The following is a 57,671-nucleotide window of genomic DNA, read 5'->3' on the forward strand; positions in this document are numbered from 1 at the left end:
GAGGATGGGACTTTAAATGAACATGCTTTCCACTATCATGGAAAAGACCGTTTTCACGTGCGTAAAGAGATTGTCCAAGAACTAAGAGAAAAGGGTTTTTTGATCAAAGAAGAGTCCTTAATCCATAAGGTCGGCGTCTCTGAACGTACTGGATCTTTGATAGAATCTCGTCGTTCCATGCAATGGTTTCTAAAAACAAAAGATATGGCTAAACAAGCGATTGAAGCTGTAAAAAATGGAGAAATTCACTTTCATACCCAAAAAATAGAAAATATTTATAAAAATTGGATGGAAAATATCCAAGATTGGAACATTTCACGTCAACTTTGGTGGGGACACCGAATTCCAGTGTATTATTATAATAATAATATAGAAGATTATATAGTGGCTGAAACTAAGGAGGAGGCTCTGAATCTAGCTCGGAAAAAAATAAATTGTGAAAAAATAACATTGGATATGTTCAACCAAGACGAAGATGTGCTTGATACTTGGTTTTCTTCTTGGCTATGGCCAATTTCTGTATTTGATGGCATATCTAGCCCAAATAATAAAAGTATTCAATATTATTATCCAACTAAAGATTTAGTCACTGGACCTGATATTCTATTTTTTTGGGTAGCACGTATGATTATGGCTGGTTATACTTTTATAAATAAAAAACCATTTGAGAACGTTTGTTTTACTGGGGTTGTTCGTGATAATCATCACAAAAAAATGTCTAAGTCTTTAGGAAATTCTCCTAATCCTATTACCTTGATGAATCAATATGGGACAGATGGAGTAAGAGTAGGACTATTGCTTAATAGTAAAATGGGTAATGATCTTATTTTTAATGAAAAACTTTGTTTACAAGGAAGAAATTTTGCGAATAAAATATGGAATGCTTTCCGGTTGATCAAATCTTGGAAAACTGATTTTAATGCACCTATTTTAACTTATGAAAAGTTAGCTATAAAGTGGTTTGAAAACCGATTTTATCAGGTACTTGAACAAATAGACAAGTTATTTGAAAAATATAAAATTTCTGACACGTTAAATATCCTGTATAATTTTTTTTGGGATGATTTTTGTTCTTGGTATTTAGAAATTGTCAAACCCTCTTCAAAAGATTCTGTGTCAGATTTTCTATATTCAAAAACATTTCAATTTTTTGAAAATTTGATGAAATTGCTTCATCCATTTATACCATTTCTTACCGAAGAAATTTGGCAACAAATTAAAGTCCGTGCAGACAAAGAAGCACTTATTATTAGTTCATGGCCTAAAAAAAAACAAATGGAGGAAAAAATAATAAAAGATTTTTGTAAGATTATGCATCTTGTAATAGAGTTACGATCCTTAAGAAAAAGGCAGAGAATTTCTTCAAATATTTCATTTTTGTTGTCCACTTGTATTAATAATGAAAAATCTATATTCTATCCCGTGGTTTTAAAATTAGAAAATATTTCTGAGCTTTCTTTTCTGGAAGAGAAACCTATTAATAACAAATTATCTTTTTTAGTTGGTACACAAGAATACTTTGTGTCTTTTGAAGGACAAACTAATCTCTATGAGGAGATTCAAAAATTAAAAAAATCTATAGAATACTATAAAGATTTTCTAGCATATACAAGGGAAAAATTGTCAAATAAGCATTTTGTATCTAATGCTCCTCAAAGAGTAGTTAATTTAGAAATGAAAAAAGAATATGAGACCATAAACAAAATCAAAATGCTACAAGATAGACTTAAAATTATACTCGAAAAGTAAAAGTACGATCAGTTGATGTTTTCTTTAAATATATATTCATTAAATATAAAATCGGTTTTGAGTGAAAAGTACGTTGGAACGGCTAATTCCTGTTCTATATGAAGCTGTTACTCATGTAACAGGTATTAAAAATACTTTAAGTCTTGTAATTCAGTATACCAAAAAAGAATTTCCTGGATATATTACTTTAGTTCTTTTACCTTTAATGAAAATATTAAAGCAATCTCCTGAAAAAATGGGAAATCAAATAGGAAAATATGTTAAGAAACATTCCCAAATAATTCAATCTTTTCGATATATTAATGGTTTTTTGAACTTTGAATGTACTGATTCATATTATAATGAGTTATTAAAAGAACTTTCTAGTAGTAACTTTTTGACAACTACATCTTCAGATAAGAAGACTCTGATGATAGAATATTCTTCCCCCAATACTAATAAACCTTTACATCTTGGTCATATTAGGAATATGGTATTAGGTCATTCAATATCTGAACTTTTTAAATCTGTAGGAAAAAAGGTAATAAAAATACAGATTCTCAATGATCGTGGAATACATATTTGTAAATCTATGCTGGCTTGGAACAAATTCTCCGGAGGAGAAACTCCTGAAAACAGTGGTATGAAAGGTGATCATTTAGTCGGAAAATATTATGTCTGCTTTGAAAAGGCTTATAGGAAGGAAGTGAATGATTTATGTGCACAAGGTTTTGATGAAAAGAAAGCTAAGAAGGAAGCCCCAATTATGCAAGAAGTTCATCAACTGTTGCGTCTTTGGGAATCTGGAGATGAAAAAATTTTGGCTTTATGGAAAAAAATGAATAACTGGGTATACCAAGGGTTTAAAAAAACCTATAGACAATTAGATATTAATTTTGACTATACTCAGTATGAGAGTAATACTTACTTATTAGGGAAAAGAGTTATTGAAGAAGGAATAAAAAAAAAGGTCTTCTTTTATAAAGAAGACGGTTCAGTCTGGGTAGATCTTACTAAGGAGGGTCTAGATGAAAAGTTGCTTTTGCGTGCAAATGGAACAGCGGTGTACCTTACACAAGATCTTGGAACAACTATAGAACGTTTTGAAAAATATCCTATAGATTCTCTTATATTTCTCGTTGGAGAAGAACAAAAGTATCATTTTCGTGCGCTTTTTATCATCCTAAAGAAACTCGGATATGTCTGGGCAGATAAGCTTTTCCATCTTTCATATGGCATGGTAGAACTCCCTTCAGGCAAAATGAAGTCTAGAGAAGGCATTGTAGTAGATGCAGATGATCTGTTGGAACAGATGAACCAAGTGGCTAAAAAAATTACAAAAGAACTAGGAAAAGTCCATGATTATTCATCTACTGACTTAAAAACTCTAAGTTTAGGCGCATTGAAATACCATCTCCTAAAAGTCGATCCTAAAAAACGTATTATGTTTAATCCTGAAACTTCAGTAGATTTTAAAGGAAATACAGGGACTTACATCCAGTATACCTATTCTCGTATTCGCTCTTTAGAGAGAAAGGCTATGGCGATAGCATCGAAAAATATTCACCCGTATTCTCCAAGTGAAGAGGAAAAATATTTATTAAAAATCCTAGAACAATACCCTTCTTTAGTGAAAAGTTCTGCGGAAAATTTTAGTCCAGCTATATTGGCTAATTACATTTATGAACTAGCTAAATCTTTTAACGATTTTTACCAAAACGTCAGTGTAAAAATTATTCAAGATAAAAATCTGGATCAGGCTATTTTCCGACTAAAACTTTCTATTTTGTGTGGAGAAGTTTTAAAATTAGGCCTGAAACTTTTGGGAATCAATATGCCAGAACGTATGTAGTCTATGTTTGATATCCCGTCAAGGAAGTATTGAGTAAGATTTCAGAACCCATAAAAGAATTACGTCGTGTTTTACTTAATGCTGATGTGAATTTGAAAGTAGCTAAAAAAGTTCTAATAAAGATTGTACACAGTGAACTCGTAGAACTTCTGGGTCTACCAGGTAAAACAACTTTTTCCGTCAAATTAGCTTCTTACTTGTCCAGTAAAGAACGGAAAAATCCTTTATTAGTATCTGTTGATATTTCACGACCTGCAGCAATAGAACAACTTAAAAAATCATATGCGAGAGTTAAGTGTAATGATGTATTAATAATAGATCACGCAGGACGTATAGATGAAGCTCTGATGAATGAAATCAAATATCTTTATCAAGAAAGATGTCGAGACTCTTTTTGTAGACAGGACAAGATTCAGTGAATCCCGCACCACGATATTTTAAATTATGAAGGCGGACAAACTAGATGGAGCACTAACTATTCGAAGTGTTGGACCCATTAAATTCATAAGCACTGGTGAAAATATGAGTATTACGAGTTTCTGCAACAACTAAAAAAAATACCAGGATGAAAGAATTTTCCTTTAAAATCATTGAGGCTATTATCTATTCTCTGACTCCTAAAGAACGGAAACATCCTAATATTATCAATCGAAAAAACCGAATCGCTAGTGAGTCTGTAACCTCTGAAGAAAAATTTCTACTTAAGCAATTAGAACATATGAGAAAATTAATAAATCCTTCGATAAAAAATATAATCACTACTATTTTTTCTGTAATATCTGATCTATGACAGACTCTTCTTCTAAGGAAAAGATGATCTGTATCATGTTTTCTAACGGTAAATCAAAAAAATTTCCATTGGGAACTTTACCGATTGAAATAGTTCATAATATCAATAAATCATTAGCTAATCGTGTATTATCTGCTAGTATAGATGGAAAACAAATAGAACTTGATACTCCAATAACTCAAGATGTACATATTGAATTTTATACCTGGGAAGATCCGATGGGAAAAAAAGCCTTTTGGCATTCATCCGCACATTTGTTGGCACAAGCTATTTTAAAAATGTATCCCAAATCTCTATTAACTATAGGGTCACCTATTGAGAATGGTTTTTATTATGACGTTGATATGTCTCTTTCAGAGAAAGATTTTATTCATATTGAAACTATTATGATTGAAAATGCTAGAAAATGTTCATCTTTTCATCTGTATAAAGTTTCTAAAGTAGAGGCATTAAATTTTTATAACAAAAATTCTTATAAAACAGAATTAATCCAAAATTTGGAGTCTAGTAATATTACTTTTTGTCGTCACGACGATTTTGTTGATCAATGCCAAGGTGGGCATATTCCTGGTACTGGTTGTATTAAATACGTCAAAATTCTTAGTCTCTCCGGAGTTTATTGGTCTGGTGATAAAAACAACAAGCAAATTACAAGAATTTATGGGATTTCTTTTCCTAATCAAAAAGAACTTTCTGATTACTTATTACGTTTTGAAGAGTCTAAAAATAGAGATCATCGGAAGCTAGGAAAAGAACTTGGTTTATTTACTTTTTCAGAAAGAGTAGGATCTGGTCTCCCACTTTGGCAACCCAAAGGAGCTATTTTACGAAAGTGTTTGAAGGATTTTCTACTTCGGAAACAAAAAAAATATGGTTATGAAATGGTAGTTACCCCACACATTGGATATAAATCTCTTTATGAAATTTCAGGCCATTGGGATAAATATGGTAAGGATAGTTTTTGGTCTATATCCTCCCCTAATAAGGATGCCGAATTTTTATTAAAACCTATGAATTGTCCACACCATTGCGAAATTTACCTGTCCCAACAATGGTCTTATCGTGACCTTCCCAAAAGATTCTCTGAATTTGGTACTGTATACCGATATGAACAAAAAGGAGAACTTCATGGTTTAATGCGTGTTAGAGGGTTTACTCAAGATGATGCTCATATTTTTTGTACTACTGACCAGCTTTTAGAAGAATTTAAAAAAGTTATTGAATTGGTGCTCTATAGTTTACAATCTTTTGGGTTTAAAGATTACACAGCTCAGATCTCTCTTAGAGATCAGAAAACGCCTAATAAATATATAGGAACAGATGATAATTGGAAAAAATCTGAACATGCTATCATCCAGGCGGCAACAGATAAAAATTTAAAAATAAACATCTCCTATGGAGAAGCAGCTTTTTACGGTCCAAAATTGGATTTTATTGTAAAGGATGCTTTAGGACGGAGTTGGCAGTTAGGTACTATTCAGGTAGACTATAATCTTCCTGATAGGTTTAATTTACAATACAGAGGAGTAGATAATCAATGGGATCGTCCTGTAATGATACATAGAGCGTCTTTTGGTTCTTTGGAACGTTTTATAGCTATTCTCTTAGAGCATACTTCTGGTAATTTTCCTTTTTGGCTAGCACCGATTCAAGTTATGATTCTTCCCATAAGTTATAAACATATACTTTATGCAAAAAAAGTTTTAAATTTGTTATACGAATTTGATATTCGTGTCAATATTGATATTCGTGATGAGAAAATTAGTAAAAAAATCATAGATTCGGAGATGTCTAAAATTCCCTTCATGATATTAGTAGGAGATAAAGAGGTTACTTGCGGGAATATTTCCGTAAGAGCACATAAAGAAGGAAATCTCGGTGCTTATTCTAAAGAAGAATTTATAGATTTAATAAAATCTAAACTTGTATAATGAAGAATAAGAACCAGAAGACTAATCATAGGATCAATGATAGTATCACATCTATTGATATCCGTTTAGTGGGAGATAATGTCAAAAACGGAATATATTCCTTACGATATTCCCTAAATCTAGCTAAAAATCTGGGATTGGATTTAGTAGAAATTAATCCTAATATGTCCCCTCCTGTTTGCAAATTACTAGATTATAATAAATTTCTTTATGAACAGAAGAAAAAGCAAAAAAAACTTAAACAGAATCAGGTCAAAGAAATCCGTTTTGGTCCACAAATCTATGAACACGATTATGAATTTAAAAAAAATAATGCTAGAAAATTTCTACAAGAAGGATCTAAGGTGAGACTCATAGTATTTTTCAAAGGACGATCTATAATCTATAAAAACCAGGGCGAGGTCTTATTATTCCGTTTAGCAAGAGACCTTGAAGATTGCTCTAAGACAGAACGTATGCCTTATCTTGAAGGGAAAAGAATGTTCCTAGTTTTAACCCCAAAAATCATATAATTTATTTTACAATGTTTAAGTTGAAAACTAAGTCTAGCGCTAAAAAACGTTTTAAATTGACTTCTAATGGTTTGATAAGAAGAAAGCATGCTTTTAAAAATCATATCCTAACTAAAAAATCTATTCATAGAAAACGTAGATTAACTTGTTTTTCCATTGTTAGAAAATCGGATGAGAAAAATATCAAAAGACAATTGTTAATAGGTTAAGTGACATGCCAAGATCAGTGAACGCGGTGGCTTCCAAAGCCAGGAGAAAAAAAATACTTAAAACGGCGAAGGGTTATTATGGAGCACGAAGTAAGGTTTTTACTGTTGCTAAAAACGCTGTCGAAAAATCTCTCCTATACGCTTATATAGGACGTAAAAGAAAAAAAAGATCTTTTAGGAGATTATGGATTCAGCGTATTAATGCTGGCTCTAGAGAGTATGGATTATCTTATTCTAAGTTAATGAATAAGCTATCAAAAAATAATCTCAGTCTTAATAGAAAAGTCCTCGCCGACTTAGCTATACATCATCCTGATGCTTTTAAAGTCATTGTAGAAAAAGTCCAGTGAATTATTTAATTCTATAAATTTTTTTTTATTAAATTTCGTTTGAATGATGGAAGATAGTCTATAAATAATTTTCCATTAAGGTGGTCATACTCATGCTGTACTACCCTAGCTTCTATTCCATGAAGAGTCTCTTTGCATTTTTCCCAATGTTCATTATAATATTCTATTTCGATTTTTTTAGGGCGTACCACATTTTCTATAATTTTTGGTATGCTTAAACATCCTTCTTTATATTTCCAAAGATCTATATGGGCCTTTCTTATTTTAGGATTGATGAAAATCTCTTTAAAAGAACTCTCTCTCTCCGTCAGGAGAGAAATATCGACGATAAAAAGTTGGATACTCAAACCTACTTGAGGTGCAGCTAAACCAATCCCATTAGCTTGGTACATGGTCATAAACATCTTATTAATAATTTTTTGAATCTTTAAAAAGGAAGTTTCTACTTTTTTACATTTTTTCCTTAACACAGGGTCTCCATATAGAGAGATAGGTAACATCATTTAATTATATTTTCTCTATCCAAGATAATCTTGTAAAATTAATACAGCGCTTATTTCATCAATTAGCGCTTTATTCTTCCTATATTTTTTTTTTAATTTAATATATGTTATAGAATCTTTAGCTATTTTTGAAGTAAAACGTTCATCTACACGAACTACAGGAATTTTTTCAAAAATTGATCGAAAATTTTTAATAAATGTTTGAATATCCTTTTCGAGATCAAAGTATTGATTTTTCCATTTTTTAGGATCTCCTACAATTAGTGTCTTAACTCTCTCTTTATAGAGGTACGAATTTAAAAAAATCATTAATTCTGATGTTTTCACAGTTTTTAATCCGAAAGCAATCATTCCAAACGGATCAGTTACTGCCAATCCTGTTCTCTTTTTTCCATAATCTATGGCTAATATTCGTGACACTCTCTATATAAATTTTTTGTTATAGAAACCCTGAGAATTATGCAAGAAGATCTTAAAAAACAGATAGACATTGCTTGGAAAAGCAAAAAAAAACGTTTCACTGATGAAACTAAAAGAATAGTATTTCAGACCATTTCAAAGCTTGATAGTGGAGAGATTAGAGTTGCACAGTCTACAGAAGAAGGATGGAAAATGAACGAATGGATAAAAAAGGCAATACTCATGTATTTTTCTATAAGAGAGATGAAAACGTATGAATTGGGTCCGTTAGAATTTCATGATAAGATTCCTATTAAATCAGAATATAATAAAAAAGATGTCCGTGTAGTTCCCCATGCCATTGCTAGATATGGATCTTATCTTTCTAAAGGGGTTATATTGATGCCTTCTTATGTTAATATAGGTGCTTACATAGGTCATAACACAATGATAGATACTTGGGCAACGGTTGGAAGTTGTGCCCAGATTGGTTCACGTGTTCACGTAAGTGGTGGTGTCGGTATTGGCGGAGTCCTAGAACCTTTACAAGCAGTTCCAGTAATCATTGAAGATGATGTTTTTATAGGATCTAGATGTATAGTAGTAGAGGGAGTGCATGTAGAAAAAGAAGCAGTTTTAGGAGCGGGGGTTATTCTCACTGGTTCGACTAAAATTATAGATGTTACAGGGCCATTTTCTCTAGAAATTAGAGGCCGGATTCCCAGTAGATCAGTGGTTATTCCAGGGACCTATCCTAAGAATTTTCCTTCAGGAATTTACCAGGTTCCTTGCGCACTTATTATAGGAAAACGTAAAGAAAGTACAGATAAAAAAACTTCTTTGAATGAAACTCTTCGTGAATATTCTTTATCTGTTTAATAAGAAGAGACTATGTATTTGAATAGCGCTATTAAAAATAGAATATTTAGGAGTCTATCATCTTCAGAAATGAACCCAGATTACTATGTCATAGGAGGGTCTGATGTTCTTCTTAAGAAGCCTAAATATATTGATATAGTAACAGTGGCAGTTTCTAAACGCTTGAATATTTCTTATCAAAGAACCTGTTTTAAAAACTTTGGTACAGCTATTCTAAAATATAGGAATCATGAAATTGAATTCATAGGAGCTCGTAAAGAATCTGACAGAAATGATAGCCGTAAACCCATTGGTTCTTACGACCAAAAACGTAGGGATCAGGCGATAAGCCTGAATACGTTTAATTATGGTAAATTAATTGATGGACTTTCTGAATCTAAAGATTATTCGTCTCCATGGGTTACTTATTCTTCCGATACATTGCGAATGTTGCGAGCTCTCCGATTTTCTAGCCAGCTTGATAAGGCGATTTGTCTACAAAAAAAATAGTATCCATATCGTTTCTATTGAACGAATCATGGAAGAATTTAATAAGATTATGCTTTCACGTAAACCTTCTGTTGGGTTAAAACTTTTGCACAAATCTGGATTGTTATCAAAGATTTTACCAGAACTGACTGATCTCGAAGGAGTCGAAGAAAAAGAAGGACATTATCATAAGGATAATTTTTTTCACACTCTTGAGGTAGTAGATAATATAAGTAAAGTCTCAGATTCACTTTGGTTACGATGGGCGGCTCTTTTGCATGATATTGGAAAATCTCTCACTAAAAAATATGTCTCACCTATAGGGTGGACGTTTCATTCTCATGAATTTGTAGGATCACGTATGATTATAACATTGTTTCAAAGATTGAAATTCCCTATGGGATCTACTGTGAAATATGTTAAGAAAATTGTTCAATTGAGTTCACGACCTATAGCTTTGGTGAGTAAAGAAGCGACTGATTCAGCATTTCGTCGTTTATTATTTGATGCTGGAAAAGATATTGATGATCTCATGTTGCTATGTAAAGCAGATATTACCACAAAAAATTCTGAAAAACGATATCGTTATAAGAATAATTTTGCCTTAGTGGAAAAAAAATTGCTTCAGATTGAAGAAAAAGATAGAATCCGGAATTGGCAATCTCCAATTTCAGGAGAAGAAATTATGAAAATTTTTAATTTACGTCCCTCTCCTAAAGTTGGAATTATAAAAAAGTCCATAAAGGAAGCGGTTTTAGAGGGAAAGATTGCTACCGATAGGGAATCAGTATATTCCTTTATTCTTAAAAAGGGTAAAGAATTAGGTTGGTAATACGGACTGCGTCCCCTGGCTGCTTAATGCAGGTGTTTATATGCATGATAAGAAGAACGCACTAAAGCCCCGCTTTCTACATGTCTAAATCCCATTTTTAACCCTATTTCTTCATATTTTTTAAATTGTTTTGGAGTTATAAATTCTTTTACCGGTATCTGTTTTTTTGTCGGTTGTAAATACTGTCCTATAGTAAGGATATCTACGCCTGAAGATTTTAAAACTTCCATAAGTTCAAGAACTTCTATTTCAGTTTCTCCCAATCCTAGCATAATTCCACTCTTTATTCGAGGTTGTCCCATTCTTTTTAAATAACGTAATACTTCGAGGCTACGATCATATTTAGCTTGTATTCTTACCTCTCTACTTAGTCTCGAAATCGTTTCCATATTATGAGAAATAACTTCTGGACGTTCCCGAAGGATTTTATCTAAAAAAAATGTATTTCCTTTAAAATCAGGTATAAGAGTTTCTAGTGTGGTGCTTGGATTGAATATCCTAATTTTTCGTATGGTATCTACCCAAATAAACGAACCCATATCCTTTAGATCGTCTCGATTTACCGAAGTAATAACTGCATGTTTGATATGCATTAGTTTTATAGAGATAGCTATCTTTTTAGGCTCTTCCCAGTCAATATTTTCTGGTCTGCCTGTTTTGACGCCACAAAATCTACAAGATCTCGTACAAATATTTCCAAGAATCATAAAAGTAGCTACTCCTCTACCCCAGCATTCTCCTATATTTGGGCATATTCCACTTTGACAAATGGTATGAAGATTATATTGGTCAACCAACCTACGAATTTTCCTATAATTTTCTCCTGTAGGTAATTTAACACGAATCCAATTAGGTTTAACATAATTTTCTCTCATAGTTTCAATCTCCTGTTTTACGGGGTCTCTTGATTCTTGGGCTACTAGGTGATCACGGCAGGAGGGGGACATACAGACTTCTTAAGTTTTATTAAAACCGACATTCTCCTCTTCTAGATCATACTAGCCGAATAAGTTACTAAATTTGAGGACATCAGAAAATAAGTATGAAGTATGATTAGTAAATTACAAGAAGTTACTGTAGAAAAAAAGCTTAGAGATTTGTATGACTTACAACTCATAGATTCTCGTATAGACGAAATAAACTCTCTTATAGAGAACTTTCCAATAGAAATTCACGAAATTGAAAATGAAGTCAAAAAGTTACAAAATAAAGTTGAAAAAATCCAGAAAGAAATTTATGGATATCGCAGTTCCTTACAGAAAAAAAAAGAAATGATAAAAGAGGACGAAAATGATATAAAAAAATCCAAAAAACAGCAAGATCAAATCCGTAATAATCGTGAATTAAAATCTTTAAGTAAGGAAATAGAATCCCAAGAACTTGAAATTGAGTTAGCTAACAAAAACATTAAGGATTTTGAAATGAAACTCTCTCAAAAAGAGTCTCTCCTTGAGGAATCCGAAATTCTTTACAAGAAAAAGAAAGAACACGTTTTGAAAAAAAGAAAAGAACTTTATAGAGTTATACAAAACTATCAAAAAGAGCAAAAAATCTTATTAAAATATTCGGTGATTTTTTCAAAAAAAATAGAACCTCATTTATTAAAAAAATACAATAGGATACGTTCTAAAGTTAAAAATGGTTTAGCTATTGTTACAGTAGATAGAGGGGCTTCAGGAGGATCTTTCTTTATCATTCCTCCGCAGGAATATTTAGACATCATACAACGGAAAAAAATAGTTTTTGATGCACATAGCGGATGTATAGTAATTGACGCTGCTTTAGCAGAAGAGGAACGTAAACGAATTTTGGATGAAAAAAATTTTATAGCCCATTAGGAAATTATTCCTGAGCCAATGAGTTCTTCACCAAGATACCATGCCACAAATTGTCCTTCAGTAATTGCCCATTGTGGTTGTTCAAATATAGTATAAAGTCCAATTTTTACTTTATGTAAAAAAGCTCTCTGTAGAGGTTGTCTGTATCGTATTCGACATGTCACTTCTAGGCTTTTACCATTATTCAATGCGAGATCAGATCTGACCCAATGAATATCATTTTCCTTTACAAATAAGGCTCTTTTATAAAGTCCTGGATGATTTTTTCCCATACCAACATATACGATATTATTCTCAATATCTGTATCTATAACAAAAAGCCTTTCAATCTGTCCTCCTATTCGTAACCCTTTTCTTTGTCCTTTAGTGAAATAATACGCTCCAGGATGGTTTCCAATCACCTTTCCACAATTCCTGTTATAAATAGTCTTTTTTGCCATCATAGACCACGTTTCTTCTTTATGTTCCGTAAACGCTACATGATTTGAAGGAATCTTTATAATATCTCCATATTGGGGTTTTATCTTTTTCTTAAGAAAATCAGGGAGTTTAACTTTTCCTACAAAACAAAGCCCTTGTGAATCTTTTTTATGAGCTGTTATTAACCCAATTTTTTCAGCATATTTTCGTACCTCCCTTTTTTTTAGTTGACCTAAGGGGAATAAACTTTTACTCAATTGTTCCTGATTAAGTTGACAAAGAAAATAGGATTGATCTTTCTCATGGTCTATTCCTGCTAACAATCTGGATATCTCACGATGGTTCTTAAATAATTTTTCTCGTCTAGCATAATGCCCCGTAGCAATAAAATCAGCTTTAAGAGAAAGAGATTTTTTAAAAAAAAAATCGAATTTTATTTCACGATTGCATAATATATCTGGATTAGGGGTTCGCCCATTAGCATATTCTTGAAACATATATTCTATAATACGCTTCTCATACATTTCACTCATATCTAGTATATGAAAAGGGATCCCTAGTTGTTGTGCCACAAACATCGCATCAGTACTATCTTCTCTCCTGGAACATTCTTGCTCTGCATTGTTACAATTATGCATAAAAACACCTATTACTTCATAACCTTGTTCTTTTAATAGCCATGCTGTGACACTAGAATCTACTCCTCCCGAGAGACCTACTATTACTCTGGGCAAGACGTTAAATTTTTATTGTATAGATTAAAACATCTCTCTTACACGATCAAAAAAGGATTTTTCCTGACTCTTATGTGGAATAAAATTATCGTCCTCTTTCATTTTTTCAAACATTTCTCTTTGTTCACGACTTATTTTTTTAGGAATCCAAACATTAATATGGATTAGCATATCTCCATAACCACGTCCTTCAAAATTGGGTATTCCCTTTCCCTTCATCCGTAAAATTTTTCCTGATTGTGTTCCAGATTCTATAGTAATGCGTGCTTTACCTACTAAGGTAGTGACTTCTTTAGTGGTTCCTAAAACAGATTCAGGTATAGATATATCTAAATCATAATGTAAGTTTAGACCTTCACGTTGTAGTTTTTCATGTGGCATTTCTTCAATTAAAGCAATCAAATCTCCATTAATCCCTTCAAAAGGAGCTTCATTTCCTTTTCCAGCTACTTTAAGCTGCATCCCTTCTGTTACTCCCGCAGGAATCTGGATCTTTACGAGTTCCTCCTCCTTAATCATCCCTTGACTATTAGCTCCAACAGGAATATGATCTATAATTTTTCCTCTGCCTTGGCATGCTCCACAAGTACTCAGAGTTTGCATTCTTCCTAAGAAAGTATTGGTAATCTGAGAAAATTGTCCATTTCCCTTACAATGTCTACATATTTTAAAGCTTACCCCTTTGGCCATTTTCATTCTCCGGACTTTTACTTTCTTTTCTACACCCTTGTAAATTTCCTCTAAGGATAGCTTTATTCTAATTCGAAGATCACTTCCTTTTATACGTTTTTTTCGAGGATCTCCTCCAAATCCAAAACCTGAAAACGCACCTTCAAAAGCATCACCAAAAATATCCCCCAAATTAGCAAAGATATCCTCCATATTCATCCCTGCTCCACCAGAATAGGTGTTTCCGATGCTGGAATGTCCAAACTGATCATATTTTTTTCTTTTCTCAGGAGAACTCAACACTTCATAAGCCTCAGCAGCTTCCTTAAATTTTTCTTCTGCTGTCTTATTTCCAGGATTTTTATCGGGATGATAATGTATAGCAAGTTTCCTATAAGCTTTTTTAATCTCTTCTGCAGAGGCATTTCTTGAGACTCCTAATATTTCGTAATAATCTCTTTTTGCCATGACCTGTTTATTTACCAACGATAACTTTTGCGTGCCGAATTACTTTATTATGTAAACTGTAACCACTTTCTACTATTTCTATAATCCTTCCTTTTAATTCTTCTGAAGGAGATAACGTCTGAGTAATAGCTTCATGATAATCAGTATTAAAAGAATCTCCTTTTTTAACTTGTATTTCTTTAAGCCCGTTTTCTTTAAGAATTCGTAACAATTTATCTTGTATTAATTCAACACCTCGAATAATGTCATCATTTTTTGATTTTTTTATTTCCGATATACCCCTTTCAAAATCATCTAGTACAGGAATTAAGGTTATCATAACATTCTTATGAGCAGTTTTAAATAGATCTATTCGTTCTTTATGAATACGTTTTTTATAATTTTCAAATTCAGCAAAAAGACGCAAAAACTTATATTTTTCTTTTTCTAATTTTTTTGTCAGTTCTTGTTTAAGTGATGTATTCATAAGTTACATTTTGCAAAAAACAAATTACAAAATTCTTGCCAAAAAATATAAATATCTAAAGATGTCATTCTGACATTATAGAAAAAATATCAAATATAAATGGGGTTCTTATTACTAAAAAGCGCATTAGTATTATATTCATAGTAAAAATAAGAAAATGAATATCTATGATTTAATTATCATTGGTTCTGGCCCGGGTGGTTATGTAGCCGCTATCAGAGCAGCACAACTTGGATTTAAAACAGCTATTATTGAAAAGTATTCTACTCTTGGAGGTACTTGTTTAAACGTCGGATGTCTTCCTTCTAAAACGCTATTAGACTCTTCAGAATATTACCAAAATGCCCTAAAAAATTTCCTCTCGCACGGTATTATTTATAAAGATATTTCATTAGATTTTTCTAAAATGATGGAGAGAAAAAACCAAGTTGTATTTCAAACCTGTGAAGGAATAAAGTACCTAATGAATAAAAATAAAATTTCTGTTTATCATGGAACAGGTGGTTTCAAAACAAAAAATAAAATTGAGATAAAATCTCAAGATCGGACTTATAAAGAAATTTCTTTTCGAAACGCTATTATTGCTACTGGATCAAAACCATCTAGTTTTCCTTATTTAAGGATAGACAAAAATAGAATCATTAGCTCTACTGAAGCTCTTTCATTAAAAGAAATACCCAACCGTTTGGTTATTATTGGAGGAGGGGTAATTGGGATAGAAATCGGTTCTCTATATAGAAGACTAGGTAGTGAGACAACAGTCATTGAATTTTCAGACCGAATTGTTCCTTTCATGGATCTTTCTGTGTCTAGAGAACTTAAAAAAATTTTAACAAAGTCAGGAATAAAATTTTATCTTTCTACCTCAGTTACTTCCGCTGAATCAAATGGGAAAGAGGTCATAGTGTTGGCAAAGACAAAATCTGGAGAATCTCTTTCCTTTGTATCAGATTATGTGCTGGTAGCTGTTGGGAGAAAGCCTAATACAAAGGAATTGCAACTTGCAAAGATAGGATTAAAAACTACAAGTAAGGGGTTTATTCCTGTAAATAACAGATTGCAAAGCACTTGTGAAAACATATATGCTATTGGGGATGTTATTGGGGGAGCTATGTTAGCTCATATAGCTGAAGAAGAAGGTATTTTTGTAGTTGAACATTTGTCTGGACAAAATCCGCATATTAACTATGAATTGATGCCTTCAGTAATATATACTTCTCCTGAGGTGGCTACAGTAGGAAAAACAGAAGAACAGTTGAAAACTAATAAAATACTCTATAAATCTGGTCAATTCCCTATGCGTGCATTAGGTAGAACCCGGGCCTGTGGCAATTTAGATGGATTTATAAAAATATTAGCAGATAAAAATACTGATCAGGTATTAGGAGTTCATATGATAGGAGCTCGTGCATCTGACATGATCATGGAAGCTATTATAGCTATGGAATTTTCAGCTTCTGCTGAAGATATTGCTAGAATTTCACATCCACATCCTTCTTTTACAGAAGCCATTCGTGAAGCAGCGCTAGCAACTACTGAAAATAGACCTATTCATATTTGACATGGTAATAAAAGCTGCTTAGAACGATTAGTAAATGATTAACTTTGTATTAAAAATGTCTAATTCCGTTATGTTTAATCAAGATACCATTGTAGCTTTAGCTACTCCTGAGGGCCTAGGAGCTATTTCTGTTATACGAATTTCAGGGTCTCAGGCTTTTTCAATAGTTGAGCCAGTTTTCAAGCCGGTTAAAAAAAAAACTTAAAATTTCAACATTCTTCTACATTGCATCTTGGTCATCTTGTTGATAAAGAGGAAATTTTAGACAAAATTTTAGTTGCTGTATTTAAAGCACCGCATTCTTATACAGGTGAAGATCTTCTAGAAATTTCTTGCCATGGCTCTCCTTATATAGTCCGTCGTGTTATTCAATTATTTATTAGAAAAGGAGCTCGTTCAGCCAATGAAGGAGAATTCACATTACGTGCTTTTCTCAACGGAAAAATAGATTTATCTCAAGCTGAAGCTATATCCGATTTAATCTCTTCAACATCAAAAACTGATCATCAATTAGCAATGCAGCAACTTAAAGGAGGAGTTTTAAATAAAATTCGATCCCTACGAAAGAAACTTATCGAGTTTTCCTCCCTTATAGAATTTTCTCTAGATTTTCCCGAAGAAGATGATTCTACGTATGATAAGACACAACTTTCAAAGTTCCTAATACGTATTAAAAAACATATTCAGACTTTACTTGACTCTTTTGCATTAGGTAACGCGATAAAAGAAGGAATTTCTGTAGTTATTGTAGGTAAACCCAATGTAGGAAAATCGACCTTACTTAATGTTTTATTAAATGAAGAACGAGCTATTGTTTCAGAAATTCCGGGAACTACACGAGATATCATTGAAGATGAAATAATAATTGACGGTATCCGTTTTCGTTTCATTGATACAGCAGGAATACGTAACACAGAGAATCGGGTCGAAGTTTTGGGTATTAAGAAAACTTTTGAAAAAATGCAACAAGCAAAAGTAATTTTTTATATGTTTGATGCAACAAATTTTAAAGAAAAAACTGTTGTAGAAGAAATACAAAATTTACATACAACGTATACTGACAAAACTATTTTTATTATTGCTAATAAATCAGACCTTACTAAGGTAAAAGATTTCCCTTATGTTTTTTTTAGTATTTCAGCGAAAAAAAAAGAAGGGATACAGAGTATATTAAAAGCACTTTCTAATACGATTGATCGTAGTATGTTACAAAATCGTCCTATACTTACCCATATAAGACATTATAACGCTTTACATAGATCTTTAAAGGCTATTTGCAATATTGAAAAAGGAATTCAAGAAAATCATTCCGGAGATCTACTAGCAGTAGATATACGACAAGCATTAGAATCTATGGGAGAAATAAGTGGGGAGATTAGTAGTGAAGAATTGCTTAAAAATATTTTTTCAAAGTTTTGTATTGGAAAGTAACTATATGAAAAAATATTCAATCCCTTGTGACCTGGCTGGGGCTTGAACCCAGGACCCTTACATTAAAAGTGTAATGCTCTACCAACTGAGCTACCAGGTCCCTTTATTAGGAAAATGTACAATTATTTTTTGGATTTGACAAGCTATAATTTAAATTAGGACCTAATTCTAGAAAATTGTGCGAGTTGTTTTAATAGGATATATGGGAAGTGGGAAAACTACTATTGGAAGAATAGTAGCTAACTATTTAAAGTCTCACTTTTATGATCTAGACGAACTTATAACAATACAGGAAAAACAAAGTGTTAGAAAAATATTTTTAGAAAAGGGTGAAGATCATTTTAGATCTATAGAAAAAAATCTTTTAGCACTGTTTTTAAAATCTAAAAAAGAGTATGTTCTTTCTGCAGGTGGGGGTACCCCATGTTATGGTAACAATATTTCAATAATGAAACAATTCGCGAAGACAATTTATCTACGTTTAACTCCAGATATAATATTTAAACGTCTTTTTACTCAAAAGGATCAACGTCCGATCATATCTCATCTCTATGAGGAAAAACTTTTCGAATTTATTTCTCATCACCTTATACATAGAGTCGCCTTTTATGAAAGAGCTCATTATACAATAGATGTTTCTGATAAATCTATTGCCGAAATAGCTCTAGATATCCACGATTTCTTATTATCTCTATAATTTATGGATTTAAGATTATCTTTTTTCAATAACTTTAATCAAATCCTGCCATCAAATACTAGACATATTTTAGTAGCGGTGAGTGGTGGAGTAGATAGTATGGTATTACTAGATCTTTTACAAAATTCTATTTTTTCATTGAGCGTGGCACACGCTAATTTTCAGTTGCGCTCTATAGAGTCCGATGCTGATGAGGATTTTGTAAAAAACAAATGTCTCCAAAAACAAATCCCATTTTATGGTAAACGTTTTGACATTCTGACTCATGCCAAAATGAATAAATGTTCTGTCCAAATGTCTGCGAGGACTTTACGTTATAATTGGTTTTATCATTTGGGGAAAAATCTTCATTGTGATTGTATAGTTTTAGGTCATAATCTCAATGATGAAATAGAAACTTTTTTTCTTAACTTGTCAAGAGGAACTGGGTTAAAGGGATTACTTGGAATTCCTAAAAAGGTAGGACCTATATTACGTCCGTTATTACCTTTCACTAGAGAACAAATTATGCTATATGCTAGGAGCCGTAATCTTCATTGGAGAGAGGACTCCAGTAATAAAGAATCTAAATATTTCCGAAATGTTATCAGACATCGTGTAGTCCCTGTTCTCTTTAAAGTTTTCCCTAATTTTTATCAAAATTTTTCTCATACTCTCTATCACCTCAATCAGTATTATTCTCTTTCAGAACAAGCAGTTCAGATATCACGAATACAAATTACAGTGATGAAGAAGATTGATCCTTTTTTATGGGAAATAAATACTGAAGTTTTAAAAAGATTTCATCCCATAAACGGTTATCTTTTTCGGTTATTTTCTCCCTATGGATTTAAAAATTTGCCTGATTTAAAACGTCTTTTACAAGCACAGCCTGGAAAACAACTGTTTTCAAAATCTTATCGTCTTGTCAGTGGGAAAAATCGGTGGTTACTAAGGCAAAAACGAATATAAATTTATATTCCATATTTCATATTATTTTTGTGATGTGAATCTAATCCGATTTAAACATGAAGAAAATTACTAAAAATGATTATTTGCAATGGGATGCTGATATGTTTTTTTGGAGAAGACAAATGTCGTTCTCTATATTTAAAACAAAAAATCAGACAAGAAGCCATTACGGCTGTATGGAGTAAAGACCGTCTGCTTTGTCAATGGGTAAAAGGCTGAACTTTGTGGAAAAGTAACTGGAGGTTCGATGCATAAGCAAAAAACATTGTTGGAGGACAGATCCCAGGATAAATATTTCAACGGGGTGATTTGGAAACTCCCGGTAGCTGAAAAAACGTCCAAAGCTATTGAAAAGGCTCGTTACGGAGATGGACCAACGTTTTTGGAAAACCTATAGATTTAGAGGAGAAACAAAAACGAAATTGAGGAGTCTAAAAAAAGTGGGCTTCTGAAAATAAGCTTAAAGCTATAGAAGCGCAAGTTAAGAAAGATGTAGAAGAATGCGCCCGATTTGCTGAACTTTATGATTTTCCTCCAATTGAGCAAATGTATGAAGTTGTATATAATCAAAAAGATTATCCTTTTTGGTTAAAAGATCCAGACTGAAAAATAAGATGGTAGAATTAATAACTATGCCTCGTTTAAGTGATACTATGGAGGAAGGCACTGTAGTAAAATGGGATACTGGTAGATTTACTTGCTGAAATAGAAACGGATAAAGCGCTGTTCAAGAATTCGAATCTGAATATAACGGATATCTTCTATCCTCCCGTAGACAGTGTATTGGCTGTTATCCCTCCTTGATAAAGTAACTTACCCAACTCTGTAAAGGAAAAAACTAATAATAAGAAAAGGATTTTCTCTTCTCCATTAGCTAGAAAAATTGCACGAGAAAAATCTATTTCACTTTCAAAAATAAAAGGAAGTGGGGTCGTCTAATAAAAAGAGATTGGTTGAATCGAAGTTTACAGCCCCGCACTATTATTTAATGATAGAAGTTGATATGAAAAATACTGTCCAATATCGGAAAGTTATTAACGAAAATTTAAAAGATATTAAAATCTCTTTTAATGATTTTATAATCAAGGCTACAACTACGTGGAAAGAGGATCACACGATAATATTAACATCGGAATAGCTGTTGCTTCAGAACTGTTCGTTCCGGGAATTTTACAAGCTGATAAAAAAATGTTACGTAAAATTTCAGTAGAAGCAAAAGACAAATATAGCCGCCGTGCCAGAGAAAGAAAAATACAATCAAAAGAAATGGAAGGAAGTACTTTTACCATTTCGAATTTAGGAATGTTCGGTATAGAAATATTCACTTCTATTATTAATCAACCTAATTCCTGTATCCTTTCTGTAGGAACGATTTTGGAAAAACCCGTTATCAAACATGGTCAAATTGTTACTGGAAATATTATGAAACTTAGCTTAGCATGCGATCATAGGACAAGGCACGCTTAAACAGTTTCTAGAAAATCCTATTATGATGATTTCCTAAATCAAAAAAATAGTTAATGCAACTTTTATTTATAAATTTTGAGGAGAGTTTTTTTATACTTCTTGTAGCCTTTTTAATTTTTGGGCCCCAAAAAATGCCATACATTGCACGTTCATTAGGAAAAAATCTCCGTTATTTTCATAATGTGACTCAAGAAATGCAACGGGCAATATGGGAAGTTACTGAGAAAAGCCCATATAATACAGTAAGTAAGGAACCCAAAACAAAATCTAACGAAATAGATGAAAATTTATCCTGACCGACATTGAGACATTGAGACATTTATGTAGTTCTCAACTCGGTTTTCTTTTTTAACTACCCTAGATCACCTAATGTAAACTTATCAACGTGTTGCTTCTTTGTTATTTTTTTAATATGTTTTTTCTCCTCTTCTTTAGAAAGAGAGATTGGAGAAATCACAATTTTTCTTAATTTGTTATGAAACTCTATGATTTTGCAAAAAATTTGTTTATATTTTTTTACGTTTTCTTGTTCAAGAACGTGCAAGGGCATGAATGCTTTAACGTTTTTATCTTCCAATTGAACAGTAGCGCCCTTCTCTAAAAGATCTATAACTTTTCCGGTATGAACGCTTCCAACAATATATTTTTTTTCGGAATATTCCCACGGATTTTTATTTATCTGTTTATGACCCATAATAATCCGTTTTTTGTTCTGATTAAACTCTAAAACTACAGTTTCTATAGAGTCTCCTATCTTGAATAGTTCTGAAGCATGTTTTATTTTTTTATCCCATGATAAATCCGATTTATAAACCATCCCTTCTATACCTTTTTCCAGGTATACAGATACGCCGTAGTTCGTGAAACTCCGTATAATACGAGTGTGTTTTGATCCTACAGGATATTTTTTTTGTATATAAATCCAGGGATCATGTGTAAGCTGTTTCATTCCTAATGACATTTTTCTCTCGTTCCGATCTAACGTCAGTATAACGCATTCTACTGTCTCATCTATTTTTACCAAGTCCTTTGCTCTTCTCAACCGTTTATCCCATGACATTTCAGAAACGTGTAACAAAGCTTCTATTCCAGTAAAATTTTCTATTTCTACAAATGCCCCATATTCTGTGATAGCTTTTATCTGACCTTTTACTCTATCACCCACTTTTATATTTTCATTGAGACTATTCCATGGATGAGAAACAATTTGTTTCATTCCTAATTGAATGCGATTTTTTTCCTCATTGAAATTGAGGATAACCACTTTTATTTCTTGATTTACTTTCAGAACTTCTGAAGGATGATTTATTCTTTTCCAAGAAATATCGGTATGATGTATCAAACCGTTTATCCCACCCAGATCACAAAAAGCTCCATAGTTCGTAATATTTTTGACAGTAGCCAGAACTACTTTCCCGGGCTTAAGGTCAGCCATAAATTCTTTTTTTTGTTTTTCAATATCTTCTTCTATGAGTGCTTTATGAGATACTACCACATTTTTTAACTTATCATTTATTTTAATAATTTTCAATTCCATTGTTTTATTATAGGAATCAGTAAAAAAAGCATCAAAATCAGAAAGTGGGTTATGAGAAATTTGAGAACCTGGCATAAAGGCTTCAATATGGGTCAGTATCTTTACAATAAGACCACCTTTAGTCCTTCCAATAATTTTTCCAGTAATAATCTCCTTTTTATTATAAGCTTCCTTAGCACGTTTCCAAGCAAGTAATATATTTGCTTTCCGATGAGAAAGAATTAGTTGTCCTTTATATTCTCGTTTTTCCACCATAACATAAATGAGATCACCTACCTTAATATTAAGGTGGTCCCGAAATTCGCTTAATGGAATAATCCCTTCATATTTAAAATTTATATCTACTACAATCTCCTTGTCCAGTATTTTTGTAATCTTTCCACGAAGGAGGTCATATTCGTTTATATTGGTCAAATGCTCGTTATATAGGGCACTTATTTTTTCTCTTTCTCTTTCTTCTTTTTTTACATTATTCCCACAGTAGTCACTCCAGTCAAATTCTTCTAGAGGAACATTGGCGTTGGAATCTGCGATAATATTTTTTCTTATTTCTGCCTGTACGTACATAATTTTTAAAGTATTTTGGAGTTATGACTTATTGAATTTCTTTATTTTGCCCAACTTTGGCTACTGCTGCAATTTCATCACCCTCTCTGAGATTAATTAATCGAACTCCCTGTGTTGAACGTCCACTTATACGAATATCCGACACTGATATTCTTATAGTTATACCATCTTTTGTGATGATCATCAAGTCGCTGGTATTATAAACGCTTGTAATAGAAATAAGTTTCCCAGTTTTTTTAGTAATATTGATGGTTTTTACACCTTTTCCTCCACGGTTAGTTATACTATAATTCTCCAAAAAAGAACGTTTACCATAACCTTTCTCTGAAACCACTAGTATATCTTCTTTATTATCTGGTTTTACACAGACCATCCCTATGACTTTGTCATCTTCCTCGCTCATCCTAATACCCTTTACTCCACAAGCCATCCTTCCCATAGGCCGTACTTTTTTTTCAGAAAACCGAATCGCTTTTCCACTTTTTACAGCAATAAGGACTTCGCTGTTTCCAGTGGTTAGTTCCGCTTCCAAAAGAGTATCCTTTTCTCGTATGGTAATGGCATTGATTCCGTTTCGTCTAGGCCTTGAATATTTTTTTATGGGTGTTTTTTTAATAATTCCCGATTCAGTAACCATTATCACATATCGGTTTTTTATATACTTTTCATCATCAAGATCTCCACTCAGAATATAAGCACATATTCTATCATCCGGAGATAGCCTAATCAAGTTTTGTATAGCACGTCCCTTAGATGTTTTTGAACCTTCTGGAATTTCATAGACTCGGAGCCAGAAACACTTTCCTTTTTTCGTGAAAAAAAGTGTATACTGATGATTGGTTGCGACGAACAAGTGTTCTAAAAAATCTTCGTCACGAGTTTTGGCTCCAATATTTCCTATTCCTCCACGTAATTGACGTTTATATTCTGAAAGTGGCGTTCGTTTTATATAGCCATGATGCGATATAGTCAATACTACATATTCATTCAGTATAAGATCTTTCATTGTTACCTCTTTTCCAGAGTATGAAACCATAGTTCTTCGATCATCTTTATATTTCTCCTTGATTTCTAGTAACTTATCTTTTATTATTTGCATACGAATTGGTTCTTTATCAAGAATTTCTTTAAACCTTTCTACCTTTTTAGAGAGGTCATTGTATTCTTTTTCGAGTTTTTCACGTTCTATAAACGTAAATCGTTGCAATCTCATATCAAGAATAGCTTTTACTTGAGTTTTCGTAAGTTTAAATTGCATTATGAGTTTATCAGAAGCTTCATCAGGAGTTTTTGAACCTTTAATCAAGTCTACAGCTACATCTAATTGACTTAAAGTAAAAAGCAATCCTTCTAAAATCTGAGATCTATCCTGTGCTTTTTTAAGGTCATATTGAGTACAACGAATAGTTACTTCATGACGATGATCGACAAAATAACGAATCATATCTTTTAGATTAATTTGCATAGGTTTTCCCTTAACTAAAGCAACATTATTGATGTGAAATGATATTTGTAATGATGTCTCTTTAAAAAGATTATTCAATACTATCTCAGGTCCAGCATTTTGTTTTAATACATATACAATACGCATACCTTCCCGATCTGATTCATCGCGAATGTTAGCTACTCCCTCTAATTTTCCGATTTTTATTAAATAGGAGGTCTTAACAAGAAGGTCACCTTTATTTACTTGATAAGGGATCTCTTCTACGATGATACATTCTCTATGCTTAATTTTTTCTAATCGTGTCTTCGCACGTAAGATAATGCAACCACGTCCAGTATGAAAAGCTTCTTTTACACCTTGATATCCATAAATAATCCCTCCGGTGGGAAAATCAGGTGCTTTTATGTATTGCATTAATTCATCTATACTAATCGCTGTATTGTCTATATAAGCACAAATCGCCTCAATGCATTCTTTTATATTATGTGGGGCTATATTAGTAGCCATTCCTACAGCGATCCCAGAAGACCCGTTTACTAACAAATTAGGAAAACTTGCAGGTAAAACACTAGGTTCTTCTAATGAGTCATCAAAATTAAGTTGATAATCTACTGTTCCTTTCTCAATATCAGTAAGCATTTCTTCGGAAAGATTTTGTAATCGAGCTTCAGTATAACGCATAGCTGCTGGAGCATCTCCATCTATTGATCCAAAATTGCCTTGTCCGTCTATTAAACAATAACGTAAAGACCATTTCTGGGCCATGCGGACCATAGCATCGTATACAGAATTATCTCCGTGAGGATGATATTTAGCTAAGACTTCACCAACTACACGAGCCGATTTTTTATAAGGTCTATTAGACAACATGCCTAATTCATGCATCCCAAAAAGGACACGTCGATGAACAGGTTTTAACCCATCTCTGACATCCGGAAGAGCTCTTGAAACAATAACCGACATCGAATAATCGATATAGGAAGTTTTCATTTCATCTTCAATATAAATAGGGATCAGTTTTTTAATCATCTATTTCTGAATTGTTTCTTTTTAAAGATTGAAAACTTTGTTTTATAATATCATTGGAAACTTTATGGTGATAAGTACATATCCCAATTTCTCTAAGTAATGAAAAATGAATATCTTCTTGCAATTTTTTTTTATCCTGACGTATATACTTTAGTATTTTGTTTAAAATTTGTTCATTAATTTCTCGGAAAGGATATATACTTAATAAAGTTTTAGAAATTTCTTCGTGTTGTTTCTGTGAAAGTACATTCATTTTCCAAGAAATCCAAGATTCGCAAACCATCCCCAGAGCTATAGCTTCTCCATGTCGAAGAGGAGAATAGGTAGGAAGAAAATAACTTTCTATACCATGTCCTATAGTATGTCCAAAATTTAAAATTTTACGTAGACCTTTTCGTTCAGATGGATCTTCAGTAACAATATTATTTTTAATCAAATTTGCTTGATAAATGAATTCATTCCAATCATCCCAATGCATATGTTTGGATCGGTTCTTTATTTCTTCCCAAAAAAAATTATCTGCAATAAGACCATATTTAAAAAGTTCCGCCATTCCTGATTTTAATTCCCTATTAGATAAAGTTTTTAGATAATGTTTATCTATGATAAGTAGATCTGGATAGTTGAATACCCCAATTTCATTTTTCAGATTGTCGAGATTTATTCCAGTTTTCCCTCCTGTGGAGGCATCTACCATAGCTAATAAAGTTGTTGGAATATTCAAAAAATATATACCTCTTTTAAAAATTGAGGCAAAAAAACCTCCACTGTCGGTAATAACCCCACCTCCCAGATTAATCAGCAAACTCTTTCTGTCGGCATTTTCCTTATTTAGTTTCCGACATATATCAAGACCATTTTGGATATTTTTTTCCTTTTCTCCAAAAGGAATGCAAAAAATGCGTGCTTTTTTCAAATATGGTACGAGACGAAGTAAATGTTGCAAACATAATTGAGACGTGTGGGTATCCGTCATAATAAATAAGCTGGAGTAATTTGGAAGTTTATTTTGTAGAGTAAAATAACCTTCTCCATTAAAAAATATGGTATAATGAATGGTTTCTATAACTTTCTCTGTCACCTATAAAAATTTTAAAGAGAACATAATATAATGAATACGGTGAAAATCCACTATACGCTAACCGTATCTATCGTTCCCATCTTCTTATTTTTAAACTTAAATTTTAACTGTACACTCCTTAGCATCATAAAGCATTATAAATATGAATATACCGGAATGTAATTTAAAAAAAGTTGTCATTATAGGTGCTGGATTTGGAGGATACCAAATCGCAACCAAACTTAGAAGAGACAAATTTCAAGTTGTTCTTCTTGATAAGAACAACTACTACACTTTTCAGCCACTTTTGTATCAAGTAGCTACTGCGGGTCTGGAACCTGATTCTATTACACACCCTATACGCACAATTATTAAAAATAAAGAAAATTTCTACTTTCGATTAGCAAATGTATATAGGATTGATCCTAAGATTAAAAAAGTATATTCAAATATGGGAGATCTTTCCTATGATTACCTGATCATAGCTACTGGATCTACCACCAATTTTTTTGGTCATAAGAATATTGAACGTTATGCTTTACCAATAAAGTCTGTTATGGAAGCAATAAAATTGCGAAGCTTAATTTTGCAAAGTTTTGAAACTGCCTTATTTACTAAAGATGTAAAAGAACGTGATCGATTAATGACTTTTGTCATTGCTGGAGGAGGTCCTACAGGAGTCGAAATTTCTGGTGCTTTAAGTGAATTGAAAAACTTTATATTCCCAAAGGATTATCCTGATCTTGATATAAGCCGTATGAGCATACATATAATTCAGGCTACATTTCGATTAGTTGATGGTATGTCCAAAGCCTCATCAGATGCCACTCTGAATTATCTAAAAAAATCAGGAGTCAACATCTGGCTTAACTGTCTTGTAAAAGATTATGATGGAAATACCGTTTATATAGATAATGGTCAAAAGATAGAATCTGTGAATTTAATATGGTCTGCAGGTGTCAAAGGGTCCATAATAGAAGGATTTGAAAATGTCTCTATAGAGGAAGGGCGTTTTCGAGTAGATGCTTATAATATGGTCAAAAATTATGAAGGGGTTTTTGCTATAGGAGATGTAGCTGCTATGAAAAGAGATAACCGGAATGCCTATCCAATGATTGCTCAACCAGCTATTCAGCAAGGTATACATCTTGCTAAGAACCTTAATTTATTAGCAGAAGGTAAAGAAATGATACCTTTTCGTTATATAGATCATGGATCTATAGCTATTATTGGACGAAATAAAGCAGTTTGTGATTTACCCTGGTTACAGTTTAAAGGTTTTTTTGCTTGGTTGATTTGGATATATATACATTTCATTAATTTAATACATGTTAGAAATAGAATAATCGTGCTTACAAATTGGATTATTCAATACTATCAGTATAACAAAAGCATACGTTTAATCATACAATCTTATAAAAGAATTCTACCAGAAAAGAAAGAAGCACAGTAACCTATGTGAAATTTATATAAGAACATAAGAACAAAGCATGCACTTTTAATAACAAAAATGATATATGGTGGTAAATACTTTTGGAAAACTTTTTCGGGTAACTACTTTTGGGGAAAGTCATGGACCAGCGATAGGAGGTGTAATAGATGGTTGCCCTTCAGATTTTAAACTTAATTTCCAACAAATTCAGAAAGAGTTGAATCGTCGTCTTCCTGGACAATCTCATATCGTAACTCAACGACGTGAAACCGATAAAGTACACTTTTTTTCAGGTCTTTATGATAATAAAACTACTGGGACTCCTATAGGATTTGTCATTTACAATCAGGATCAAAAATCTAAAGATTATCTTCATCTTAAAGAAGTTTATCGTCCTTCACATGCAGATTTGACTTATATGAAAAAATATGGGGTGAGAGATTATAGGGGAGGAGGAAGATCATCTGCACGGGAAACGACCACTCGTGTAGTAGCTGGATCCGTTGCTAAACAATTGCTTAAGAAGATTAGGATCCACGCATTTGTTTCATCTGTAGGACCTATTACTTTAAATAAATCTTATAAAGAATTGGATTTTTCTCATATTGAGAATACTCCTATTCGTTGTCCTGATGAAAAAATTGCTTTAGACATGATTTCTTTTATTAATAAAATCCGTGAAGAAGGAGATACAATAGGTGGAATTGTTAGTTGTGTAATCCAAAATGTTCCTATAGGATTAGGAGAACCTGTTTTTGATAAACTCCATGCAGATCTCGGAAAAGCTATGCTCTCTATAAATGCTGTCAAAGGATTTGACTATGGTAGTGGATTTATTGGTACACAAATGCGCGGTTCAACTCATAATGATTTGTTCAATCCAGATGCAACAAGTACTCAAACTAATTTTTCAGGAGGGATCCAAGGTGGTATATCAAATGGGATGGATATTTATTTCCGTGTCGGTTTTAAACCTGTATCTACCATTATGAGAACGCAACCAAGTGTTGATTATTCTCAGGTCCAAAAAGTATTAGTGGAAGGTAAAGGAAGACATGATCCTTGTGTAGTTCCTAGAGCCATTCCTATTGTAGAAGCTATGGCAGCACTGGTATTGGTAGATTCCTGGCTTTTAAATCAAATTTCTAGAGATGAAAGGAACACTTATCACGCTAATAGGTCCTACCGCGATTGGAAAAACTAATATATCCTTAGTTTTAAGCGAAAAATTGAAAACAGAAATTATTTCCTGTGACGCCAGAAAGTTCTATAAAGAACTAAAAATAGGAACAGCTCCTCCAGACGAAGAAGCACGTAGAAGAATCCCGCATCATTTTATTGGACATTTGAGTATTCATCAATATTATACCGCTAGAGATTTTGAAAGAGATGCACTAACAAAATTGGAAAAACTTTTCGCCCGTTATTCCGTAGTTATAATGGTAGGAGGCTCTGGATTTTATGAAAAGGCACTGACACAAGGATTAGACAGATTTCCAGAAACCTATCCTAAAATACGTAAAGATTTGATAACCCTCTTTAAGAAAGAAGGATTGATTCCATTACAAAAAGAACTTAAAAAAAAAGATCCAGTTTATTACCAAATGGTAGACAAAAATAATCATCAAAGAATTCTTCGTGCCTTGGAGATTATTCGGACTAGTTGTCTCCCATTTTCTTCTTTCTTGTTTCATCAAAAGAAGAAAAACCGTTTTTTTCGTACTATTAAAATCGGATTAAATTCACCACGTGAATTCCTTTACGAACGTATAAACCAACGTGTAAATGATATGATGCAAAAAGGGCTTCTAGAAGAAGCACGACTTTATTTTCCTAATAAGGATTTAAATGCCTTAAAAACCGTAGGATATAGAGAATTGTTTTCTTATTTTGAGGGAAGACTTTCCTTAGAAAGAGCTATTGAAGAAATAAAGAAAAATACTCGTCATTATGCAAAAAGACAGCTCACATGGTATAGAAATGATCCAGAGGTGACATGGTTTGAACCAGATCATATAAATGAAATTTTTGCATATATTAAAAATATTCGGCCCGAAAAAAGGGTTTAGATGCCAAAGTGTATTATTTATACTATATGGTATAGCCTTTGCCACCTTTCATAGGTGATATTACCTAATAAAATTATGTCCATGGGAACTATTAACGTTACTGCGGAAAATATATTTCCAATTATTAAAAAATTTCTTTATTCAGATCATGAAATTTTTCTAAGAGAGCTAATTTCTAATGCTACGGATGCTACTCTTAAGCTTAGAGCTCTTGCCGAATTTGGAGAGATTCCTATAGAACAACTTGGGAATCCGAAAATAGAGATAAAAATTAATAAAGAGAAAAACACACTACATATCCTGGATCAAGGAATAGGTATGACAGAAGAAGAAATAGAAAAGTATATCAATCAAATTGCATTTTCTGGGGCTTCAGAGTTTCTTAATAAGTACAAAAATCAAACTGATACAACTCACGGAATGATTGGACATTTTGGGTTAGGATTTTATTCATCCTTTATGGTATCTGATAAAGTGGAGATTTTTAGTCAATCGTACAAGAAAGAATTTCCCGCTGTTCATTGGAGTTGTGATGGTTCACCTCAATTTTCACTTGAAATACAAGATAAAAAAGAACATGGGACCGAAATTGTTTTGCATATAAATGAAGATAGTAAGGAATTTCTTGAAGAGTCCCGGATTCTAGAATTACTTAATAAATACTGTAAATTTATGCCTATTCCAATAAAATTCGGAGAACGTGAAACAACAAAAAAAATCTCGGAGGATAAAGAATCTACAATTAAAATAGACAATATCATAAACGATACTACTCCGGCCTGGACAAAACAACCTTCGACACTCGTCGAAGACGATTATCAGAAATTTTATAGAGTACTTTATCCCTCCCAGTTTGAAGATCCACTCTTTTGGATTCATCTTAATATAGATCATCCCTTCCATTTAACAGGAATTCTTTTTTTTCCTAAACTAAAAAATCATATAGAAATCCAAAAAGATAAAATTCAACTTTATCAAAATCAGGTCTTTGTTACTGATAATGTAGAAAATATCGTTCCAGAATTTCTTCATTTACTTCGAGGTGTGATTGATTCTCCGGACATTCCTCTCAATGTTTCCCGTTCTTATCTGCAATCCGATGCATCTGTAAAAAAAATATCTGGATATATTACTAGAAAAGTAGCTGATAAGCTAGAAAGTATTTTTAAAAATGACAGAAAAGATTTTGAAAGAAAATGGGAAGATATAAAAATAATCATCGAGTATGGGATGCTGAGCGAGGCTAAATTTTTTGATAGAGTAAAAAAAATCGCTCTGTATCCTAATACTGAAGGGATTTTCTATACTTTTGACGAATTTACAGAAAAGATAAAAGAAATACAGACTGAGAAAAATGGAAAATGCGTTTATCTGTACGCTTCTAACAAAGAAGCTCAACATAGTTCGATTCAATCGGCTAAAGAAAAAGGTTATGAGGTAATACTTTTAGATAGTCCACTTGCTCCTCATCTGATACAAAAACTTGAGGAAGAATACAAGGATGTCTCTTTTTCTAGAGTAGATTCTGATCATATTGATAATATTATTAAAAAAGAAGAAAACATCATTTCCAAATTATCTGAAAATGAGAAAAAAGAACTAAAAAAACTATTAGAAAGTAATATAGATAAGCATAAATTTACTATAAATTTAGAAAATTTAAACAGTAAGGTTTCTCCTTTTATAATTACTATTCCTGAGTTAATGCGCCGTATGAAAGAGATTAGGCAAATGAGTGGAAGGGGAATGTTAGGAATACCTGAAGGATATAATTTAGTTGTTAATATAAATCACGAATTAATACAAAGAATTTTGTCTGAATCAGACGAAGTAAGAAAAAAACAACTTATAGAAAAATCTATGGAATTAGCTCTGATTTCTCAGAACCTTTTACACGGAGAACGTCTTAGTCAATTCGTTTCACGTTCTTTTAACGAGTTGATAGAAAAATAATGTATTTGGTCTGAAATTTCCTGATAAGCAGTTAATATTCTATCGTTTATATCTGACATTACTTACCGTAAGATTTTTCCGACCTTTTGCACGTCTTCGAGACAATATTTTTCTTCCTCCTTTAGTTCCCATTCGTTTTATAAATCCGTGAACATTTCTCCTTTTTCTTCCCGATGGTTGATAAGTTCTTTTCATTTTTTATAATGTTTGTATTTTTTCGACGAAAATTTTGTTCTTTTTATTTTCAATATAAAAAGCATAGATTTTATGAGTCTTAATATCTTTATATAAAATCTTATATATTGGAAATGGGTTTTTTCTTGTCATACTTCCTGAAAAGGAAATATTTCCATCTTTAAGCACTTTCTTTCTGATAAAAGAAATATCTGCATAAGTCTTTAATTCATTAGGTAATGAAAGGGAACAGCTATTATTTATAATAATTTCTTTTCTACCTAGAAAGTTTAATATTCGTTTATTGGGTGCAAATAAGAGTACACGATTACCAAAAAATCCCGTAATAAGCAATATACCCAAAATTCCCCCTAAAAGAAAGAAAAATAAACGTCTTGTAAAATTCATGGTTTAAAGCAACATCTAAAAAGGGTCATACATTTTAATATTAATTCGTGTATTCTTCTCTTGCCTCAGCAAATCTTTTTTATTTAATACGTTGTCTTAAACTAGTTTTTCCAGATCCTATATATACGTATTCGCTGCATGAGTAAATTCTTCCAATGAAATATACTTAAATGCTAGTTTAAGGTGAAAAATAATGCAAGAGGATAATGATTCAAATCTTAAACACCGTAATTGTACTTAACACAGGAAAGAAAGTTAATCTAAGTTTTAAACCTGCACAATCCAGGTTTTATATTTGTTCGTATCGATATTCCAGAAAAACCTAAAATACCTGCTTGTCTAAATCGAAGTCCTGAGCTTATTTAGATAATGTACTCATTGAAATAGATTATGGTCATCACTGCCTTTTCTGAAAGCGATTGAACAAGCAGGAATTATTCATCAAAAGGCTGAGAGAAAAAAAGTGGGATATCACAAAAACTGTATACGACATCAATGGTGTCACATAAGCCTCCATTTCGGTTCATAGATAAATCTTACAAATAAGTATATTGTAGTAATTAAAAATCTTCCCGCCTTCCACTTTTTTTACAGGTGTACTTAAAGTAGAAGCTATGGCTCAAGCAGTAGGGAGTCCTAAGTAAGAAAGAAGATCCACAAAATGGAATTACTTCAAGAAGGCGGAGAGACATGGTAAATAACAAATTGGTAATAGAGGCTTAAGCCCAAGTCATAAGGGTTAAAATGAATCAATAACGGATAAAATATATTTTTATGGCATCTACTTCAGATATTAGAAAAGGTCTGTGCATTCGTTTTAATAATAACGTGTGTAAGATCATAGATTTTCTTCATGTAAAACCAGGTAAAGGACCAGCTTTCGTCCGGACAAAACTTAGAAATTTGACTACCGGGAAAGTATTTGATCACACGTTTCCAGCAGGACATAAAATAGAAAAAGTATTCTTGGAATCACATAATTATCAGTTCCTTTACGAGGACAAAGATAGTTATCATTTTATGAATACACAATGTTATAATCAAGTGCAACTTCCTAAAAATTTCATTAGTAAAAAACAATTTTTAAAAGAAGGGATGGAAGTAACTATTACTTTCCAAAAATATGATGAAACTCCCTTGAGTATTGAAATCCCTCACGAAAGTATTCTAAAAGTCATTTATACTGAACCAGGACTTAAAGGTGACACTGTTACCAATGCGAGAAAACTGGCTACTTTGGAAACCGGAGCTGTTATACAAGTTCCATTGTTTATTAAAACAGGTGATAACGTCAAAATAAATATTGAAAATGGGGTCTATATAGAAAGAGTCTAATATTTTATAGTTTTAAAATAGGTATGTTATTTCACTATGAGTATACTCGTTAATAAAAATTCACGTGTTATTGTTCAGGGATTCACTGGTAAAGAAGGAACTTTTCATTCCCAGCAAATGATAAATTATGGTACATTGTTGGTTGGTGGAATTACTCCTGGAAAAGGTGGTAATAAACACTTAAACCTCCCTATTTTTGATACTGTTGAACAAGCAATTAAGGCTACTCGAGCGAATGTCAGTATCCTTTTTGTCCCTCCTGCATTTGCCGCTGACGCAATAATGGAAGCCGCATATGCTGAAATAGATCTTATCATCTGCATTACGGAGGGCATTCCTATCTCTGATATGCTTAAGGTTAAGCAATATCTTAAGCATAGAAATTCCCGTCTGATTGGACCTAATTGTCCTGGCGTTATTACTTCAGAAGAATCTAAAGTCGGGATTATGCCTGGTTTTGTTTTTAAAAGGGGGGGAGTAGGTATTGTTTCTAAATCCGGAACTCTAACTTATGAAGCTGCATATCAAATAGTAAAATCTGGATATGGGATTTCGACGGCTATAGGTATTGGAGGAGATCCCATTATTGGGACAAACATGCAAGAAGTGATTTCTCTTTTTATGGAAGATTCGGAAACCGATGCTATTGTAATGATAGGAGAAATTGGAGGACAAATTGAAACCCAAGCCGCTCAATGGGTGAAGGAATCCTTGAATAAAAAACCCATAATTGGTTTCATTGCCGGAAAAACAGCTCCAAAAGGTAGGACTATGGGGCATGCTGGGGCTATTGTAGGAGATAAAAACGAAACCGCTGAAATTAAGATTGATATTCTTAGAGATTGCGGAATCAATGTAGTGGAATCTCCAGCTGAAATAGGAGTAACCGTAGCAAAAGTTTTATCTTATAGAAGAAATAAAATATAAATTTGTTAAAAACATTATTTATGGCGTTATTAGTTGGAAAAAAGGCTCCTGATTTTAGAGTAAATGCCGTTGTTAACGGGAAAGAAATTGTTAGTGATTTCACACTAGAACAGTTCCAAGATAAAAAATATGTTCTTTTATTTTTTTATCCTAAAGATTTTACGTTTGTCTGTCCGACTGAATTACATGCTTTTCAGGAAAGATTAAAAGATTTCGAATCTAGAAATGTGCAACTCATCGCTATTTCTACAGATACCGAGCAATCTCATTGGGTCTGGCTACAACTTACAAAAAGTAAGGGAGGGATACAGGGTATTACTTATCCAATTGTAGCCGATACAAATAAAGATATTTCTTACAACTATGGGGTATTAGCTGGAGAGTTGTATGTAAAAAATATACATAGTGTGTATACTAATGAAGAACTGATTGCCTATAGAGGTCTTTTTCTTATAGATAAAAAAGGAATTATCCGTCATCAGCTAGTGAATGATCTCTTTTTAGGTAGAAATGTAGAAGAATCTCTTCGTGTTGTTGATGCTTTGCAATACTTTGAAAGATACGGCGAAGTGTGTCCAGCTAATTGGAAAAAAGGAAAAAAAGGAATAAAGGCAAATCATAACAGCATAGCTGAATATTTTACTAATAATTAATATGTGATCTCTGTGATGAGAGTCGCTTTTTATACAATGGGATGCAAATTAAATTTTGCTGAAACTTCCACTATTTCTAGAACTTTTTTAATTCAAGGATATTCTGTTGTAAAATTTGAAGAAAATGCTGATATCTATGTGATTAGTACTTGTTCGGTAACTAAAAAAGCGGAGAAAGAATTCAGACATATTGTTAGAATGGCTTTAAAAAGGAATCCAAAAGCCTTTATTATTGCCATAGGTTGCTCTGCTCAACTCAATCCTGAAGAACTCTCACGTATTGACGGTGTGGATTTAGTATTAGGAATAAATGAAAGATTCAAAATTACAGATTATCTGTCTGATATTTCTAAAAAAGAAAGAGGAGATATTCATTCCTGTTCAAACGGAACTCCGTATATGGGTTCCTATTCTATAGGAACTAGAACTCGAGCCTTTCTGAAGGTCCAAGATGGATGTGATTATAAATGTAGTTATTGCACTATTCCAATAGCACGAGGAAACTCTCGCTCAGATAGTTTGGAAAATGTTGTAAACAATGCAAAGGAAATCTCTCGTCATGGAGTGAAAGAAATTGTATTAACTGGAGTAAATATTGGAGATTATGGTAAGGGCGAATTTGGTAATCAAACGCACAAAAATACTTTTTTAGAACTCATTGAATCACTAGATGGAATAAAAGAGATTGATCGGTTTCGTGTTTCTTCTATAGAACCTAACTTACTTCGCAATGAAATTATAGAATTTATAGCTCAAAGTAGGAAATTCGTTCCACATTTTCATATTCCTTTACAATCAGGTAGTAATGATATTCTTCGAAAAATGCGAAGACGTTATCTTAGAGAGCTATATGCTGATAAGGTAGAAAAGATTAAGTTACTTCTCCCTCAAGCTTGTATAGGAACTGATGTAATCGTCGGATTTCCCAATGAAAGTGATAAACATTTCATAGAAAGTTTTCGCTTTTTAAGCGAAATAGATATATCATATCTTCATGTCTTTACTTATTCTGAAAGGAAGCGGACGGAGGCTATCCAAATGGATGGCATAGTTCCTAAAAATATTAGATATAAACGAAATAAAGTTCTTAAAGGTTTATCAGTTAAAAAACGGATCCAATTTTACGAAAGTCAAATAGGTACCGTACACTCCGTGCTTTTCGAAGATAAAAAAAAAGAAGGTTGTCTCTTCGGTTATACAGAAAATTATGTCAGAGTGAAAGCTCCATTAGGAGAAGCAATCCCCAATACTTTACAAAAAGTTCGTTTAAAGTCTATAGATAGAGACGGGATAATGTTAATGGAAAAAATTAGATAAAAATAAATATTCATCCTACCATTAAAATGATTAATTACTATATTAGTAGCAATGATGTAATTATACATTTTTATGGTAGAGTTACCTTAAAATTATAATGGGAGTAGAAAAGTTAGGGGTAATGACTTCAGGAGGTGATTCTCCTGGAATGAATGCTGCTATTCGCGCTGTGGTTCATACTGCTGCACAGTACGAAATACAATGTTTCGGTATTAGATTAGGATATAAAGGTCTCATTGAAGGAGATGTCCTAGAATTGGAAACTAAAGATGTTAGAAATATTCTCCACCGGGGAGGAACTTTTCTAAAGACAGCGAGATCTGATAAATTTAGAACTTTTGAGGGTAGGAAAAAAGCTTATGAAAACATTCAAAAATATAAAATGGAAGGTTTAATCATCATCGGTGGAGATGGGTCTTTTACTGGAGCTAAGGTATTCGGAAGCGAATATGATATTCCTATTATTGGGATACCTGGCACCATAGATAATGATATTTATGGAACGGATTTTACTGTCGGTTATGATACAGCTTTAAACACTGTGGTAAATGTAATCGACAAAATTGTCGATACAGCGACATCTCATAATCGTTTATTTTTTATAGAGGTTATGGGTCGTGATTCTGGGTTTATTGCCCTAAACAGCGGAATTGCTACTGGTGCACTTGATATTCTCATTCCTGAGAAAGATTATACTCTTGATAAGTTATTCTCCTCTGTAGAACGAGGAAGCAATCAAGGAAAATCATCTCGTATTATCGTAGTAGCAGAAGGGAAAAAGCTTGGAAGAGTATATGCTTTGGCCAAAGCTACACAAATAAAATTCCCCTATTACGATATTCGAGTTTCTATTCTTGGACACGTTCAACGTGGAGGAAATCCTAGTTGTTATGATCGTGTGTTAGCTAGTAGATTTGGCGTAGAAGCTGTGGAGGCTCTGTTACATGGTAAAAGAGAAGTTCTGATTGGGATTAGAAGCGGGAAAATTATTTTTACTACTTTTGAAGAGGCAATACAGAAACAAAAAGAAATCAATAAAGATATCATTAAAATATTAGATGTTATATCGGTTTAGTCTCATTCTAGATAAAGGAGATTAAACGTGTGACTTTGGTGGTTCTCTAAGGAATTGGTGTAAATCACAAAGAAATATTATTATTATCGGGGCTTATACATGAGAACTACGGTAGAAGACCACAATAGCGACGATAGCGAGAAAGGACTATCGTGTACTGAACTTAGTTAACTGGCGTGCCTACAGCAAATGGAGAAGTCCTACGTAACATATGATTGGAGATACCGCTTATTCCTACTATTAAGAAGGAGGTCTTAAAAAAAAGATGTTGTAGTCCGTTAGTAAGCATAGGTTAATCCATTCCCTGTTAGTAACGAGTATTTCTTCTCTCGAATAAGGGTCGTACCCACTCTTCTGGAGTATGTAGGGTTTATTTTAATGCTATCATACAGTAAAATTTATTCAAAATGGAACCCCATGAAAAAATTATAGAAGATTTCATAAATAAACGATATAAACCTATTTATTTTTTGATGGGTGAGGAATCATACTACATTGATTTAATTAGTCGGTTTATAGAAAAAAACATACTATCTAAAGAGGAAAAGTTTTTTAATAAAATTGTTCTGTACGGGACCGAAACAGATATAATTAGTGTTATCGAAAAGGCCATCAAATATCCAATAACAAGTAAATATATAGTAATTCTTTTAAAAGAGGCTCAAATGATGGAAAAAAGTATAGACAAATTAGGTGTTTATGTAGAGGCTCCTATAAGGAGTACGATATTGGTAATATGTTATAAAAACAAAGTACTAGATCATAATAAAAAATTATATAAACTGATACACAATCATGGTGGGTTAGTGTTCAATAGTAAAAAATATCGAGAATCCCAAATTCCCGATTGGATTTCTCGTCAAGTAAAGAGTCTGAATAGAAGCATTACTTCAAAAGCACAACAGCTTTTATATGAATCTGCTGGAACTTCTTTATCTACTATTGTTCAAGCACTGGAAAAAGTTGATTTAGCTGTACCGGAAGGTGCTGAAATTACTATATGGGATATTGAGCAGTATACTGGTATAAAAAAGAATTTCAATATTTTTTCGTGGCAAAGGGCAATAGCTGAGAAAAATTTTCATAAAACGCAAGAAATCTCTTTTTTTTTGGGGAAAAACTCCAAAGAATTCCCTCTCATATTTTTAATTAACGTGCTTTATCGATTTTTTGTAAATCTTGTAAAGTACCATCTAAGTATTCCTGAGACTAGAGAGAATCTCTCAAAGAGATTAAATGTTTTTCCATCTCTTATAAAAGATTATGAAAAAGCCGCACATCATTATTCTTTACAAGAAAATATAAAGATCTTTTCCTATCTCAGAGAAGCCGATAAACAATCCAAGGGGATTGATTATCCTCCTCTGTCAGAAAATAATATTTTGCCAGAACTTATTTGGAATATTTGTTTTATCCTAGAGTGTAATAAAATATATATGAATGTTAAAAGAATCTGTTCATAATTGTGTTATAATAGGTTCTGCAGGTTATTCCGCTGCTATCTATACAGCACGAGCTGGTCTTAACCCTTTAGTCAGGAAAAAATCCTGGAGGACAGCTAACCTGAATTAATGGAAAAGATGAAAAAACAAGCTGATGGGGCCATTGTAAAAAGGCAGACGATTGTAAAAGTTTCCCTAGCAAAGGAAAAAAATTGTATCAATCAACTATATACTGACAATAATGAAAAAGTACAGGCCAAAGCTATCATTATAGCCACAGGAGCTTTATCTAAAGATCTAGGTTTAGAAAGTGAAGAACGATTAAAAGGATACGGAGTTTCTTCGTGTGCTATTTGTGACGGTTTCTTGTATAAAGATAAAGTAGTAGCTGTCGTTGGAGGAGCCCTTGAAGAAACAATTTATCTTTCTAAGATATGTAAAATAGTATATTTATTGGTGCGAAGTGGTGCCTCAAAGGCTATGCAATGTCGTTTATGGAAAATATCGAATCTCAAAATTTATTTTTCTCATGAAATTAAGGAAATTTTAGGTGAGAGGTTTGTTGAAGGTGTGCGAATCATTAACAATCAAAAGGAATCTATTCTTTCCATAGATGGTATTTTTATAGCTATTGGTCAGATTCCTAATACAGCTATCTTTAGGGGGAATTTGGATAAAATGGGTTAGACTAAAAAAGGAAGTACACACACCAATCTCCCTAGTGTTTTTGCTGCTGGAGATGTCCAAGATGCGGTTTCCCGTCAACTTCATCTGGGACGGGGTGCAGCACTTGATTTAGAACGTTATCTTATGGAAAATCATTAATTAGTCATGAATCGTTCTGTATTTATATTTTCTACAGTGGCTTTTCTTTTCTTTTCTTTTACCGATAATAGAAAATAACAGTGTTATAGATGATTATACTACTACAGTAGTAGACTATTTTAAGTTAAAAATGCAGCATGAAGAAACTTTTGTTTTTACTAAAAGTGAAGCTGTGACATTATATAATACTGGTAAAAAAAACAGTCTTTTCGATCATCAAATCTAAAAAACTAGAAGAATTTTTTTATTTTATAGTGGTAGAAGGTTTCCTGGAAATGGAAAAAATATTGATCTGATAGAGTATAAAAATATAGAAGGAAATATTATTATGGTGGTGATTAATCAAACCTATATTTCTGCAGAAAAACTTGGTACGCTTGAAGAAAAAAAAATTATTAGTGAGGATGAACAACGTATTTCTTTTATTGATCCTTCTTCTTCCATTTATCACGAAGATTTTTCAAAAACTTTATTTAATCTTAGAAAAAATAAGGGTTTGCAATATGCTCACAAAAACTTATGTTGGATTTTTCTTATTTCGGAACTATGATGGTTTACAAAGGATTAGCTGACGGAATGGTCTCTGGAGCAGACTCTTCTCAAACTGGAGTAAACACAGTTTCTTCTATTTTTTTCATGCTTTTACATGATCGTGTCCCTGTAAAAACCCGAGCTCAGGATCTATTGATTGAAGGCCGACGCCTATTGTTGGAAAACAAAAGACCCAATTCTTCTGGAGCCGGAAAGGCTAATGTGCTTATTTTTCCTGATCTTAATACAGGAAATAATACTTATAAAGCAGTGCAAAGAGAAACTAAATCTTTAGCTACAAGGGAGCCTATAAATGAGGCGAAGACATTTATAATACTATTATTGTTACCTCTATACAAGCAACATATTTATGAAAATTCTGATTATTAATTCCTCTATATCAACTAATGGAGATGCCTGAAAATAAAGTCTTATCCAAAGGGCTCATAGAACGAATAGGTATAGAAGGAGGACATCTTCATCATAAATACTTTAAAAATGGTTCTTGGCTAGAATTAAAGAAAAATTTTAAAATAGACGATCACATTTCAGGTTTTGAACAAATAAATATTTTACTCTCTGATAGCCAAATAGGAGTTATTAAAATTCCTGATGAGATCTTCGCTATTGGTCATAGAGTGGTACATGGTGGTAATGACCAAAACTATAGAAATTTCTAAAAAAGTAATTCGTTCTGTTTTTCCTCCCTTACCGCCAATCTTCTGGGTTTCCCTCGAAAGAGTTTGCCTAAAAAATCCACGGGCAAAAATTATTACTCTTCATTTAGGAAATGGAGCGGTTATTAAGGAAGGCATTTCTACAGAAACCAGTATGGGTACCAATAGTGGACTTATTATGGGTACTCGTAGTGGAGATTTAGATACAACAATAATTTTTTACCTTTTAAGTAAGTCGTATAGCCCTGAATATCTATCCGATATATTGAATAAAAAAAGTGGAATGTTAGCCCTATCTGTAAACAGCGATCTGCGAGATAAAAAGGAGGATCCTAAAGCTAAATTAGCAGGAGAAAATGAGGCCTTTGTCCGAAGTATTATTTGTGATGAAATGGATTTTTTAGGTCTCATCCTAGATGAAAAGAAAAATACTATTAAAGCCTCTGGTATTAGAGAAATACAATCCAATAAAAGTAGGGTGACCGAAGAAGAAATTGGTTTTCTTCTTTATAATATGTGGTAACATGTATTTGATTTTTGATACTGAAACCAATGGTTTACCGGAAAATTATGATACCGAGAAGTCGCCGCGTATGGTTCAACTCGCTTGGCAATTGTATGATGAGACCTTTGAAAGGATTGAGGTAAAAAACTTTATTGTCAAATCTGAAGGATTTGATATTCCTTTTAATTCGGTTAAAATTCATGGTATTACTGCTGAAAGATCTCTAAGAGAAGGATATCCTTTACAGGATGTTCTTATTTGTTTTAAAAAAGCTCTGGAGAAAAGTCAATTTCTAATTGGTCATAATATTGCTTTTGATATCAACGTTGTCAGTTGCGAATTCTTTAGAAAGAATTATCCGAATTTGTTTTTGCAAAAAACTGTTTTAGATACTAAAGATGAATCTATAAATTATTGTGCTTTTAAGGGAAGAGGAAGAGGTAAAAAATTTAAATGGCCCACTCTGACTGAACTATATTATAAACTTTTTGGTACCAATTTTCCGCAAGCGCATAATGCTGCAGCTGATGTTGAGGCTACAGTGCATTGCTTTGTTGAATTATTACGTTTAGGTGTCATCTCAGTTGATAAATTAGGGATCGATCAATTTAGAGTAAAAAAATTCATACAAAAAGTTAAATCTCTGAAGATAAGTCCTATCGGTCAAAACGTCTGTACAGAATTCCGTCAACGGAAAGTTCATCCTGTAGAAAAACCTGCACAGATAAATAATTTGCGAGCCAAATTTGCGCAGATCCACAATCATACGACTTTTTCGATTTTATCAGCTACTACAGACGTATCATCTCTGGTCAAACGTGCATTTCAATGGGGAATGCCTGCGGTAGGAATTACTGATTACGGTAATCTTATGGGATCTTTTTCCTTTTTGAAAGAAATAGAGAAAGCCAATGCTCAAATTGATCAAAAATCGAAGACCCTTAAGGGAATTATAGGTTGTGAAATTTTTATGTCAGAAAATGATATTAAAAAAAAAATTACTAAAGATCATCCTGATATACGTTACAAACAAGTTTTTTTAGCAAAGAATAAAAATGGTTATCAGAACCTATCTAAACTTTGTTCTGAAGGTTACATAAATGGACAATATGCACCCCGAGTAGGTAAAGAACTGATTCTGCAATATAAGGAAGGTCTAATAACTTTTACAGGATATCTTGATTCTGAAATTCCATCCACAATCCTTAATCAGGGAGAAATCCAGGGAGAAGAAATTTTTAAATGGTGGCATAACACTTTTAAAGATGATTTTTATGTAGAACTTTTCCGTCACGGATTAGAGGAAGAAGATTATGTTAACGAAGTATTACTTAGATTTTCAGAAAAATATAATGTAAAATATATACCCCAAAATAATAGCTTTTATTTAGATAGGGAAGATGCTAATGCTCATGATATTCTGCTTTGTGTCCGAGATAGAGAAAAAAAGTCTACCCCAATAGGCTCAGGGAGAGGATATCGTTTTGGATTTAGGAACCAGGAGTTCTATTTTAAAAGTGCTTCTCAGATGATTGAGAATTTTTCAGATTTCCCTAAATCCTTTGATTATTTAGAGGAGTTAATAAATAAAATCAGTCATTATTCTCTAGAAAGAGAAGTTATATTACCTCATTTTGAAATTACTAAAGTTGCATATGAGGGGCAACGTGGAGAAAATGCCTATCTGAGTTATTTAGCTTATCAAGGGGCAGAAAAACGTTATGGAAAACTCAGTAAAAGATTGCGAGAACGCTTGGAATTTGAATTGAATACCATAGAGAGAACAAGATACCCTGGTTATTTTCTTATTGTTCAAGATATTGTGGCACAGGCTAAAAAAATGGGAATATCTGTTGGTCCAGGGAGAGGATCGGGAGCTGGGTCTTTGGTAGCTTACTGTATAGGTCTTACACAGATAGATCCTATCCGATACAATCTCCTTTTTGAGCGTTTTTTAAATCCTGATAGAATATCTATGCCAGATATAGATATAGATTTTGATGACCGTGGTCGTGACAGAATAATAGCATGGATAGTAAAAAAATATGGGCGAAAACAAGTTGCTAAAATTATTACCTATAGTAGGATGGGAGCTAAATCTGCTATACGAGATTCCGCCCGTGTTCTTGATCTTCCATTAGCAGAGGCAGATCGTTTAGCTAAAATGATGCCTAATCTTTCGTTGAAAGAACTTTTTTCGTCCACACAGATCCAAGAAAAAATTCATGTATTTGACCTCGAAAACGCATTAAAAATTAAACAAATTTCCCAAGAACAGAATCTTGAAGGAAAAGTTTTACGACAAGCAAGTGTTATTGAAGGATCTCTGAGAAATATCGGAGTCCATGCTTGCGGAATTATCATCACCCCATCCGACATTACTAATTATATCCCAGTAGCTATTTCCAAGGATTCAGATTTGCTTATTACACAATTTGATAATAATTGGGTCGAAAATGCTGGACTCCTAAAAATAGATATTTTAGGTCTCAAAACACTAACTATTATTAAAGATAGCATCAAATTAATCGAAACCCGTCATGGATTAATCCTCAATCCTAATCAATTCCCTTTAGATGATCCCAAAACTTCTAAACTTTTCCAACGAGGAGATACCGTAGCAGTATTCCAGTACGAGTCATATGGGATGAAAAGTTATATACGTAAACTCAACCCTGACAATTTCGATGACCTCATTGCAATTAATGCACTTTATCGACCAGGTCCATTACAATATATACCAAATTTTATTGCCCGGAAACATGGGAAGGAATCTATAACATATAGTTTCCCTGAAATGGAAGAATTCCTTAGCAGTACTTATGGGATTACTATTTATCAAGAACAAGTAATGTTGTTGGCTCAAAAGCTTGCAGGATTTGGTAAGGGAGAGGCTGATGTCTTACGTAAGGCTATGGGAAAAAAGCAAAAACCCGTACTTGATCAAATGAAAAGTAAGTTTATAGAAGGAGCTGTCCAGAAAGGATATACAAAAAAAATCTTAGAAAAAATTTGGACTGATTGGGAATCCTTTGCTTCCTATGCTTTTAATAAATCACATTCTACTTGTTATGCGAATCTTGCTTTTCAAACCGCTTATCTAAAAGCTCATTACCCGTCTGAATATATGGCAGCAGTATTGAGTAATAATATGCACAACCTCAAGGAAATTATTTTCCTGATGGAAGAATGTCGTCGTCTAGGAGTATTAGTACTTTGTCCCGATATTAATGAAAGCTATTATACTTTTTCGGTCAATGAAAAAGGAGCTATACGTTTTGGCATGGGAGCTATAAAAGGTATAAGGGAAGCTTCGATAGAAGCTATTCTACAGGAACGTGAAAAAAAAGGGATTTATCGTTCCATTTTTGATTTAGTAAAGAGAGTTGATTTCCGGATAGTGAATAAAAAGACTTTAGAGTCTTTAGTACTTTCAGGAGCTTTTGATAGCTTTAGCAATGTTCATCGTGCACAATATTTTGACAAAAAAAAAAATTGTTTCACTGCTCTTGAAAAAATTATCCGTTTTGGAGAAAAATATCAGAATAGCAAACAAAAAAACCAGTGTTCTCTTTTTCAAGAGGAACCCGTATTACCATATTGTACTCCCTGGCCAAATCTTATTAAACTCCTGAAGGAAAAAGAAGTCATTGGGATCTACATTAGTTCTCATCCATTATATGATTATCGTCAGGAAATTCTAGCTATAGAAGGTATTCCTCTTCAAGAATTCAATAGAAATGAATATAAATGGAGAGGTAAAGAAGTAAATCTCTATGGAATCATTCTTCGGTTCGAAAAAAAAATATCTGTAAAAAACAATAGTCGATATGGAGTATTTACTCTAGAAGATTATCAAGGAACGCGGGAGTTCAGAATATTTGGCGCATATTATACAAAGTATGCTTATTTACTTGTGCCAAATACTTTGATCCATCTTAAGATAATACTTAGTAACTTTAAAATACTTAGTAACTTTCAAAAGTTCCGTGTCAGCTTCTTGAACATTCAACTGCTTGACAATGTATTGAATTCGACAGATAAAGATCTTTATTTGAAGATCGATTTAGAAAGGTTAGATAATGAAATGATTAATAATATTGAACAGACGATTTCAAAGTATAAGGGTTCTAGAAAATTAAAGGTCATCCTGTTATATCATCAAGGTAAAAGATATATGGGTATGTTATCTAGGAGTTATGGAGTTAGTATAGAACGTGGATTAGTATCAGATTTAGAACAAATTCCCAACATTTCCTTAAATCTTTCTTAAGAAGATCCTCTCTCGATGAAAATAAAAGTCAGAACTACTAATGCTGATGACACGAAATATGTTGTAGTTATTTGTCAACAAATCGAGGAATCTGCCAAGATACGTAGAACCGGCATTGCTAAAAGGGATCCAGAATATGTAAAAAAAAAAATTACTGAAGGTCATGCTGTAATAGCTTTTTGTGACGGAATACTTGCTGGATTTAGTTATATAGAAACTTTTCAGGACAGACAATTCGTTGCTAATTCTGGTCTTATTGTATTTCCAGAATTTCGGAATAAAGGAGTGGCCAAGCTAATTAAATCAGAAATCTTTCAACTATCTAGAAACAAATTTACGAAGTCAAAGATATTCAGTATTACGACTAACATTTCAGTGTTAAAAATGAATATGGACTTGGGTTTCAAACCTGTACCTATAACAGTACTTCCCAAATCGGAAGACTTTTGGAAAGGATGTAGAAGTTGTACAAACTATGATATTCTCACTAGACATAACCGAAAAATGTGTTTATGTAGCGGGATTTTATATGATCCTAGTGAAAAAAAATCTAATAAAAAATTACTTTTTGGGTATAAAAAATTATTTTTTGGTGATAAAAAATTACTTTTTGGGGATAAAATTTTACTTGCTTACAGTGGTGGTCTAGATACCTCTTATTGTTTAAAATTCCTAACCCAACAGGGTTTTCATGTGTATACAGCTATCGTAAATACTGGAGGTAGTAGTGAAAAAGAATTAATTGATATCGAAAAAAAGGCTTATGCTATAGGAGCCAAATTTCATCGAAATATAGAAGCAAAAGATGATTTTTATCAGCATTGTATAAAATATCTGATATTCGGAAATATTCTACGTAATCATACTTATCCCTTATCAGTAAGTGCCGAAAGAATTTTTCAAGCTATTAAAATAGCAGAATATGCTAATGAAATCAATGCTAAAGCCATAGCTCACGGTAGTACCGGTGCTGGTAATGACCAGATCCGTTTTGATTTAGCCTTTCAAATATTGTGTCCTAATAAAATTATTATAAGCCCAATCCGGGATCTGAAACTTTCACGAAAGGAGGAAATGGATTATTTACGTGAGCATGGAGTGGACATATTATGGGAAAAAGCGCAATATTCCCTGAATAAGGGTCTTTGGGGAACTAGTGTTGGAGGTAAAGAAACGCTGACTTCGAACCAAAATTTCCCAGAAGGAACCTATCCCAACTCTTTACAAGAGTTTAAGCCTCAAAAAATCCAACTAACTTTCTCAAAAGGGGAATTGATCGCTATCAATGGAGAAGTTACCGATCCAGTGGAAAATATAGTTCGTTTAGAGAGGATTGCTTCTCGTTTTGCTATAGGTCGTGATATTCATGTAGGTGATACACTTATTGGAATTAAAGGACGTGTAGGATTCGAAGCATCTTCAGCTCTGATAATTCTCAAGGCTCATCACCTTCTTGAAAAACATGTTCTTAGTAAATGGCAGATTTATTGGAAAGAACAATTGGGGAATTGGTATGGGATGCTTTTGCACGAAGCGCAATACTTCGATCCGGTTATGCGTGATATTGAAGCTTTTTTTATGAATTCTCAAGAAAGAGTTAGCGGAATTGTAAGCGTACAGTTGCATCCTTATCGTTTTGAACTTATAGGCATTGAGTCACCTTTTGATCTTATGCAGACTCAAAAAACAAAATATGGGGAAGAAAATGAGTCCTGTAGTTCTGAAGAAGCTAAAGGATTTATTAAAATATTTGGAACCCCGATGAAAATTTATCACAGTATTAATCCCTAATGATTCAAATAGGAATATTAGGGAGTTCAGGATATACCGCTGGGGAACTATTACGTCTTTTGTTACATCATCCTAAAGTACAGATAAAAAGTGTGGTAAGCAGTACTCAATCTGGGATTGAGGTTTCCAAAATTCATCAGGATTTACTAGGTGATACTGAATTATGCTTTACTGATCATTTGGAGGATGTCGAGGTAGTATTTTTATGTCTTGGTCATGGGCATTCTAGAAATGCTGTTAAAAAAATTTCAACAAATAGTTGCATTATTGATTTAAGTCATGATTTTAGGCTTTCAAAAAATGCCCATTTTTCAGGCAGAAACTTTGTATATGGTTTACCAGAATTGCAACGTCAAGCCATTAAAAAAGCAAAAAACATTGCTAATCCAGGTTGTTTTGCTACAGCTATAGAACTTCCTTTGTTACCACTAGCTAAAGAAAGATGGCTTGATAACGATATTCATATAAGTGCTATTACAGGTTCTAGCGGATCAGGACGTCTATTGAGAGAAAGTAATCATTTCAGTTGGAGAGTAAATAATGTTACTACTTATAAAGTGTTTACCCATCAGCATTTAAAAGAAATTAGAGAGGTATTGTTCCGATTGTGTCCTAGCTTTAATAAAAAACTCTTTTTTGTACCCTACAGAGGTAATTTTTCCCGGGGAATATTTGCTACGTTATACACATATTGCAAGGCTCCTCTTCAGGAAGTTGAGTTCCTTTATCAAGAATTTTATAAAAATCATCCTTTTACACATCTTTCTAAAGATCCATTATGTCTCAAACAAGTGGTGAATACCAATAAATGTTTATTGCACTTAATGAAAGAGAAAGAACAGTTGATTATCAGTAGTGTTATAGATAATCTGGTTAAAGGAGCCGCAGGCCAAGCAGTTCAGAATATGAATCTGATGTCCAACTTGGAAGAAGTTATGGGTTTACAGATAAAATCTATCGCATTTTGAAAATTCATTTGATGTGTATTCTACAATTCCTACTAGAATTAGTAAAAGGTTCCTTTTCGATAAGGAAGGAAACAAATATCTAGATTTTTATGGAGGAATCTCTATTGGACATCCGTGAAATCTTTAATCGATTCCCCAACGCAATTTAAAAATTGCATCTTTTCATAACAGAAAAAACAAGATAATTTCATTCAAAAAAGCTTTTCATGGTCTGACTATAGGAGCGTTATCCATTACAGATAATCCGAAAATAGTTACTTCTTTTAATGACAAATTTGATAGAATAATTCTGGATCAGGAAGGGAGTGTACTGAAGGTAATCAGAGAGTAGCTGGCATTATAGATCCTGGGGTAGATTTTTTTCGAGGAATATTGTCGTAAGTACAATGTTCCTCTTATTCGAGATGAAATTCAAAGTGGTATGGATTTCCTTTAGGAGGTGTGCTCCTTATTTCAAAGCTTTTCATGGGTTTTAAAAGTTATTAAAAATGAATGTATGATTGAAAATGTCCTCAAATAAAGAGGATTAGTGGCTTGATGTTGTTATTTTCCTGTCTACAACTTAAGAGAGAGAAAAAGTGGGTACAACCTAATATTTTACGTGTTTTGCCTCCTCTCAGTATATCTAATTCTCAGGCTATGTGTTTTGTACGAAAGTTGAAGAGTGCTTTAGCTTATCTTGAATATCTTGAAAATGAATGATCCTATCGCTCGTTTAATCCTTCAAAAGGATGATAAAGAATATATTGGACATCTTTTTGGAGCACCTGTTTCTTCTTCTGGAGAAGTTGTTTTTAATACTTCCATGACAGGTTATACAGAAAGCCTTACTGATCCATCTTATAAAGGACAGTTATTGGTCTATACCTATCCTATTATTGGTAACTACGGAATCCCCAATATAGGTAAAAATATATCAGATTTTTCTGAATCAGAAAACATACATATTAACGGTTTAATCATTTCTGATTATTCACATCATCCTTACCATTGGAACATGAGATATAGTCTTTCGTATTGGTTGAAAAAGAATGGGGTTCCTGGAATCTATGGAATAGATACTCGTGCATTGACCAAAAAAATTCGTGAAGAAGGGACGATGTTAGGAAAAATTATCATCAATCATGATATCCCATTTTATGATCCTAATCAGGAAAATCTAGCATCTAAGGTGTGTATTAATGAAAAAACTATATACGGACATGGAAAATACAAGGTGTTGCTGGTTGATTTAGGAGTAAAGAACAATATCTTGCGCTGTTTGCTTAACCGAAATTGCCAGATAATACGTGTGCCATGGTCTTCTGATTTTTCCAAAGAAGACGACTATGATGGTATTTTGCTTTCTAATGGACCAGGTAATCCTAAGACTTATCATAAGGTTATAAAACACGTGGAGTATGCCCTTAAAGATAATCGTCCTATCTTTGGAATTTGTCTTGGAAATCAATTAATTGGTCTCGCTGCAGGAGTGAATACCTTTAAACTAAAATATGGGCATCGCGGCTATAACCAACCAGTTTTGCTCGAAGGGACCTCTAAGGCATACATAACTTCACAAAATCATGGATACGTCCTTGACGTACAAATTTTGCCTCCAAACTGGAAAATTTTATTTCAAAATATCAACGACGGATCTTGTGAGGGATTAATACATGAAAATAAACCTTTCTTTTCAGTTCAATTTCATCCAGAAGCCTCTGGTGGACCTATAGATACCGAATTTTTATTTGATTGGTTTATAGAATGCATGCATTCATCCAATAAATTATATAGATGAAAAAAATTCTGGTTATTGGTTCTGGGGCTTTGAAAATTGGAGAGGCAGGAGAATTTGATTATTCAGGAACACAAGCCTTAAAAGCAATTAAAGAAGAGGGAATAGAGACTATTTTAGTGAATCCTAATATCGCTACAGTGCAAACCTCTGAAGGTATAGCCGATAAAATTTATTTTCTTCCTATTTACCCAAAATTTATTAAAAAAGTCATCGAAAAAGAAAAACCTAGTGGACTTTTGTTATCCTTCGGAGGACAAACAGCATTAAATTGTGGCGTGAAACTGTTTGAAAAAGGTGTATTGAAAAAACATGTTCTAAAAGTTTTAGGTACTCCTATAGAGTCTATTATTGCTAGTGAAGATAGAGATATTTTTCGAGATAAACTCAATACTATGAATATCAAAACGGCTCGTGGTATAGTGGTACATTCTCTGGAAGAAGCCTTTTCGGCCTCTGAAGAAATAGGCTTCCCTATAATTATAAGAACTTCTTATGCCTTAGGAGGACTGAGTAGTGGATTTGCTCACGATAAAAAGGAATTGGCAACATTGATAGACATAGCTTTATCACATTCTTCACAAATCCTTATAGAAGAATCCCTGAAAGGTTGGAAGGAAATAGAATATGAAGTCATGTGCGACCGATACGGAAATTGTATTACGGTATGCAATCTGGAAAATTTCGACCCCATTGGTATACATACAGGAGACAGCATAGTAGTAGCTCCTTCACAAACTCTTCCTAATTCTGAATATCAGAAACTTCGCACATTTTCTCTGTCTATTGCCCGTGCTTTTGGAATAATAGGAGAATGTAATGTGCAGTTCGCTTTATCCCCAAATTCTGAGGATTATCGTCTTATTGAAATAAATGCAAGACTTTCTCGTTCAAGTGCTTTAGCTTCTAAAGCTACGGGATATCCAATAGCCTTTATAGCAGCAAAACTAGCCTTAGGCTATGGTTTACATGAATTAAAGAATTATGTTACCCAAACTACTTCTGCTTTTTTTGAACCGTCTCTTGATTATGTAGTGTGCAAATTTCCTCGTTGGGATTTAAAAAAATTCTCCCGATCATCTACCCAAATTGACAGTAGTATGAAAAGTGTGGGTGAAGTTATGTCTATAGGAGGATCCTTTGAAGAAGCGTTCCAGAAAGGATTACGGATGCTTGATATAGGATTAGAAGGATTCATCAATCCTAAAAAAAAAAGATGACACTCTTGAAAAACGTCTTATAATTCCTACCGATCAGCGAGTAAAAGCGCTGGAAGCTGCTTTTGATGAAGGCTACACAGCAGAAAAACTTTATGATCTTACACGTATTGATCTTTGGTTTCTTTACAAGCTTCGCAATATTCATCACACAAAAAAAATACTATCACGGTACAAAAAGTATGAAGATTTACCTAAAAATATTTTTTATTTAGCCAAAAAGCAAGGATATTCAGATCGACAAATAGGAGCTATTCTTAGCCCTGACGAACATATGTCTATATCTTCTTCTATGGTTCGTAATATACGAAAAACTCTCAAAATTTTTCCTCACGTACGTCGTATAGACACTTTATCAGCTGAATATCCAGCATATACCAACTACTTGTATATGAGTTATCATGCTTATCGTCATGATATTGATTACGAAGGGGATGGACGGTCAGTAGTAGTTTTAGGATCTGGTGTGTATCGTATAGGTAGTAGTGTAGAATTTGATTGGTGTTGTGTGAACACATTAAAGGTTCTTCATTCTGAAGGTTATCGATCGATAATGATCAACTGTAATCCTGAAACTGTCAGTACAGATTTTGACGAATGTGAAAGATTATATTTTGAAGAACTCACTCTAGAACGTGTGCTAGATATTCTAGAACTAGAAACCCCGAAAGGGACGATTGTATCTATGGGAGGACAAATTTCCAACAATCTTGCATTCCCACTCCATCAAAATAAGCAAAGAATTTTAGGAAGCTTAGCCACTTCTGTAGATGAAGTAGAAGACCGTTATAAGTTTTCCAAAGCTTTGGATATCCTAGGCATAGAACAACCTATGTGGAAAGAATTTTCTAAGATGAACGATATTCAGACCTTTATTAGAGAGGTCGGATATCCGATATTAATCCGACCATCGTATGTCCTATCAGGTTCAGGAATGAACGTAATTTTTAATGTAGAAGAACTTAGATACTTTTTTGATAAATTGGAGACGTCTGAACATTCAGTAGTGATAAGTAAATTTATAGAAAATGCTAAAGAAATAGAACTAGATGCTGTGGCTCATAAAGGTGATCTTATTTATCATGCCGTCTCCGAGCATATAGAATTTGCTGGATTACATTCAGGAGATGCTACTTTAGTATATCCTCCGCAAAATATTTACTTATCTACGTTCCAAGAAATCGAACGTATTTCTAAACAAATTGCACAATATTTTCATATTTCAGGACCTTTTAATATACAGTTTATTTCTAAAAATAACCGAATTCAAGTAATAGAGTGCAATTTACGAGCTTCCAGAAGTTTTCCTTTTATTTCTAAAGTCTCTGGATTTAATATGATCCGATTAGCTACTGAAGTAATGTTAGGAAAACTCACGAATCCTTGTGGAATTTTTTTTTCTTTTAATTATATAGGTGTAAAAGTTTCGTACTTCTCCTTTTCACGTCTTCCAGGGACAGATCCTGTCCTAGGTGTAGATATGGTTTCTACAGGTGAAGTAGGTTGTTTGGGAAACAATTTTTATGAGTGCCTCATAAAAGCTATGTTGTCTGCTGGCTTTAGCGTCCCTGTCAAGCATCTTTTAATTTCAGGAGAAATTTCTTCTTTAAAAGAAGATTTTATTAATACTATTAAACTATTGGTGTATAAGGGATATAAACTGTTTTCGACAGAGGAGATATATCCATTTCTTATGGATTATGGTTTAACTTCAAAGCTATTGTCCTGGCCAGGTGTGCATCATTTCCCCAATGTCTTTGACTATCTTCGAAAGAAAAAAATTTATTTCATTATCAATATTCCTCATAACAAATATTCCGAAATAGATAATAACTATACTCTAAGACGCTCAGCAGTAGATTTCAATATTCCGCTTTTAACTAATACTAGTTTAGCTAAAGCCTTTATAAGAGCTTTCTGTAAAGAAGAACTAACTATAGCAGAATGGAAAAGTTATCTAACAGTATGAACCGATTTTTTAGTGTTCAAGATATTCCTAATGTCCCTGTTTTGGTAAAGGAGGCATTATCTCTTAAAAAAGCTCCTTATATAGAACTTGTCAAAAAAAAATAAGATTATAGGATTAGTATTTTTTAATCCAAGCTTGAGAACACGGTTGAGCAGTCAAAAAGCTGCTTTTCACCTAGGTTGCGATACTTGGACACTAAATATAGATCATGATTCTTGGAAAATAGAGATGAATGATGGTGACGTTATGGACCGTCACTCCCAAGAACATATAAAAGAAGCCGTTGGAGTGATGAGTTTATATTGCGATATATTAGGTGTTCGAACCTTTCCTGGACTAAAAAATAGAGATTCTGATTATAAAGAAATTCTTTTTAAGAATATAGAAAATTATTCTCACGTTCCGATAGTTAATTTAGAAAGTGCTACACGTCATCCCTTGCAATCTTTAGCTGATGCTATGACCATTGAAGAGTGTCGTGTTCCTGGAAACCCGATAAAAGTAGTACTTAGTTGGGCCCCTCATCCTAAAGCTTTACCACATTCTGTGCCTAATTCTTTTATAGAATGGATTTCCAAATTACCTAATACTGATCTAATAATTACTCATCCTATTGGATATGAGCTTGATAAAGAAATTACTAAAAATACAAATATTCTTTATAATCAAGAAGAAGCCTTAAAGTATGCAGATTTTATTTATGCCAAAAATTGGAGCAGTTATACCTATTACGGGAAGATTCTATGTGATGACACTAGATGGATGATTACTTGTGAGAAGATGGACCTTACTAATAAGGCAAAATTTATGCATTGCCTCCCCATCAGACGTAATGTAGTAGCTGAAGACGCTGTTCTAGATTCCTATATTTCTTTGATTTTTCAAGAGGCTGAAAATAGGATCTTCGCTTCTAAGGCTATTTTCAAAAGGATATTGAACGCATCATCATGTTGCATATAGTTAAAATAGGAGGAAAAATTATTGATGATAAAGCTTTATTAAATCCCTCTCTTGAAAATTTTCATGCATTGAATGGTCCTAAAATTTTGGTCCATGGAGGAGGAAAATCTGCTAATTTCCTTTCTCATAAGATGGGACTACGGACACAAATAATAGAAGGCCGAAGAATTACAAATCGTACCACTATAAATGTGGTAGTGATGAGTTATGCTGGTCTTACAAACAAGACTTTGGTAGCACGTTTACAAGCAATAGGCTGTAATACTATAGGACTTTCTGGGGCTGATGGAAATCTCATTCGTTCTAATCGAAGACCTGTAAAAAGTATAGATTATGGATATGTAGGTGATTTATATGAAAAAAGTATTAATATCTATAATCTTTCGACTCTTATGAAAGTTGGTTTTGTCCCTGTATTTTGTGCTATTACTCATGATGGTAAAGGAAATTTGTTAAATACTAATGCCGATGCTATAGCTTCATTTTTAGCTATTTCTTTGTCTAAGACCCATAAAACAGTTTTACATTTTTGCTTAGAAAAAAAAGGTGTCCTCCGTAAGTCTAATGAGGAAGATTCTTTTTTAGAAAAAATGAATGTTGATGACTTTAGAAAATTTAAACAAGAAAATCTCATTACAGGAGGAATGATTACGAAATTAGAAAATGCCTTTGAAGCCTTGCAAAAAGGAGTGAATCAAGTAAACATAGGTCATCCTTACTATTTGAATAAATCTAAGGAGAAAACAATTCTTTGTTTATAAATTTATTGAAACCTAAATGTATGATACAAGAAATAAAAGATAACAGGCATCCCTTCTGATTGCTTCTAAAAAACTATCTCTAGTATATTTCTGGGCTCCTTGGTGTAACTCATGTAAATCTTTAGCTCCTTTCATAGAAGAGATCTCAGAAAAGTATGATGGAAAAGTTTTAATAATAAAAATAAATGTAAATGATAATACAAAAACTGTTTATGAACATGGAATAAAAAGTATTCCTACATTAATATGTTTTAAAAATGGAAAAGAAATATGCAGGAGTGAATTCTCAAAATCCTTTAACTAAGGAATTAGATAAATTAATTTGTAAGTAGGGTCTGGTAGTTCAGCTGGTTAGAATACGTGCCTGTCACGCATGTGGTCACGGGTTCAAGTCCCGTCCAGATCGCTAATCGTCATTGTGAAATAAAGACGACTGTTTTTATTTTTTATTAGACTGCAAGCTATTATAGAGAGTTCTCTGCTTAAACTTTCCTCCAGTCCGTAAAGGAAGGTCTTTTGAAACTGTTGTCGAAATGCGTGGTGGTTTCGTGTAAATGCAGCTTCTCTGTTACTTTCCCAGGCTCTCGCCCTTTAAAAGTATGGGAAATTCTGTAAAATTCGGAGGTCTGCTTCAAAAAGCTCAAAACAATCTTCACAATCAAATTATGGTAAGAAGAACTCGTGCTAACGTAGAAAGTTTCTTTATGATTACCATTCTACTGATCATTGTGGAGACAACAATAAGCGGGGTATTCATTCTATCTCGGTGCAGTAATATTCATTGATAGATCGTTCACAACAAATAGATGCAGGGTCGTGAGGCAGAATATTAAAAATCCTAGAAGTAATCGTTTATGAATTACAAGTGCTTAATTCCTCAGTCCTTTAAACATAGGACAAATATTTTAAGATTTCGTTAAGATCGCCAACCTTAATTTACCTGTGAAATGTCTTTCGGAGTCCGGGAAGATATTTTCTTTTCTTTTCTTTTTGAAGAACTCATATCATATCTTTTCGATATTCAATTGAATACTCCTTTCCTTCGTATTCCCTATCGGACACCGCTTTGTAATGAGGATTCTCTGCAATTCCAGGTCGTACACAGGGTAAGACGTCCACGACTTTCTGGAAAAACTAAACAACTAGGAGAATTGCGCCTTGAAATGGTGACGGGAAATAATGGATACAGCTCCTTTGTTAAACCTTAAAAAGTCCGTAAAAGAGGTGCTATAAGAATTCATAAAAGAGAGGAAAAGTTTTAAATATGGTGCTCTTGTATTATTCGGGTAGGAAAATCTCATCGCTTTTCCAATATTATGATAGATAGCCCATCAAAATTGAATAAGACACAATTATCTGAACTCGGATTTATATAGACCTAGTTTAAACATCAGATCCGGTCTCTTTTTCTTGAAGCTCTTGTAAAAGAATTATCAGTTATGAAAGTTCTCAAGTTTGGTGGAACTTCTGTTGGAAATCCTCATGCTATAGAACAAGTATGTGATATCATAAAAAATAATAATTTACAAGATCGTTGTGCTATAATAGTTTCTGCTGTCGGAAACACCACTGATATGCTAGTAAAATGTGGTCAACTTGCCTATCATAAAAATGAAAAATATAGGTATTTTATTGAAGAAATAGAAATCCAACATTTGAACATTATACGAGCATTGTTTCCTTCCCAAAGTAATTTTATTAGTAGTATAAAAAAACGTCTTAATTTTTTAGAAATTTTTTGTGACAGTATTTTTCATGTCATGGAACTTTCAAAACGTTCCCTTGATAGGATTATGAGTTTGGGAGAGCTCATTTCTTCTTATCTTTTTTATGAAAA

General features: G+C 33.0%; 49 protein-coding genes, 2 tRNA genes and 4 pseudogenes (2 of these 55 only partly in view). 43 read left to right on the top strand and 12 right to left on the bottom strand.

Annotation, left to right across the window (positions count from 1 at the left end):
• From FNIIJ_RS00330 to rplT, 8 genes are all read left to right on the top strand, one after another.
• A protein-coding gene (locus FNIIJ_RS00330; RefSeq protein WP_038436084.1) for a valine--tRNA ligase crosses the window boundary here: on the top strand, positions 1 to 1,749 show its 3' portion. The gene continues 891 nt to the left of window position 1, outside the view; only the last 1,749 of its 2,640 coding nucleotides appear in the window; its start codon lies beyond the left edge, outside the window; the stop codon is at positions 1,747 to 1,749.
• Positions 1,750 to 1,810: 61 nt separating this feature from the next.
• Positions 1,811 to 3,580: an arginine--tRNA ligase gene (gene argS / locus FNIIJ_RS00335; RefSeq protein ID WP_051673230.1), complete on the top strand. Its 1,770-nt coding sequence runs from the start codon at positions 1,811 to 1,813 to the stop codon at positions 3,578 to 3,580.
• Between the two features lie 29 nt (positions 3,581 to 3,609).
• Positions 3,610 to 3,999: a signal recognition particle receptor subunit alpha gene (locus tag FNIIJ_RS00340; protein ID WP_038436085.1), complete on the top strand. Its 390-nt coding sequence runs from the start codon at positions 3,610 to 3,612 to the stop codon at positions 3,997 to 3,999.
• A 146-nt stretch (positions 4,000 to 4,145) separates the two neighbouring features.
• Positions 4,146 to 4,370: a hypothetical protein gene (locus FNIIJ_RS00345; RefSeq protein ID WP_038436086.1), complete on the top strand. Its 225-nt coding sequence runs from the start codon at positions 4,146 to 4,148 to the stop codon at positions 4,368 to 4,370.
• Between the two features lie 23 nt (positions 4,371 to 4,393).
• Complete coding sequence (gene thrS, locus FNIIJ_RS00350) at positions 4,394 to 6,301, top strand: threonine--tRNA ligase (protein WP_038436304.1); 1,908 nt, start codon at positions 4,394 to 4,396, stop codon at positions 6,299 to 6,301.
• Positions 6,301 to 6,813, top strand: a complete 513-nt coding sequence (gene infC, locus FNIIJ_RS00355; RefSeq protein WP_051673231.1) for a translation initiation factor IF-3 — start codon at positions 6,301 to 6,303, stop codon at positions 6,811 to 6,813. The genes thrS and infC overlap by 1 nt, the downstream gene beginning before the upstream one ends.
• A gap of 11 nt (positions 6,814 to 6,824) precedes the next feature.
• Entirely contained in the window at positions 6,825 to 7,022 is a 198-nt protein-coding gene (rpmI, locus tag FNIIJ_RS00360; RefSeq protein ID WP_038436087.1) for a 50S ribosomal protein L35, read from the top strand.
• A 5-nt stretch (positions 7,023 to 7,027) separates the two neighbouring features.
• On the top strand, positions 7,028 to 7,372 hold the full coding sequence (rplT, locus tag FNIIJ_RS00365; protein WP_038436088.1) for a 50S ribosomal protein L20: 345 nt from the start codon (positions 7,028 to 7,030) through the stop codon (positions 7,370 to 7,372).
• 11 nt (positions 7,373 to 7,383) lie between these two features.
• Here the strand turns inward: rplT and def are convergent, their stop codons facing one another.
• Complete coding sequence (gene def, locus FNIIJ_RS00370; RefSeq protein ID WP_038436089.1) at positions 7,384 to 7,875, bottom strand: peptide deformylase; 492 nt, start codon at positions 7,873 to 7,875, stop codon at positions 7,384 to 7,386.
• A 15-nt stretch (positions 7,876 to 7,890) separates the two neighbouring features.
• Positions 7,891 to 8,295: a Holliday junction resolvase RuvX gene (gene ruvX, locus FNIIJ_RS00375; RefSeq protein ID WP_038436090.1), complete on the bottom strand. Its 405-nt coding sequence runs from the start codon at positions 8,293 to 8,295 to the stop codon at positions 7,891 to 7,893.
• Between the two features lie 39 nt (positions 8,296 to 8,334).
• Here ruvX and FNIIJ_RS00380 point away from each other — a divergent pair, with 39 nt between their 5' ends.
• Together FNIIJ_RS00380 and FNIIJ_RS00385 are read left to right on the top strand one after the other, a co-directional pair.
• Positions 8,335 to 9,153, top strand: a complete 819-nt coding sequence (locus FNIIJ_RS00380) for a 2,3,4,5-tetrahydropyridine-2,6-dicarboxylate N-succinyltransferase (protein ID WP_038436091.1) — start codon at positions 8,335 to 8,337, stop codon at positions 9,151 to 9,153.
• A gap of 12 nt (positions 9,154 to 9,165) precedes the next feature.
• Positions 9,166 to 10,453, top strand: a pseudogene (locus tag FNIIJ_RS00385) (CCA tRNA nucleotidyltransferase).
• Between the two features lie 23 nt (positions 10,454 to 10,476).
• On the opposite strand, the gene lipA reads toward FNIIJ_RS00385, so the two are convergent.
• On the bottom strand, positions 10,477 to 11,400 hold the full coding sequence (lipA, locus tag FNIIJ_RS00390; RefSeq protein ID WP_081823210.1) for a lipoyl synthase: 924 nt from the start codon (positions 11,398 to 11,400) through the stop codon (positions 10,477 to 10,479).
• 102 nt (positions 11,401 to 11,502) lie between these two features.
• Between lipA and FNIIJ_RS00395 the strand changes: the two genes are divergently transcribed.
• Positions 11,503 to 12,291, top strand: a complete 789-nt coding sequence (locus FNIIJ_RS00395; protein WP_038436092.1) for a zinc ribbon domain-containing protein — start codon at positions 11,503 to 11,505, stop codon at positions 12,289 to 12,291.
• Here the strand turns inward: FNIIJ_RS00395 and mnmA are convergent.
• From mnmA to FNIIJ_RS00410, 3 genes are read right to left on the bottom strand one after another with little or no spacing between them, the layout of a single operon-like run.
• A complete protein-coding gene (gene mnmA / locus FNIIJ_RS00400) occupies positions 12,288 to 13,445 on the bottom strand; it encodes a tRNA 2-thiouridine(34) synthase MnmA (protein ID WP_038436093.1) in 1,158 nt (385 codons plus the stop codon). The genes FNIIJ_RS00395 and mnmA overlap by 4 nt on opposite strands.
• A 24-nt stretch (positions 13,446 to 13,469) precedes the next feature.
• The gene (gene dnaJ, locus FNIIJ_RS00405; RefSeq protein ID WP_038436309.1) at positions 13,470 to 14,582 is read right to left on the bottom strand and encodes a molecular chaperone DnaJ; all 1,113 of its coding nucleotides are present in this window, start codon (positions 14,580 to 14,582) and stop codon (positions 13,470 to 13,472) included.
• Positions 14,583 to 14,589: 7 nt separating this feature from the next.
• Entirely contained in the window at positions 14,590 to 15,048 is a 459-nt protein-coding gene (locus FNIIJ_RS00410; RefSeq protein ID WP_051673232.1) for a nucleotide exchange factor GrpE, read from the bottom strand.
• A gap of 157 nt (positions 15,049 to 15,205) precedes the next feature.
• Here FNIIJ_RS00410 and lpdA point away from each other — a divergent pair, with 157 nt between their 5' ends.
• Both lpdA and mnmE read left to right on the top strand, forming a co-directional pair.
• Positions 15,206 to 16,609: a dihydrolipoyl dehydrogenase gene (gene lpdA, locus FNIIJ_RS00415; RefSeq protein ID WP_038436094.1), complete on the top strand. Its 1,404-nt coding sequence runs from the start codon at positions 15,206 to 15,208 to the stop codon at positions 16,607 to 16,609.
• Between the two features lie 70 nt (positions 16,610 to 16,679).
• Positions 16,680 to 18,040, top strand: a pseudogene (gene mnmE / locus FNIIJ_RS00420) (tRNA uridine-5-carboxymethylaminomethyl(34) synthesis GTPase MnmE).
• A gap of 27 nt (positions 18,041 to 18,067) precedes the next feature.
• Here mnmE and FNIIJ_RS00425 read toward each other — a convergent pair.
• Positions 18,068 to 18,140 (bottom strand) — tRNA-Lys (locus FNIIJ_RS00425).
• Between the two features lie 78 nt (positions 18,141 to 18,218).
• Here FNIIJ_RS00425 and FNIIJ_RS00430 point away from each other — a divergent pair.
• From FNIIJ_RS00430 to FNIIJ_RS00445, 4 genes and pseudogenes are all read left to right on the top strand, one after another.
• Entirely contained in the window at positions 18,219 to 18,737 is a 519-nt protein-coding gene (locus FNIIJ_RS00430; RefSeq protein ID WP_076690902.1) for a shikimate kinase, read from the top strand.
• 3 nt (positions 18,738 to 18,740) lie between these two features.
• A complete protein-coding gene (gene tilS / locus FNIIJ_RS00435) occupies positions 18,741 to 19,688 on the top strand; it encodes a tRNA lysidine(34) synthetase TilS (RefSeq protein ID WP_051673233.1) in 948 nt (315 codons plus the stop codon).
• A 611-nt stretch (positions 19,689 to 20,299) separates the two neighbouring features.
• Positions 20,300 to 21,192: pseudogene (locus tag FNIIJ_RS01910) on the top strand (dihydrolipoamide acetyltransferase family protein); the annotation flags it as partial.
• A 16-nt stretch (positions 21,193 to 21,208) separates the two neighbouring features.
• Positions 21,209 to 21,451 carry a Sec-independent protein translocase subunit TatA/TatB gene (locus tag FNIIJ_RS00445; protein WP_038436096.1) on the top strand — a complete coding sequence of 81 codons (243 nt, stop codon included), beginning with the start codon at positions 21,209 to 21,211 and terminating at the stop codon, positions 21,449 to 21,451.
• A 56-nt stretch (positions 21,452 to 21,507) separates the two neighbouring features.
• Here FNIIJ_RS00445 and FNIIJ_RS00450 read toward each other — a convergent pair whose 3' ends face one another.
• Genes FNIIJ_RS00450 through aroB form a run of 3 tightly spaced genes read right to left on the bottom strand, consistent with a single transcriptional unit; the run spans position 21,508 to position 26,816 of the window.
• Positions 21,508 to 23,259, bottom strand: coding sequence for a 30S ribosomal protein S1 (locus tag FNIIJ_RS00450; protein WP_038436097.1), 1,752 nt, complete (start codon positions 23,257 to 23,259; stop codon positions 21,508 to 21,510).
• Between the two features lie 28 nt (positions 23,260 to 23,287).
• Positions 23,288 to 25,735 carry a DNA gyrase subunit A gene (gyrA, locus tag FNIIJ_RS00455; protein WP_038436098.1) on the bottom strand — a complete coding sequence of 816 codons (2,448 nt, stop codon included), beginning with the start codon at positions 25,733 to 25,735 and terminating at the stop codon, positions 23,288 to 23,290.
• A complete protein-coding gene (gene aroB, locus FNIIJ_RS00460) occupies positions 25,728 to 26,816 on the bottom strand; it encodes a 3-dehydroquinate synthase (protein ID WP_081823211.1) in 1,089 nt (362 codons plus the stop codon). Before aroB ends, gyrA begins: the two co-directional genes overlap by 8 nt.
• 142 nt (positions 26,817 to 26,958) lie before the next feature.
• On the opposite strand from aroB, the gene FNIIJ_RS00465 reads away from it, so the two are divergent.
• From FNIIJ_RS00465 to htpG, 4 genes are all read left to right on the top strand, one after another.
• Positions 26,959 to 28,248 carry an NAD(P)/FAD-dependent oxidoreductase gene (locus FNIIJ_RS00465; protein ID WP_038436099.1) on the top strand — a complete coding sequence of 430 codons (1,290 nt, stop codon included), beginning with the start codon at positions 26,959 to 26,961 and terminating at the stop codon, positions 28,246 to 28,248.
• A gap of 64 nt (positions 28,249 to 28,312) precedes the next feature.
• Entirely contained in the window at positions 28,313 to 29,431 is a 1,119-nt protein-coding gene (gene aroC / locus FNIIJ_RS00470; protein ID WP_051673235.1) for a chorismate synthase, read from the top strand.
• Complete coding sequence (miaA, locus tag FNIIJ_RS00475; RefSeq protein WP_038436100.1) at positions 29,379 to 30,296, top strand: tRNA (adenosine(37)-N6)-dimethylallyltransferase MiaA; 918 nt, start codon at positions 29,379 to 29,381, stop codon at positions 30,294 to 30,296. The genes aroC and miaA overlap by 53 nt, the downstream gene beginning before the upstream one ends.
• Positions 30,297 to 30,371: 75 nt before the next feature.
• Positions 30,372 to 32,249, top strand: a complete 1,878-nt coding sequence (gene htpG / locus FNIIJ_RS00480; protein WP_038436101.1) for a molecular chaperone HtpG — start codon at positions 30,372 to 30,374, stop codon at positions 32,247 to 32,249.
• Positions 32,250 to 32,288: 39 nt separating this feature from the next.
• On the opposite strand, the gene rpmH is transcribed toward htpG, so the two are convergent.
• Positions 32,289 to 32,444, bottom strand: a complete 156-nt coding sequence (gene rpmH / locus FNIIJ_RS00485; RefSeq protein ID WP_038436102.1) for a 50S ribosomal protein L34 — start codon at positions 32,442 to 32,444, stop codon at positions 32,289 to 32,291.
• 3 nt (positions 32,445 to 32,447) lie between these two features.
• Positions 32,448 to 32,831 carry a hypothetical protein gene (locus tag FNIIJ_RS00490; protein ID WP_038436103.1) on the bottom strand — a complete coding sequence of 128 codons (384 nt, stop codon included), beginning with the start codon at positions 32,829 to 32,831 and terminating at the stop codon, positions 32,448 to 32,450.
• A 774-nt stretch (positions 32,832 to 33,605) separates the two neighbouring features.
• Here FNIIJ_RS00490 and efp point away from each other — a divergent pair.
• From efp to thrA, 22 genes and pseudogenes are all read left to right on the top strand, one after another.
• Positions 33,606 to 34,166 carry an elongation factor P gene (efp, locus tag FNIIJ_RS00495; protein WP_038436104.1) on the top strand — a complete coding sequence of 187 codons (561 nt, stop codon included), beginning with the start codon at positions 33,606 to 33,608 and terminating at the stop codon, positions 34,164 to 34,166.
• 36 nt (positions 34,167 to 34,202) lie between these two features.
• Positions 34,203 to 35,093 carry a succinate--CoA ligase subunit alpha gene (gene sucD, locus FNIIJ_RS00500; protein ID WP_038436105.1) on the top strand — a complete coding sequence of 297 codons (891 nt, stop codon included), beginning with the start codon at positions 34,203 to 34,205 and terminating at the stop codon, positions 35,091 to 35,093.
• A gap of 20 nt (positions 35,094 to 35,113) precedes the next feature.
• Positions 35,114 to 35,746: a peroxiredoxin gene (locus FNIIJ_RS00505; protein ID WP_038436106.1), complete on the top strand. Its 633-nt coding sequence runs from the start codon at positions 35,114 to 35,116 to the stop codon at positions 35,744 to 35,746.
• Between the two features lie 15 nt (positions 35,747 to 35,761).
• The gene (mtaB, locus tag FNIIJ_RS00510; protein ID WP_394332476.1) at positions 35,762 to 37,063 is read left to right on the top strand and encodes a tRNA (N(6)-L-threonylcarbamoyladenosine(37)-C(2))-methylthiotransferase MtaB; all 1,302 of its coding nucleotides are present in this window, start codon (positions 35,762 to 35,764) and stop codon (positions 37,061 to 37,063) included.
• A gap of 97 nt (positions 37,064 to 37,160) precedes the next feature.
• Complete coding sequence (pfkA, locus tag FNIIJ_RS00515; RefSeq protein WP_038436108.1) at positions 37,161 to 38,138, top strand: 6-phosphofructokinase; 978 nt, start codon at positions 37,161 to 37,163, stop codon at positions 38,136 to 38,138.
• A gap of 407 nt (positions 38,139 to 38,545) precedes the next feature.
• Positions 38,546 to 39,601, top strand: a complete 1,056-nt coding sequence (holA, locus tag FNIIJ_RS00520; protein WP_051673236.1) for a DNA polymerase III subunit delta — start codon at positions 38,546 to 38,548, stop codon at positions 39,599 to 39,601.
• On the top strand, positions 39,579 to 39,710 hold the full coding sequence (locus FNIIJ_RS01850; RefSeq protein WP_316929437.1) for a hypothetical protein: 132 nt from the start codon (positions 39,579 to 39,581) through the stop codon (positions 39,708 to 39,710). The genes holA and FNIIJ_RS01850 overlap by 23 nt, the downstream gene beginning before the upstream one ends.
• Positions 39,710 to 40,267, top strand: coding sequence for an NAD(P)/FAD-dependent oxidoreductase (locus FNIIJ_RS00525; RefSeq protein ID WP_051673237.1), 558 nt, complete (start codon positions 39,710 to 39,712; stop codon positions 40,265 to 40,267). Before FNIIJ_RS01850 ends, FNIIJ_RS00525 begins: the two co-directional genes overlap by 1 nt.
• A gap of 466 nt (positions 40,268 to 40,733) precedes the next feature.
• Complete coding sequence (locus tag FNIIJ_RS01795) at positions 40,734 to 40,955, top strand: hypothetical protein (RefSeq protein WP_038436109.1); 222 nt, start codon at positions 40,734 to 40,736, stop codon at positions 40,953 to 40,955.
• The gene (locus FNIIJ_RS01800; protein WP_233485142.1) at positions 40,952 to 41,326 is read left to right on the top strand and encodes a phosphate acyltransferase; all 375 of its coding nucleotides are present in this window, start codon (positions 40,952 to 40,954) and stop codon (positions 41,324 to 41,326) included. The genes FNIIJ_RS01795 and FNIIJ_RS01800 overlap by 4 nt, the downstream gene beginning before the upstream one ends.
• A gap of 17 nt (positions 41,327 to 41,343) precedes the next feature.
• On the top strand, positions 41,344 to 41,616 hold the full coding sequence (locus FNIIJ_RS00540; protein ID WP_038436111.1) for a hypothetical protein: 273 nt from the start codon (positions 41,344 to 41,346) through the stop codon (positions 41,614 to 41,616).
• Positions 41,582 to 42,136, top strand: coding sequence for a hypothetical protein (locus FNIIJ_RS00545; RefSeq protein WP_158499131.1), 555 nt, complete (start codon positions 41,582 to 41,584; stop codon positions 42,134 to 42,136). Before FNIIJ_RS00540 ends, FNIIJ_RS00545 begins: the two co-directional genes overlap by 35 nt.
• 1 nt (position 42,137) lies before the next feature.
• A complete protein-coding gene (gene dnaE / locus FNIIJ_RS00550) occupies positions 42,138 to 46,391 on the top strand; it encodes a DNA polymerase III subunit alpha (RefSeq protein WP_038436113.1) in 4,254 nt (1,417 codons plus the stop codon).
• A gap of 15 nt (positions 46,392 to 46,406) precedes the next feature.
• Positions 46,407 to 48,182 (top strand): argininosuccinate synthase, encoded by a 1,776-nt coding sequence (gene argG, locus FNIIJ_RS00555; protein WP_038436114.1) that lies wholly within the window; start codon positions 46,407 to 46,409, stop codon positions 48,180 to 48,182.
• Positions 48,182 to 49,150 (top strand): N-acetyl-gamma-glutamyl-phosphate reductase, encoded by a 969-nt coding sequence (gene argC, locus FNIIJ_RS00560; protein ID WP_038436115.1) that lies wholly within the window; start codon positions 48,182 to 48,184, stop codon positions 49,148 to 49,150. Before argG ends, argC begins: the two co-directional genes overlap by 1 nt.
• A 694-nt stretch (positions 49,151 to 49,844) precedes the next feature.
• Positions 49,845 to 50,930, top strand: coding sequence for a glutamine-hydrolyzing carbamoyl-phosphate synthase small subunit (gene carA / locus FNIIJ_RS00565; protein WP_038436116.1), 1,086 nt, complete (start codon positions 49,845 to 49,847; stop codon positions 50,928 to 50,930).
• A pseudogene (gene carB, locus FNIIJ_RS01890) lies at positions 50,927 to 54,113 on the top strand (carbamoyl-phosphate synthase (glutamine-hydrolyzing) large subunit). The gene carA and the pseudogene carB overlap by 4 nt, the downstream one beginning before the upstream one ends.
• 87 nt (positions 54,114 to 54,200) lie before the next feature.
• Positions 54,201 to 55,073 carry a Rossmann-fold NAD(P)-binding domain-containing protein gene (locus FNIIJ_RS00575; RefSeq protein WP_316929438.1) on the top strand — a complete coding sequence of 291 codons (873 nt, stop codon included), beginning with the start codon at positions 54,201 to 54,203 and terminating at the stop codon, positions 55,071 to 55,073.
• A complete protein-coding gene (gene argB / locus FNIIJ_RS00580) occupies positions 55,061 to 55,834 on the top strand; it encodes an acetylglutamate kinase (protein WP_199397423.1) in 774 nt (257 codons plus the stop codon). Before FNIIJ_RS00575 ends, argB begins: the two co-directional genes overlap by 13 nt.
• A gap of 58 nt (positions 55,835 to 55,892) precedes the next feature.
• Complete coding sequence (locus tag FNIIJ_RS01895) at positions 55,893 to 56,138, top strand: thioredoxin family protein (RefSeq protein ID WP_394332479.1); 246 nt, start codon at positions 55,893 to 55,895, stop codon at positions 56,136 to 56,138.
• A gap of 28 nt (positions 56,139 to 56,166) precedes the next feature.
• A tRNA-Asp gene (locus FNIIJ_RS00585) sits at positions 56,167 to 56,240 on the top strand.
• 1,033 nt (positions 56,241 to 57,273) lie between these two features.
• Positions 57,274 to 57,671: the start of a bifunctional aspartate kinase/homoserine dehydrogenase I gene (thrA, locus tag FNIIJ_RS00600; RefSeq protein WP_038436120.1), read on the top strand. The gene runs 2,026 nt beyond the window's last position; the window shows 398 of its 2,424 coding nt (coding positions 1–398); it begins with the start codon at positions 57,274 to 57,276; its stop codon lies beyond the right edge, outside the window.

This window comes from Candidatus Walczuchella monophlebidarum (assembly GCF_000709555.1).
In the GTDB taxonomy this organism is placed as follows: Bacteria; Bacteroidota; Bacteroidia; order Flavobacteriales; family Blattabacteriaceae; genus Walczuchella; species Walczuchella monophlebidarum.

Excerpts from the sequence above, each read along its gene's own strand:
- rpmI (WP_038436087.1), top strand. The coding sequence starts at position 6,825 with ATGTTTAAGTTGAAAACTAAGTCTAGCGCTAAAAAACGTTTTAAATTG.
- def (WP_038436089.1), bottom strand. The coding sequence starts at position 7,875 with ATGATGTTACCTATCTCTCTATATGGAGACCCTGTGTTAAGGAAAAAA.
- rplT (WP_038436088.1), top strand. The coding sequence starts at position 7,028 with ATGCCAAGATCAGTGAACGCGGTGGCTTCCAAAGCCAGGAGAAAAAAA.
- carA (WP_038436116.1), top strand. The coding sequence starts at position 49,845 with ATGAATGATCCTATCGCTCGTTTAATCCTTCAAAAGGATGATAAAGAA.
- FNIIJ_RS00465 (WP_038436099.1), top strand. The coding sequence starts at position 26,959 with ATGAATATACCGGAATGTAATTTAAAAAAAGTTGTCATTATAGGTGCT.
- FNIIJ_RS00545 (WP_158499131.1), top strand. The coding sequence starts at position 41,582 with ATGGTGGTAATGACCAAAACTATAGAAATTTCTAAAAAAGTAATTCGT.
- thrS (WP_038436304.1), top strand. The coding sequence starts at position 4,394 with ATGATCTGTATCATGTTTTCTAACGGTAAATCAAAAAAATTTCCATTG.
- argB (WP_199397423.1), top strand. The coding sequence starts at position 55,061 with ATGTTGCATATAGTTAAAATAGGAGGAAAAATTATTGATGATAAAGCT.
- lpdA (WP_038436094.1), top strand. The coding sequence starts at position 15,206 with ATGAATATCTATGATTTAATTATCATTGGTTCTGGCCCGGGTGGTTAT.
- rpmH (WP_038436102.1), bottom strand. The coding sequence starts at position 32,444 with ATGAAAAGAACTTATCAACCATCGGGAAGAAAAAGGAGAAATGTTCAC.
- dnaJ (WP_038436309.1), bottom strand. The coding sequence starts at position 14,582 with ATGGCAAAAAGAGATTATTACGAAATATTAGGAGTCTCAAGAAATGCC.
- argC (WP_038436115.1), top strand. The coding sequence starts at position 48,182 with ATGATTCAAATAGGAATATTAGGGAGTTCAGGATATACCGCTGGGGAA.
- mtaB (WP_394332476.1), top strand. The coding sequence starts at position 35,762 with ATGAGAGTCGCTTTTTATACAATGGGATGCAAATTAAATTTTGCTGAA.
- FNIIJ_RS00380 (WP_038436091.1), top strand. The coding sequence starts at position 8,335 with ATGCAAGAAGATCTTAAAAAACAGATAGACATTGCTTGGAAAAGCAAA.
- dnaE (WP_038436113.1), top strand. The coding sequence starts at position 42,138 with ATGTATTTGATTTTTGATACTGAAACCAATGGTTTACCGGAAAATTAT.
- aroC (WP_051673235.1), top strand. The coding sequence starts at position 28,313 with ATGGTGGTAAATACTTTTGGAAAACTTTTTCGGGTAACTACTTTTGGG.
- FNIIJ_RS00410 (WP_051673232.1), bottom strand. The coding sequence starts at position 15,048 with ATGAATACATCACTTAAACAAGAACTGACAAAAAAATTAGAAAAAGAA.
- FNIIJ_RS01795 (WP_038436109.1), top strand. The coding sequence starts at position 40,734 with ATGGTGGTGATTAATCAAACCTATATTTCTGCAGAAAAACTTGGTACG.
- FNIIJ_RS00505 (WP_038436106.1), top strand. The coding sequence starts at position 35,114 with ATGGCGTTATTAGTTGGAAAAAAGGCTCCTGATTTTAGAGTAAATGCC.
- gyrA (WP_038436098.1), bottom strand. The coding sequence starts at position 25,735 with ATGATTAAAAAACTGATCCCTATTTATATTGAAGATGAAATGAAAACT.
- infC (WP_051673231.1), top strand. The coding sequence starts at position 6,301 with ATGAAGAATAAGAACCAGAAGACTAATCATAGGATCAATGATAGTATC.
- lipA (WP_081823210.1), bottom strand. The coding sequence starts at position 11,400 with ATGTCCCCCTCCTGCCGTGATCACCTAGTAGCCCAAGAATCAAGAGAC.
- sucD (WP_038436105.1), top strand. The coding sequence starts at position 34,203 with ATGAGTATACTCGTTAATAAAAATTCACGTGTTATTGTTCAGGGATTC.
- FNIIJ_RS00445 (WP_038436096.1), top strand. The coding sequence starts at position 21,209 with ATGCAACTTTTATTTATAAATTTTGAGGAGAGTTTTTTTATACTTCTT.
- FNIIJ_RS00345 (WP_038436086.1), top strand. The coding sequence starts at position 4,146 with ATGAAAGAATTTTCCTTTAAAATCATTGAGGCTATTATCTATTCTCTG.
- efp (WP_038436104.1), top strand. The coding sequence starts at position 33,606 with ATGGCATCTACTTCAGATATTAGAAAAGGTCTGTGCATTCGTTTTAAT.
- FNIIJ_RS00490 (WP_038436103.1), bottom strand. The coding sequence starts at position 32,831 with ATGAATTTTACAAGACGTTTATTTTTCTTTCTTTTAGGGGGAATTTTG.
- tilS (WP_051673233.1), top strand. The coding sequence starts at position 18,741 with ATGGATTTAAGATTATCTTTTTTCAATAACTTTAATCAAATCCTGCCA.
- pfkA (WP_038436108.1), top strand. The coding sequence starts at position 37,161 with ATGGGAGTAGAAAAGTTAGGGGTAATGACTTCAGGAGGTGATTCTCCT.
- FNIIJ_RS01800 (WP_233485142.1), top strand. The coding sequence starts at position 40,952 with ATGATGGTTTACAAAGGATTAGCTGACGGAATGGTCTCTGGAGCAGAC.
- FNIIJ_RS00450 (WP_038436097.1), bottom strand. The coding sequence starts at position 23,259 with ATGTACGTACAGGCAGAAATAAGAAAAAATATTATCGCAGATTCCAAC.
- FNIIJ_RS00395 (WP_038436092.1), top strand. The coding sequence starts at position 11,503 with ATGATTAGTAAATTACAAGAAGTTACTGTAGAAAAAAAGCTTAGAGAT.
- FNIIJ_RS01850 (WP_316929437.1), top strand. The coding sequence starts at position 39,579 with ATGTTAAAAGAATCTGTTCATAATTGTGTTATAATAGGTTCTGCAGGT.
- FNIIJ_RS00525 (WP_051673237.1), top strand. The coding sequence starts at position 39,710 with ATGGAAAAGATGAAAAAACAAGCTGATGGGGCCATTGTAAAAAGGCAG.
- htpG (WP_038436101.1), top strand. The coding sequence starts at position 30,372 with ATGTCCATGGGAACTATTAACGTTACTGCGGAAAATATATTTCCAATT.
- miaA (WP_038436100.1), top strand. The coding sequence starts at position 29,379 with ATGAAAGGAACACTTATCACGCTAATAGGTCCTACCGCGATTGGAAAA.
- holA (WP_051673236.1), top strand. The coding sequence starts at position 38,546 with ATGGAACCCCATGAAAAAATTATAGAAGATTTCATAAATAAACGATAT.
- argG (WP_038436114.1), top strand. The coding sequence starts at position 46,407 with ATGAAAATAAAAGTCAGAACTACTAATGCTGATGACACGAAATATGTT.
- FNIIJ_RS00540 (WP_038436111.1), top strand. The coding sequence starts at position 41,344 with ATGGAGATGCCTGAAAATAAAGTCTTATCCAAAGGGCTCATAGAACGA.